Source organism: Herbidospora yilanensis (assembly GCF_001570565.1).
GTDB classification, from domain to species: Bacteria; Actinomycetota; Actinomycetes; order Streptosporangiales; family Streptosporangiaceae; genus Herbidospora; species Herbidospora yilanensis.
The window spans coordinates 282,725-336,965 of sequence record NZ_BBXE01000017.1 but is presented as its reverse complement, the minus strand read 5'-3'; the positions used below and the strand labels follow the sequence as shown (position 1 = coordinate 336,965).

Below are 54,241 nucleotides of genomic sequence, written 5' to 3'. Positions count from 1 at the left end.
CCGTCACCCGGGCTGACCAGCCCGGTCTCGTACGCGAACACCACCGCCTGGACGCGGTCGCGCAGGCCCAGCTTGCGCAGCACCTGGGCGACGTGGCTGCGTACCGTCGCCTCCCCGACGAAGAGCGACGCGGCGATCTCGCGATTGGAACGGCCCCGGGCCAGGCCGGTGAGCACCTCCCGCTCGCGGGCCGTCAAAGTGGACAACTCGGGCGGGGGAGCCAGAGGGCTCGCGGCGGCGAAGGCGGCGATCACCCGCAGGGTGACGGCGGGGTCGATGAGGCCGTCTCCGGCGGCGGCGGTTTTGATCGCCTCGGCGAGCTGCTCCGGCGGCGACGACTTCAGCAGGTAGCCGCCGACGCCCAGGCGCAGCGCGGCGTGCAGGTTCTCGTCGGTGTCGAACGTCGTGAGCATCACGATCCGGGGCGCGCCGCCCTCGTCCAGGAGGATCCGGGCCGCCTCCAGGCCCGACATGACGGGCATCGCGATGTCGAGGAGCAGGACGTCGGGCCGCAGGGAACGGGCCAGGGCGACCGCCGCCCGCCCGTCGGCGGCCTCGCCGACCACGTCGACCCCGGGCTCGGTCTCGGCCATCAGGCGTAGGCCCACGCGGATCATCGCCTGGTCGTCGGCGATGAGCACCCTGATCGTCACCGGGGGAGCGTACAGAGCGCGACATACCCGGCGGGTCCGTCGCAAGGGTGAGATCTTTCGGGTCTTGCGGTGATCCCACGGAAAGTGCCACTGTCGTCACGGCGAGTACCGACCCGAGGAGAGGAGCCTCTTTGAAGGCCTTCACCATGCCGGAGTTCTATGTGCCGCATCCCGCGCGGCTCAACCCCCATCTGGAACGTTCCCGGGCCCACACCATGGCGTGGGCGAAGGAGACGGGCATGCTCGACGCCCCCAAACCGGGGGGCGGCGTCGTGTGGACCGCCGAGGAGCTCGACCGCATGGACTACGCGCTGATGTGCGCGTACACCCACCCCGACTGCGACGGGCCGGCCCTCGACCTGGTCACCGACTGGTACGTGTGGGTGTTCTTCTTCGACGACCACTTCCTGGAGTTGTTCAAGCACTCCCGCGACTTCGCCGGCGCCCAGCGCCACCTCGACCGGCTGGAGCTCTTCATGGGCGACGACCCGCCCGAGCCGGAGAACCCGGCCGAGGCCGGGCTGAAAGACCTGTGGGAGCGCACCGTCCCGCACATGTCGGCCGACTGGCGCGAGCGCTTCGTCGTGTCGACCCACAACCTGATGGTCGAGTCGATGTGGGAGCTGGAGAACATCGACCGGGGGCGGATCGCCAACCCCATCGAATACGTCCAGATGCGCCGCCGCGTCGGCGGCGCCCCCTGGTCGGCCAACCTGGTCGAGTTCGCCGCCGGGGCCGAGGTGCCCGGCCACCTGGCCGCGACCCGGCCGCTGCGGGTGCTCTCCGACACCTTCTCCGACGCCGTCCACCTGCGCAACGACCTGTTCTCCTACCAGCGCGAGGTGGCCGAGGAGGGGGAGAACTCCAACGCCGTGCTGGTGCTGGAGACCTTCCTCGGCGTCACCACGCAGGAGGCCGCCGAACGGGTCAACGACCTGCTGACCTCCCGGCTGCAGCAGTTCGAGACGACCGCGCTGACCGAGGTCCCGGCTCTGCTGGCCGAGCGGGCGGCCCCGCCCCACGAGCAGGCCGCCGTCGCCCTCTACGTCAAGGGGCTGCAGGACTGGCAGTCGGGCGGCCACGAGTGGCACATGCGGTCGAGCCGCTACATGAACGAGGGCATGGTCTCCGGCAAGATCCAGAAACCTCATGGTCTCGGCACGGCCACCCTGCGCATCGGCGCCGAGAAGCGGGCCCGGCAGCACTCTCACGTGCCGTTCGAACGGGTGGGGCCGCAGCCGGTGCCGGAGTTCCACCTGCCCTATCCGCTGCGCATGAGCCCCCATCTCGACGCCGCCCGCCGCCACTCGGCCGGCTGGGCCCGCGAGATGGGGTTCCTCGACGGGGTGGTCTGGGACGAGCGCCGCTTCACGGGCATCGACCTGGCCCACTGCGCCGCCCTGATCAACGCCGACGGCGCTCCGGAGGAGGTCTTCCTGACCACCGACTGGCTGACCTGGGGCACCTACGGCGACGACTACTATCCGGTGGCCTTCGGCGCCACCCGCGACCTCGCGGGGGCCAGGGCGCTGAACACGCGGCTCAAGGCGATCATGGGCGAGCACGCGCCGGAGCCCGTCGAGCCGATGGAGCGGGGGCTGGCCGACCTGTGGCGGCGTACCGCCGCGGGCCTGTCCGAGCGGGCGCGGGCCGGGTTCCGGGCCGCCGTCGAGGACATGATCGACAGCTGGGTGTGGGAGCTCGACAACGAGGCCGCCGGGCGGATCCCCGACCCCGTCGACTACATCGAGATGCGCCGCAGGACCTTCGGCTCCGACCTGACGGCGAGCCTGGCCCGGCTGTCGGCGGCCGAAGTGGTCGACGACGCGATCTACCAGTCCCGGGTGATGCGCGAGCTGGAGACCGCGGCACAGGACTACGCCTGCTTCACCAACGACCTGTTCTCCTACCAGAAGGAGATCGAGTTCGAGGGGGAGCTGCACAACATGGTCCTCGTCGTCGAGAACTTCCTCGACGTCGACCGGGCCACCGCCCGCGCGATCGTGGCCGACCTGATGAACGAGCGGATGCGCCAGTTCGAGCACATCCGGGCCAACGGCCTCCCGGCCATGCTCGCCCTGATCGGCGACCCCGAGGTGAGCCGGGTGCTGGAGCGCCATGCGGCCTTGCTCCAAGACTGGATGGCCGGGATCATGGAGTGGCACCGCCGCTGCGCCCGCTACACCGAGCCCGAACTGCAACGGCTGCGCGCCGAGTCGTTCGCCCCGCCGCCCCGGCTGGTGCTGCTCCCGTCGGGCCTGGGCACCTCGGCGGTACGGCCCCTGCCACGGCGTTAGTGCATTTTCTGCCGTAAGCGGGGTTCGTGACCAGAACGCGGGCTCCGCTTCGCCGTGCCGGGACGACGGCGAGGTTATGTTGGCTGGAGAAGAAGGAGGGAGATGGCCAGCAGACCACGGCAGCGCCTCGACACCTCGATACCTCACCCGGCACGGGTCTGGGACTACTGGCTGGGCGGCACCGAAAACTTCGCGGCAGACCGCGAGTGCGCCGCCGAGATCATCGCGGTCATGCCCGACCTGCCGATCAACGCCAGGGCCGAACGCCAGTTCATCGGCCGGACCGTCGGCCTGCTCGCCGGAGAGCTGGGCGTCGACCAGTTCCTCGACGTCGGCACCGGCATCCCGAGCGCCGGGAACACCCATCTGGTGGCCCAGAAGGTCAATCCGGCCGCCAGGATCGTGTACGTCGACAACGACCCCATCGTCCTGATCCACGCCCTCGCCCTGCTCGACAGCACGCCCGAGGGCGCCACCGACTACCTCGACGCCGACCTGCGCAACCCCGACCCGCTCCTGCAGGCCGCCTCGGAGACCCTCGACTTCTCCCGGCCGGTCGGGCTGATGCTGCTGGGGGTGATCGAGTTCGTCGCCGACGAGACGCTGGCGCTCGACGCGGTGCACGCCCTGATCGGCGCCCTGTCGCCGGGCAGCTACGTCGCCATCGCCAGCAGCACGCCGAGCGTGCGGATGCAGCAGGCGGTCGACGTCTGGCACGCCCGGGGCGGGGCCCCGATGGTGCTGCGCTCTCCCGAACGGCTGGCCCGTTTCTTCGACGATCTCGACCTGCTCGATCCCGGCGTGGTGTCGCTGCCGCAGTGGCGGCCCGACACGCTGACCGACTACCGGGACCGGGAGGTCTACCAGTACGGGGGCCTGGCCCGCAAACACTGAGCGTTTGGGGAAATTGCCGGATAAAGTGGCTGGTGGCAAGACTTTTCCCCCACTGAAAGCGCGGGTATCGTGCGTTCTCCGGAATGGGTCGCAGAACGGTTTCCGCATGATGATTGACGACCCGCGAGTCGACGGGCTCACGGAGGCCTTCCTCCGCCAGCAGCGCCGCTATACCAGTCACCAGGTCGCCGAACTGGCGGGCGTGCCCTTCCACCGGGCCCGCCGCTTCTGGCGCGCCCTCGGCTTCGCCAACGTCGCCGACGACGCGATCGAGTTCACCGACGCCGACGTCGAGGCGCTGAAGACCCTCATGGGCCTGCTCGCCGACGGCACCTACGACGACGAGCACATCATGCTGATGGCCCGCTCCCTCGGCCGCGCCTCCGCCCGCCTCGCCGAGTCGCAGGCCGAACTCGGCGCCGAGACCCTCGACCTGGCCGGGGTCCCGCTGTCCCGGCGCAGCCACGCGTGGCAGCGCCGCGCCGACCGCGTCGTCCCCGACCTGGAACGCCTTCTCGTGTACGCCTGGCGCCGCCACCTCGCCGCCTCCGCCGGCCGCATCGTCGACCAGGAGACCGCCTCGGCCCGCCTGGCCGTCGGCTTCGCCGACCTGGTGGGCTTCACCCGGCTGAGCCGCCAGATCTCCGAGACGGAGCTGGCCCGCCTGGTCGAACGCTTCGAAAGCCGCTCGGCCGACATCGTGGCCTCCTCGGGCGGCCGGATGATCAAGACCCTGGGCGACTCGGTCCTGTGGGTGAGCGACACGGCCGCCCACGCCGCCGACATCGCCCTCTCGCTGGTCGGCGCGCACGCCCGCGTCAAGGGCATGCCCCAACTGCGGGTCGGCCTGGCGATCGGCCCGGTGATCGGCCGTATGGGCGACGTCTTCGGCACCACCGTGAACCTGGCGTCGCGGCTGACCTCCCTGGCCCCGGCGGGCGGGGTGCTGGCCGATCCGGCGATAGCGGCGGAACTGGAGGACCATCCGCGCTTCGGGCTGCGGGCGGAGAACCTCCAGGTGGTCAGGGGCGTGGGCGAACTGGTGCCCTACCTGGTGTCGAGGGCCTGACGCGCAGGGGCGAGCCCTCTCGGCGCCGAGGAGCCCGGATTACCTTGCCGCTGACCGGCATCCGAAGCCGGGCGGTTCAAAACGGCGGGCAGGCTTGAGCTCTCGCTGGCCGGGAACGTCGGGTGGCCGGGAACGTCGGGTGGCCGGGAACGTCGGGTGGCCGGGAACGTCGTGGGTCGAGGACGTCGCGGGTCTGGAGCCGCCCCGGTCGGATGCGTGCCGGGGCGGTCCCAGTGGTCTCCTACCTGGCGGGTGCGTGGACCCGGGAGCTGCCCGAGGTGCGGGAGCCCATCTCCATGTCGGAGTCCATCTTCCGCATTTCGTCGTCGGTCATGTGGGTCTCCTCGATGCGGAGCGCCACGCCCATGGCCATGAGCGTGGGCGCCCACTGGCCGATGAAGATCCCCCAGCGGTCGGCCCGGTCGAGACCGGCGTGCTCCACCTGCCTGGAGATCATCCAGGTGCAGAAGGACAGGCCGACCGACGCCATGGCGGCGGTGTACATGTGACTGGACCTGAGACCCATACGGTGCAGCTTCTTGATCACTTGCGTACCCCCTTCGGTTCGGGTTGGGCGTGCCCGCTCCGAAGATCCCGAATTCGGGACATATCACGATATGGGGGAGAAATTTACGGCCTGATCAGCCGTCCTCTGGCGGCCAGTTCGACGGTCAGCACGACGGCGAAGGCCTCCGCCGACAGCAGCGCCACGAGGACGACCACCTGCACGATCCCCGCCTCGATCGGCCCGGCCCCGCCGAGCAGCATGCCGACGAACGCGCCCGGAAGGGTGACCAGCCCGACCGTCCGGGTCTGGTCGAGGGCCGGCACCAGGGCCTGGGCGGCGGCGGGGCGGCAGATCTCCAGCCGGGCCTCGCGGGGCGTGAAGCCCAGCGCCATGGCCGCCTCCACCTCGCCGCGGCGGGTCGTCAGCTCGTCGGCGGCCCGCCGCCCGGCCAGGCTGGTGGCGATCAGGCAGCCGCCGAACACGATCCCCGCGACCGGGATGATCACGATCCCGTCGAGCGAGACCACCCCGGTGGCGGTGAGGATCCCGAGAATCGGGGCGCTGCCCGCCGCGATCGGCAGCGCCGCCCAGTAGGTGCCGATCCTGCGGGCGGCGGTGTGCGTGGCGAAGACGTACATGAGCAGGATGAACCCGGCAGCGGCGAACCCGTTCGCGACCACCCAGGCGATGACCAGCGACACCACCCCGAGCTGCACCACCGCCCGCCCGCAGGCCCGCACCACCGCCCATCCCTGCCCCAGGCCTCCCACGGCCGCCGCCACGGCCCCGCCCGCGACCATCAGAGCCAGGGCGATCGGGAGCGCCGGGGTCAGCGAGATCAGGGAAGAGGAGGTGTGCACTCCCGCAGTATTTCGGACACCTATGCGAGTTATGAACCGTTTTGCGACCAGAACGGTCGGCCAGGTGCCGTGCCACGATGCGCGGGGTGGGGTCGGGTGGTCACCGTCGGTGGGGCCGATGGGGCTCCGGCCCGAACCGGCATGAATGCGCCGCGATTCACCACGTCTGGGGGAGCAATGGCCGCGACTCGCCGCGCTTCTGGAAGCGCCGACGCCGTGACTTTACTCAAGTAAAGAACCCGCTCATACCCAGCGAAACTAGAAGTTCTCCCACAGTTGGTCCTCCGGCGCCCGCGCCGGCGGCGACCCCGCCCGCGCGGCCAGGGCCATGGCCTCTGCCAGCAGCGGATGCCCGTCTCCCAGCGCCGGTTTCCCGTGGGCCAGCGCCCGGCGGTCGAGCAGTGGAGCGAGCAGGTCGCCCACCTCCGCGGCCCGGTCGGAGCGGACGCGTTGCAGGGCGAGGCCCAGGCGGGCGCCAAGCACCGTTGGGTGGGTGGCGTCGATCTGGTCGCCCGCCAGCGCCAGGACCGCCTGGCAGGCCTCCTCGGCGGCGGGCTCGCGGCCCAGGGCGGCGGCCACGCGGGCGCGGATCAGCAGGGTCTCGGCCTGTTCGGGAGCGGAGTCGTCGGGGCCCAGGGCGTCGAGGACGCGGGCGGCCGACGCCGGGTCGCCGACGGTCAGGCGGCCCGTGGCCTGGGCGCGGAGCACCGCCCTGGTCTGGGGGAGTTCGGCCAGGTCGGACAGGGCCGTCTGCGCCTCGCCGGAGGCGATCAGGCCGAGCGAGCGGATCAGCACGGCCTCCTCGTGCAGGCGGGGGGAGACGCGGTCGGCGAACCACGTCGTGGTCACGGTCGCGTCGTCGAGGAGGCGGACGGTCTGGGCGGGGAAACCGGCGTGCAGTTCGATCTCGGCGAGGCGGACCAGGTCGTACTGGGGCCAGTAGCCCTCGCCCGGGAGGTAGAGGGAGCGCAGGCGCATGGCCTCGGTCAGGTGGTGGCGGGCCTGGGCGGGGTGGGCGGCGGCCAGCAGGGCCTCGGCGAGGGTGACGCGGGCCGAGGCGGTGTTCACGTTGTCCTGGCCGAGGCGGTCTTCGCGGTCGGCCAGGGTGGCCTCGGCCAGGCTGACGCCCTCGACGACCCGGCCCGCCCGCGTGGTGGCGCGGGCCAGGGCCTGCCTGGTCAGGGTGTGGCGGCGCCAGGCCGGGCCGGCTCCGGTCGTCGGCACCCCGGCGCCGCGGCGTGCGGCCACGTCGGCGAGGATCGCGCGGCCCCTCCCGGCCTGCCCCTCGTCGACGAGGAGCTCGGCCAGGTTGTGTTCGGCGCGGGCGATCAGCGCCGCCGGGTCGGCCGAGTCGGGCAGCTTCTCGGCGATCCGCCGCGACTCCTCGAAGCAGCCCCGGGCGGCGGCGGTGTCGCCCAGCCGCAGCAGGGCCAGGCCGCGCCGCGACGTCACGTCGCACAGGGTCACGGCGTCGGCGGGGGAGCCGGTCAGCAGCGGGATCAGGTCGGCGCCGACCTCGGCGGCGCGGGCCAGCAGCGGGCTGCTGTCGAGCAGCACCTGGAAGACCACGACCAGCGCGTTCGCGCGCGAACGGCCGTTGGGGCCGATCTTCTCGACCAGTTCGGCGGTGCGTTCGGCGGCGTGGAGGCGGTCGGCCCACTCGCCCGTGAGCGGGATCAGGTCGCGGGCCAGCCAGTAGGCCGCCAGGCCCTCGGCCTGACGGTCGGCGGGGGCGTCGGCGTCGTCGGACATGGCGCGGAAGGCCAGCTCGGACAGGCGCTCGGCGCTGCTCTTCGCCCAGTTCTCGGGCGGGACGGCGACCGCGCGGGCGGCCTGGTCGAGGCGGGGGGCCAGATATTCGGCGTACGCCGTCACCCGCCCCTCCCAGCCCGCGGCGGCGGCAGAGCCGTAGGTGCCGGTGAGCCAGACGGGCGGGGTCTGGGCGGCCGAGGGGCGCTTCTCGGAGGTCGAGATGTCGCCGATGCCCAGTCTCACCTGGGCGAGCAGGAAACGTTCGACCTGGTGGAAGCGGGCGATGCGGCGCAGCGCGGCGGCCACCGACTCGGCCGCGCCGAGCATCGAGGTGACCGGCTCGGGGGCGCTCTCGCCGCCGGTGAACTCGTCGAAGGCGTGTTTGGCGGCGAGCGCGACCAGGACGCGGCGGCTGCGGACCTCGTTGTAGAGCCACACGGCGGACCGGCCGGTGTCCTTCTCGCCGCCCCGGGGCAGCCGGACCCGCTCGGCGACGTCCTCCGCGCGTACCTGGTGGTAGTCGCTGTGCCGGAAGGCGGCGGCGGACGCCGCGGCGATCGCGGCAAGCCTTCGCTCCTGGGCTAGCACCGCTTGGTTCCCCCTATATGAGCTCATTACTCGTGAATATATCTCACTAAGGTTGGGCGAACCTTAGTGAGATGAGCTGACTCTCGCAAGGGTCGACCCGTAAACGCCCTGACCTCGCCCGCCTCGCGACCGGCCACCGCACCAAGGATGCCGCTTCTCTGGAGGCACCACTCACCGGCGGACCAGGAGGCGTGCGATGCGGCCGACCGAAAAGACCCACGCGGAGGACGGGCTGGCCACGCGGGGATGGGTGGTCCTGCGGGGCGCCTGGGACGTGCCCACCCACGCCCAGGCGCTCCGCTTCGCCGCCCGGTTCGGCCGTCCCTCGGCCCGCGACGGCGGCCGTCCCGTCTGGGAGGTCAGGCCGCGGCCACTCGGCGGCACGTTCTCCCAGCGCAGTGGACCCGTTCCGCTGCACACCGACGCCCAGTACCACCCCGATCCCGAGGACCTGGTCTGCCTGTTCGCGGTCCGCCCGGCCGCCGACGGCGGCCACTCGCTGCTGCTGCCCGCGCGGCGGGCCCTCGCCGCGCTGCGCGCCCGCCCGGACGGGGCGCGGGCCGAGGCCGCCCTGCGTCGGCCGCAGTGGTCGTGGACCACGCCGGCCGTGTTCGCCGGAGGGCGGGCCGCGCCGCCCCTGCCGGTCCTCACGGGCGATCTCACGGGCGACCTCGGGGGCGCCACCGTGCGCTGGCGGCCGGACAACCTCGTCCCGGCGGAGGGGCGGGCCGCCGCCGAGACGTTCACCGGCGTGCTGGCGCGGGCCGATCCGGAGGAGGTACGCCTCACGCCCGGCGACGTGCTGCTGATCGACAACCGCCGCACACTGCACGGCCGGACCGCGTTCGGCGACCCGCGGCGGCTGATGCTGCGCGTCCGGTTGTGGTCGCGATGACGCTGACCCGCGACGAGGCGGCCATGTGGGCCTGGGCGGCCGGGCGGGCCGTGGCGGCCGGGGACGTCCCGGCGTCGGGCGCGGAGGCCGCCGCGTGGACCGTCCGGGGCTGGGCCGAGATCGCCCTCGGGTGCGCCCTCCTGGGCCCGGCGGCCTTCGACGGCCTCGACACGGTCGTCCTGGCCACCGGCGTCCGCCACGGCGGCCCGGCGGCCGGCCGGCTGCGCGCCCTGCGGGCCCGGTGCGGGCCGGTCCCGCGCGGCTACCCCGACGCCGCCGACCCCGGGCCCGTCGCCGCGCCGGGGGAGGAGACCCGGGAGGCCTGCCGGCGGCTGGCCGCCTGGTGCGCCGTCATCCCCGACGGCCACGGGAGGTCGCGGCCGGTCCGCGACCATCTCCGCTGGGGCGAGCGCCACCGCCCCAACGCCACCCGCGACGTCACGGTCGTCGACGGCTCCCGGTTCGCCGGCCTGGCCTGGCGCACCTGGATGCGCCTCCCCGGCCAGCGCGGCCTGATCACGGTCCTGGTCGACGGCACCCACCGCGCCCCCGAACCCCGCAGACGGGTCTGGCGCGGCGTGCACGACGGGGCGCACCTCGACCACCTGGCGGCCTGCGGCGACGACATCGAGTTCGGCCGGGGGCTGCTGGCGGCCGAGACCTACGCCATGGCCGTCGAACTGGTCGCCCTGGCGGAGACCCCCGACCCGGTGGTCCGCCGCGTGCTGAAGCACGGCGTGCTGGAACGCATCGGCCGCATCGCCGACCACCCGGAGCTCGGCGGCCTGCCCACGCTGGCCGCCGTCTACGTCACGGGGGCGCTCAGGCTGCTGGGGGGCGAGGCGGAGGGCGTACCGGAGGAACTGCGGGAACCCCTGCGGGCACGCTGGGTCAGGGCGACAACTGGCGCAACACGACATCGGCCTTCTCCGGTTCCGGCACGCTGAGATGCACCTCCCAGCCCCGGCTGCGGGCCAGGTTCTCGCAGACGGCCGACCACAACCAGTGCAGCCCGGCCCGCACGGCCAGGTTGCCGTTCCCGGTGCCGATCAGCGGGAAGCAGATCGTCGTCAGCCGGTGGGCCACCCGCTCCTCCTCCGCCAGCGCGAACACCCGGTGGACGGCGAGCATGATCGTCGGTGCGGTGACGTCGTGGTGGTGGGTGCCGGGCCGGGGCACCGCCACGGCCGCGTGGTAGATGCGCCGGACCCCGTTGAACGCCAGCGAGCCCGGTCCGGTCGGGGCGACCGTGCCCGGGGCGACGGTGAGCCCGGGGCGGTGGTGCCTGGCCATCCACTCGTGCAGTTCGCGCTGGATCGTGTCGTCGAGCAGTTCCCCGGCCGGGCCGCGCCGCGAACCGGCCTTCCTGATCGCGCCCGACACGCTGGGCGAGAACACCCGCGCCATCTCCAGATAGACGTTCTCGGGGTTGACCAGCACGTCGACCCCGGTGATCAGCTCGATCGGCCGCACCTGGAGCACCGCCCGCCCGCCGCCCGACTCGACCGGGATCCGGGCCCCGACGGCGACCCGGGGGAGCGCGTGCTCGCCGTCCTCGTCGCAGACCGCGATGATCTGGTCGGCGACCTGGGCCAGCAGCATGCGCTCCTGGTTCTTCCTGAACCGTTCGACGCTGAGCCGGTAGACGTCGGCGGCCCGCCTGCGCCGCGCCGCCGCCGTCCAGTCGCGGGTGCCCTGGACGAGCCCGAAGGTGTAGGCGGCGGCCGACCCGAGGTTGCCCTCGCCGAGCCGGTCGACCGCGTCGCGCACCAGCCTCTCGACGGCGGCGACGTGGCCGGTCGCGGGGTGGCGCAGGGCGGCGGCCCGGCGGAGATGCGGCAGGTCGGCGTCCCGGAGGCGGATCAGCCCGCGTTCCCGCAGCGCGGCCAGATCGCGGACCAGCTCCTCGTGCTCCGGCACGTCGGTCTCCATGCGCTCATTAACCCCTCCGCGACGGGGCAGGGGCAACCACGGCCGACACCGTGGCCGACACCATCCAGCCGAGGGGATCCACGGATGCGAGCGAGCGCGAAGCCACGCCACCGGAGCGTCGACGTCGACGGGATCGAGATCTTCTACCGGGAGGCCGGCCCACCCGACCTGCCGTGCCTGCTGCTGCTGCACGGCTTCCCCAGTTCCTCCCACTGCTTCCGGCGGGTGCTCGCGCCGCTGGCCGAGGTGAGCCGGGTCGTCGCCCCCGACCTGCCGGGCTTCGGCTTCTCCTCCGCGCCCGGCGTCGGCGACTACGAGTACACCTTCGCCAACCTGGCCGGCACGATGGAGCGGTTCCTGGAGCGCATCGGCGTCGGGCGCTTCTTCGTCTACCTGCACGACTTCGGCGCCCCCGTCGGCTACCACCTGGCGATGCGGCGGCCCGATCGTGTCCTCGGGCTGGTCGTGCAGAACGGCAACGCGCACGACGAAGGCCTGGGCGAGCAGTGGGACGGCGCCCGCGACTACTGGGCCGACCCCTCCGAGGAGAACCGCGCCAAGCTGCCCGAGTGGCTCGACTTCGAGGGCACCCGGGGGCAGTACCTCGACGGGCTGCCCGAGCGGCTGCGGGTCCTGCACCCGCCCGAGACCTGGCACCTCGACTGGGAGCGCATGTCCCGGCCGGGCGACCTCGACGTCCAGTTCCAGCTCTTCCGCGACTACGGCGCGTACGTCGCCCGCTTCGGCGACCTGGCCGGCTACCACCGCGCCCACCAGCCGCCGTGCCTGCTGCTGTGGGGCCGCCACGACGCGTTCTTCGACCTGGCCGAGATCATGGGCTACGCCCGCGACCTCGACCGGATCGAGATGCACGTCTACGACGCCGGCCACTACCTGCTGGAGACCCACGCCGACGAGAGCGCGGCGGCGATCAAAACCTTCGTCGCCGACCTCTCACACCCGTAGCAGGGCGCACAGCGCGTCGGCGGCCTCGTCGGGCGAACCGGCGCCGTCGACCACCAGGTCGGGGTGCTCGGGCGGCTCGTAGGCCTGGCCGTGGCCGGTCAGGTTGGGCAGCCGCCCGGCCTCCGCCTGGGCGTAGAGGCCCTTCGGGTCACGGCGGGCGCACTCCTCCGCCGGGGTGTCGACCCAGACCTCGGCGAAGTCCCCGCCGGGGAACAGGGCCTTCGCCGCGGCCCGGTCGGTCCGGAACGGGGACACCAGCGCCACGACGACGATCAGGCCGGCGTCCACCAGGATGCGCGCCACCTCGGCGACGCGGCGCACGTTCTCGGCGCGGCCCTGCGGGGTGAACCCGAGGTCCTTGTTCAGCCCGCCGCGCACGTTCTCGCCGTCGAGCACGTAGGTGTGCAGGCCCATCCCGTGGAGCCGCCGCTCCAGCGTGTTGGCGATCGTCGACTTGCCGGCGCCCGGCAGGCCGGTCAGCCACACCACCTTCGCCCGCTGGCCCTTGAGGCGCTGCCGGGCCTCGCGGTCGACGGTGTAGGCGCGCGGGGTGACGGTGCGGCCGCGCCGCAGGGCGTGCCGGACCATGCCGGCCGCGACGGTCTCCTTGGTGACCCGGTCGACGAGCAGGAGGCTGCCGGTGTGCCGCGACTCCCGGTAGGGGTCGAGGCTGAGCGGCGTGTCGGTGGTCAGCTCGACCGTGCCGATGTCGTTGAGGTCGAGGGCGCGGGCGGCGTACTTGCCGCCGCCGACCACGTCGAGCCGGTCGCGCACGGCCGTGACCACGGCGGGCAGGGTGCGCCCGCCGGCCCGCAGCAGGTAGGAGCGGCCGTTCCGCAGGGGCTCCTCGGCGGTCCAGATCAGCGTGACCGAGTAGGCGGTCGCGGGGGCCGGCCCGTCGCCGATCGCCTCCGGCGTGGCCAGCAGGTCGCCGCGGCGCACGTCGACGTCGTCGGCCAGCGTCATCGTGACCGCGGTGCCCGGAGCGGCCCGGTCGAGGTCGGCGCCGCCGGGACCGAGCAGGCGGTCGACGGTGGACGTCCGCCCGCCGCCCGCGACCGCGACGGCGTCGCCGGGGCGGACCGGGCCCCCCACGACGGTGCCCGCGAAGCCGCGGAAGCCGTCGGCCCGGATCACGTACTGGACCGGCAGCCGGTAGCCCGCCTCCGCCCGACTCCCGGCCGGTTCCCAGGCCGTCAGCGCGCCCAGCAGGGTCGGGCCGTCGTACCAGGGCAGGCGGGGCGAGGGCGCGGCGACGTTGTCGCCGTCGAGCGCGCTGGCCGGGATGACGTCGGCCCGCATGCCGAAGCCGTCGGCCGCCGCCCGCACCTCGCCCGCCAGGTCGTCGAAGACCGACCGGTCCCAGCCCACCGCGTCGAGCTTGTTCACCACCGCGACGACGGAGGGCACCCCCATGAGCGCGCAGATCGCCAGGTGGCGGCGGGTCTGCTCGCGCACGCCCTTGGTGGCGTCGACGAGCAGCACCGAGACGTCGGCGGTGGAGGCCGCGACCGCCATGTTGCGGGTGTACTGCTCGTGCCCGGGGGCGTCGGCGACGATCACCCGGCGGCCCGACGGGAGGTCCATGAACAGGTGGGCGACGTCGATGGTGATGCCCTGCTCGTGCTCGGCCTCCAGCCCGTCGGTCAGCAGCGAGTAGTCGACCGCCCCGGCCGCCACGGTCGAGCCGCCGCGCCGCGTCGTGCGGGCGTAGTCGAGCTGGTCGTCGGTGGCGCCGCCGGTGGCGGCGAGCAGCCTGCCGATGAGGGTGGACTTGCCGTCGTCGACCGAGCCGCACGCCACGACTCTCAGTACCGCGACCATCAGAAGTACCCCTCCGACTTCTTGCTCTCCATGGACGTGCCGCCCTCGCCGTCGATGAGCCGGCCGGCGCGTTCGGACCTGCGGTCGCGGCCCATCTCGTCGATGATTTCGTCGATGTTCTCCGCCTTGGACTCCACGGCCGACGTCAGCGGATAGCAGCCGAGGGTGCGGAACCGCACCGGGCGCTCCACCGGCCGCTCGCCGGGCTCCAGGGGGTAGCGGTCGTCGTCCACCATGATCAGTGAGCCGTTCCGCTCGACGACCGGGCGCGGCGCGGAGAAGTAGAGCGGCACCACGGGGATGTCCTCCCGCCTGATGTAGCGCCAGACGTCGAGCTCGGTCCAGTTCGACAGCGGGAACACCCGCATCGTCTGGCCCTCGGCGAGCTCGGTGTTGGCCTGCCACCAGAACTCCGGGCGCTGCGAGCGCGGCTCCCAGCGGTGGCCGGGCTCCCGGAGCGAGAAGATCCGCTCCTTGGCCCGTGAGCGTTCCTCGTCGCGCCGCGCGCCGCCGATGGCCGCCTCGAACCCGCCGTCGTCGAGTGCCTTCCGCAGGGTGAGGGTCTTCTTGATGCGGGTGTACTCGTGGGCGCCGTGGGTGAACGGGGTGGCCTCCTCGGGGCTGGTGTGCACCCGCAGGTCGAGCCCCAGCCGTTCGGCCGTGGCGTCGCGGAAGGCGATCATCTCCCGGAACTTCCAGCCGGTGTCGACGTGGACGACCGGGAAGGGCATCCGGCCGGGCGCGAACGCCTTCAGCGCCAGGTGCAGCAGGACCGAGGAGTCCTTGCCGATCGAATAGAGCAGCACCGGCCGCCGGAACGCCCCGGCGACCTCGCGCAGTATGTGGACCGCCTCGGCTTCGAGCATGTCGAGGACGGCGTCTTCTCCGGCCATGTCCGGGCCCTCCCGCTTCTGTTGGAGTAACCTGTAATCAGCTTTAAATCGGTTATCTGGAGGTGGCGCGATGAGTCCCCTGACCGTCAGAGAGCTGTCCAAGGAGACCTGGGGCGACTTCGAGTCGGTCCTCGGAGCCAACGGAGGCGCCCGAGGGTGCTGGTGCATGCACTGGCGGTTGTCCATCAAGGAGTGGACGGAAGGGAAGGGCGAGGGCAACAAGAAGGCCATGAAGCGCCTCGCCGGTCGCGAACCGGCGCCCGGCCTCGTCGTCTACGACGAGGAGACGCCGGTCGCGTGGTGCTCCCTCGGCCCGCGTTCGTCGTTCCCCCGGCTGGAGCGCTCGCCGATCCTCGCGAACGCCGACGACGGGGAGTCGGATGAGGGGGTCTGCGCGATCGCGTGCGTGTACGTCGGGAAGAGGCATCGTGGCTCCGGATTGTTGCCGGGGATTCTGGAGGCGGTCTGCGACTGGGCGTCGGCGGCGGGCTACGCCACCGCCGAGGGCTACCCGGTCGAACCCCGCGAGGGGAAACGCGCCGGGGCCGACACGGCGATGACGGGCATCGCCAGCGCCTTCCTCGACGCCGGGTTCTCGGAGGTGGCCCGGCCCCGCGCCGACCGGCCGGTCATGCGGCGGAAGGTCTAGCCCGGGCGAGCGCCTCGTAGAAGGGCCGGTGGTGGTCGGCGACGCGGCGCAGGTGGGCGTTGGTCTCGGGCGTCTCGCGCCGCGCGGGCGCCCTGTCCACCAGCCCGCTGCTCCCGGCCACCTCCGCGTGCCACCGGTTGGTGCGCCGCCAGCTCGTCTGCTCGCCCGGGTCCCAGCGCATCGCCTCGGGCCGGAAGTCCAGCCCGACGTGCGCGCAGTAGGCCCGGACCGTCTCCTCCGGCCGCGCCACCAGGTCGTCGCCGTCGATCACCAGCGGGGTCTCGCCGGTGGCCGAGCGCACGGCCTCGAAGATGGCGTGCAGGTACTCGAAGCCGTACTCGTCGAGCGTCGCCTCGGGGTTCACGGCGTAGTGGGAGGCGATGGCGCTCTCCGGCTCCCTGATCATGAACGTGTGGACGACGTCGGTGAACAGGCGCTCGTCCTCGAACAGCGGCGTGTACGTGTAGTCGGAGGTGTCCTTGGCGAACACCCGCCGCCCGGAGGCGCTCACCTCCAGCATCACGTCGAGCAGCTCGACCGGCGAGGTGACGGACCGGCCCGCGAAGTCGAACCGCCCGTCCTCCTGGAGGTAGGAGAACGGCTCGTGGGCCACCTCCAGGTCGCCGCGCTCCATCATGACGCGCAGGAACGCCGTCGACCGCGACCGCGGCACCGCCCACAGGATGATCGGCCTGGCCGCGGCGGTCACTGCGACCACTCCGTCGGACGGCGGTCCCACCGGTGGGTCCGCAGCTCCGCCATCAGCGACTCGCTCAGCGGTTCCGCGTCGCTGACGGCGAGGTTGGCCTGGACGTGGGCGGGCTTGCGCATGCCGGGGATGACGGTGGAGACGTCGGGGTTGCGCAGGATGAAGCGCAGGGCGAGCTCGGGCAGCGTCATGCCCTCGGGCAGGACGCGCTTGAGGCGTTCGGCGCGGTCGACGCTCGGCCCGAGGTTCTCGGGCACGAAGTAGGTGTTGCGCCAGTCGCCCTCGGGCCAGCGGGTGTCGTGGGTCAGCGTGCCGGTGAGCGTGCCCTCGTCGAAGGGCACCCGGGCGACCACCGCGACGTCGAGCTCGCGGCAGGCCGGGAACAGCTCGTCCTCCGGAGCCTGGTCGAAGACGTTGTAGATGACCTGGACGGCGTCGATCAGCCCGGTCCGCAGCGTCTCCAGCACGTTCCAGGGCTCCCAGCGGTTGACGCTGATGCCGACGCCCTCGATCAGGCCGCGTTCGCGCATCTCGGTGACGGTGTCCTGCCAGGTCGGGTCGTGCGCCCAGGAGTCCTCCCAGACGTGGAACTGGAACAGGTCGACCGAGGGGACGCCCAGCCCTTCGAGGCTGCGGTGCAGGTAGTCCCAGAGGTGGTCGGGCGGGTAGACGTCGGCCAGCTTGGAGTCGCGGGTCGACGGCCACGCGAGGTCCTTGGGCGGGGGCTTGGTGGCGACCCGGAGGCGGCGGCCGGGGTGCCGTTTCACCAGCCGGCCGAGCATGCGCTCACTCTCGCCGCGCCCGTAGATCCAGGCGGTGTCGAAGTAGTCGCAGCCCAGCCCCACGGCCTCGTCGAGCGCGGCGTCGCCGCTCGCGTCGTCGGCGCCGGTCCAGCCGCCCTCGCCTCCGGCGATGCCCCACATGCCGTAGCCGACCTCGCCGACCGTCCAGCCGAGCCTGCCGAACCGGCGCTCACGCATCGCCGCCTCCTTCCCCGCTCCAGCGGTTGCCGCCCGACCCGAACCGGGTCTGCCGCACGACGTGGCTCGCCACCTTCATGCCCTCGGGCCGGACCACGCCCCGGTGCACGGACAGGGTCACGCTGCCGCCGAGGTCGCCGACGAGCCGGTCGACCGCCTCGCGGGCGGCTCGCGCGGCGGGTTCGAGCCAGCGTCCCTCGTACATCGCCGCGCCGAGGACGGCGGACAGCCGGTCGTAGAGTTCGCGGCCCGCCGCGTCGAGGCCGGCCTGCAGGACGCGGGTCCAGGCGCGTTCGAGCAGCTCCAGGCCGGGCGACTCGTAGATGCCGCGGCAGACGGTGCCGACGATGCGCCGTTCGACCACGTCGCGGAGCCAGACGCCGTGACGGGCGCCGATCGTGTTGGCCGCGGCCATCCACTCGACCGGGTCGGGGCCGCTGCCGCCGACGTCGGCGATCCGCCCGTCGCGGACGACGACGGTGACGGTCTCGGGTTCGGCCGGGGCCTCGTGGGGCCAGGCGCTCCAGCGGGGCCGGAGCCGGGTGACCGGCGTCTCCAGGTCTTCCAGCTCGGACGACTCGTGGGACGCGCCGGCGAGGCCGGCGTCGGTGGACCGGTCGGCGGAGCTGCCCCGGTCGAGGCGCAGCCCGTGCTCGGCGACCGCCTTCACCATGGCCGCGCGATCGGGGAAGCGGCCGAGGGCGCGGGGGTCGGTCCACGGCTCGACGCGGCACATCTCGGGGGCGATCCGGGCGCCGTAGCGCGCGAACCGGCGCTGGTCGTTGCCGCCGCCGACACAGCCGTGGACGAACGTCTCGCACCCGTCGGCCCGCATCCTCGGCAGCAGTTCGCCGACGAGCACGAATCGGGACGCGCCCGTGGTGTTCCAGTAGCCGCCGTCGTGGCGGGCACGGTAACGCAGCAGATCGGACGCGACCGCGGCCATCGGCGCGCGCAGATCCACGGTGACGACCTCGGCGCCGGAGTCGCGCAGAGAGGACGCCAGCAGGTCCAGTTCCCCGCGGTCCGACTGGCCGATGTCGGCGATGTAGTGCCGCGCCGGGACCGACGTCTCGCGGAGCCATACTCCGACGGCCAGCGAGGACAGTCCTCCTGATTGGAATAACCCCGTCCGGGGATTGCCATCGGCTGTTTCCACGACCTCCTCCTTGCGCTGGTGGATTACGGGGGATATGTCAAGCCTTGCCCACGATACCCATAGAAATCAAGTCCGCACGCCATTGTTCGCCGATGATTCAAAAGGAGGTCGATGTTACTCGTGGGGCGGGATGGATCGGGCTCCCAAACGGCCCGTTGATCGTTTGGACGGTTCTCCGCTGGTCATCGCGCGTTTCTCGGAAAAGTTCGCGCGGATTACGCGGATCTGTGATTAGCCCTCGCGGGCTCGGGTACCGGGGCGCTCGGACGTCCACCGCCGCACCACACCCGCCCGATGCGGATCGAAGAACCGTTCACGCAGGTAGAACCAGCAAGCAGCGCGCCCCCGGTGACGTCCGGGCTTGCGGACCCCGGCCTGTCGGCACACTATGGAGTAACCTGTAACACTGAGATTGACGGTTACTCGAACTTCCATTGAAAGGAGCGTTCGGCCGCGCCGGAAAGCATTTTCGCGCCCATCTGAATAGTGACTGATCTGCCTGACCTGACCATGGAAGCACGATGCCACGCCATCAGCAGACGCACGTGAACGAAAACGCCGAACCCGCCCTTCGCTTATTCCTCGGCCCGCGGCGCGAGTTCCCTTCGCGAAGCACCGTCCTCGACCTTTTCCACGAACAGGTGGAGAACACGCCGGACCGCCCCGCCGTGCGCTATCGCGACCTGACGATGAGCTACGCCGACCTCGACGCGGCGGCCAACACGACCGCCCGCCGGCTGATCGGCGGCGGCGTGGGGAGACACCATCTGACCCCCGTTCTGGTGGCCGACGGACGCGAGTTCCCGGCCGCCCTCTTCGGGGTCATGAAGACCGGCGCGGCGTTCGTGCCGCTCGATCCGGCCTGGCCGGCCGACCGGCTCGACGCGATCATCACCGAACTGTCGCCGCGCGCCGTCGTGGTCTCCCCGGAGACCGAGGAGCTCCTCGCCGGCCTGCGCGAACCCGTCCCCGCGGTGGTCGTCGACTGCGCCGGGCCGGGCGACGCCGAACCGGTGCCGCGCGAGCGCCGGCCCGGTCCCGGCGACCTGATCTACGGGTTCTACACCTCCGGCTCGACGGGCACGCCCAAGTGCGCGCTCAACCGGCACCGCGGCCTGGTCAACCGGCTGACCGCGATGTCGCGCCGGTTCGGCGACGGGTCCGGCCACGTGACGCTGCAGAACAGCCGGTCCACGTTCGACTCCTCGATGTGGCAGGTGCTCTGGCCGCTCACGTCCGGGGGGCAGGTCGTGCTGCCCGACCGCGACGGCATCCTCGACCTGGAGGAGACCGCGACGACCATCGGCCGGTACGGCGTCACGATGACCGACTTCGTGCCGTCGGTGCTGGCGGCGTTCGTGGCCCTGCTGGAGGAACGCGACGACCTGCGCGCCGCGACGACGAGCCTGCGCCGCATGCTGATCGGCGGCGAGCCGGCCGGACCCGGCGTGGTCCACCGGCTGCGCGCGCTGCTGCCGGGCCTCGCGGTCACCAACACCTTCGGGCCGACGGAGTGCTCGATCGGGTCGGTGTTCCACGACGTCACCGACGCCGACGCCGACCGGATCCCGATCGGCCGCCCCATCGACAACACCGCCGCGATCCTGCTCGACGGCGACCTGAACCCCGTCCCGGAGAACACCCCGGGCGAGCTCTACCTCGGCGGCGAGTGCGTCGGCGCGGGCTACCTCAACGACCCCGCGCGGACCGCCCGGACTTTTGTGCCCAACCCGTTCCCGCAGATCCCCGGCCACACGCTCTACCGCACCGGCGACCTGGCGTGGGCCGGGGACGACGGGCGGCTCCACTTCGCCGGCCGGCTCGACGAGCAGGTCAAGCTCGGCGGGGTGCGGGTGGAGCTCGGCGACGTCGCCGCGGCCCTGGCCGGCCATCCGCTCGTCGGCGACGCCGCCGCGGTCGTGCTCGGCGAGGCGCCCGACGCCACGCTGGTGAGCTGCGTGACCCCGCGCTCACCCGACGAGACCCCGTCGGCGGAGCAACTGCGCGGCTACGCCGCGGCGAAGCTCCCGGCCGAGCAGGTCCCACACCGGATCGTGGTGCTCGACGAGCTCCCGCTCAACCACAACGGCAAGGCCGACCGCAAGGCGCTGGCCGCGCTCGTGGTCGCCGACGGCGCGGAGGAGCACGTGGAGCCCCCGGACGGCCCGATGGAGGAACTGGTCTGCTCAGCGTGGCGCGAGGTGCTCGACCGCGACCGGGTCTCGGTGGTCGTGCCCTTCTCCGACTACGGGGGCACCTCGCTGCTGGCCTACCGGGTCGTCACCGCCGTCGGCGAACGCCTCGGCCGGCCGGTCCGGCCCCGCGACCTGCTCGCCGAGCCGACCGTGCGCGGCCAGGCGGCGCGGCTGGCGGGCGGCGTGGACGACGAGAGCGCCGAACTGGCCTACGTCCGGCAGGACCTCGCCTGGCGCCCGCCCCGCACGCTGCTGCTGACCGGCGCGACCGGGTTCATCGGGGCGCACGTCCTCGCCGAGCTGCTGACCCGCTCCACCGCCGAGGTGATCTGCCTGGTCCGGTGCGCCGACCCGGCCGACGGCGCCCGGCGGCTGACCGAGACCCTCGACCACTACGGCCTGACCTCCGCCTGGCGGCAGCTCCCCATGGCGATCGAGGGCGGACGCGTCGAGGTGGTCCCCGGCGACCTGGCCGGGGAACTGCTCGGGCTGCCGCGGCGGCGCTTCGACGCCCTCGCCTCGACGGTGTCGGGCATCGTCAACGCCGCCGGCGCGGTCAACTTCCTGTCGGGCTACCTCGACCACCGGCCGGCCAACGTGCTGGGCGTACAGGAGCTCATCAAGCTCGCCACGGGCGGCGCCCGCCTGCACCTGCTGTCCACCCTGAGCATCTTCGCCCCCGCCGGGCGGACCGGCCCGCCCATCACCGAAGACCGGATCCCGGCGCCCGACGAGGTCGCCGCCGACGGCTACAACCGGTCGAAGTACGTCGCCGAGAGCCTCGTCGCCGACGCGCATCGCCAGGGCGTCGCCTCGGTGGTCTACCGCCTCGGCGAGGTCTGGCCGCACCGCGAGACCGGCGTGGCCAACCCCGACTCGCTGGCCCACAACCTGCTGTACGCCTGCGCCCGCACCCGGTGCGTGTTCCCGACCGGGGCCGCCACCGACGTCACCCCGGTCGACGTGGTCGCCCGGTTCCTGGCCCGCGCCGCGACCGCCGACCTCGACGTGCCCGACGGCGCGATGCACGTGTTGTGGCCGACCGGGCTGCGCTTCGCCGACGCCTTCGACGCGCTGGCCGCGCGGTGCGGCCTCGACCGGGTCGGCTACGCGGAGTTCCGCGACCGCCTGGAGGCGATCGCCGAGCCCGACGGGAGGCTCGCCGGGCTCCGCCTGCTGCTGCCGCCCCCGGACGGCGGCCGCGACGCCGCGCCGGCCGAGTTCGACGAGATGTTCACCGACGGCTCCCGCCACTTCGACATCCGGCGGTTCGACCGCCACGGGGCGGCGCTCGCCCGCCCGGAGACCGACGCCCTCGGGGCGCTCGACCGCTATCTCAGCTCGTTGTCCGACACCTCCGCCTTCGTCCCTCAAGAAAGGTAGGCGCAATGGAAGAGCAGTTCGCCGTGGTGATCAACCACGAGGAGCAGTACTCGATATGGCCGGCCGGCCGCGAGATCCCGAACGGCTGGCGCGAGGCCGGCTTCGAAGGCGGCAAGGACGAGTGCCTGGCGCACATCGCGAGCGTGTGGACGGATCTGCGCCCGTTGAGCGTCCGACGGTGAAGGAGGAGAAGGAGATCATGTCCACCCCCGAAGAGCGCAACGTCGGCGACATCAAGCGGGCCCTGCTGGAGCGGAAGGTCCGCCAGCGGGTGGCCGAGAAGGCCGAGCGGGAGAAGATCGTCCCCGTTCCGCGCACCGGCAAGATGGCCATCGCCGAGCAGCAGCGGTTCCTGTGGTTCCTGCACCAGATGGTGGCCGGCGCCCCCGTCTACAACGTCCCGTTCGCGATGCGGCTGCGCGGGCCGCTCGACGTGCACGCCCTCTCCGAGGCCCTGCGCGGGATCGTGACCCGCCACGAGAGCCTGCGCACCCGGTTCGGCGACGAGCACGGCGTGCCGTTCCAGACCGTCGACCCGCCGCCCGAGACGTGGGACCTGCCGGTGACCGACGGCGCCGAGGCCGGGATCCAGGACTGGATCGACGGCCAGGTGCGCGAGGAGTTCGACCTGCGCAACCACCCGCCCTACCGGTTCGGCGTGCTGCGCCTGGGCCCCGACGACCACGTGTTGTCCATCGTCTGGCACCACATCGTCATCGACGGATGGTCGTCGCGCCAGTTCGCCGAGGAGTTGTCCGCGCGCTACGCCGACCCGGGCGGCGCGCGGTTCCCCGAGCTGACCCTGCACCCCGCCGACTTCGCCGCCTGGCAGCGGCTCTGGCTGCTCAGCGAGGAACCGGCCAAGCAGATCGAGTCCTGGCGCACGGCGCTCGACGGGATGGAGCCGCTGGAGTGGCGCGGCGACCGGGAGCGCCCCTCGGCGCCGACCGGGGCCGGCCGCATCTACGAGGGCCGGCTGCCCGACGACCTCGCGCGCGGCATCCGCGACCTGGCCCAGGCCGAGAACGTCTCCCTGCTCGCCCTGACGATGGCCGGCTACCAGATCGTGATCAACCGCTACACCGGCCAGGACGACATCGCGCTCGGCTCGGTCTTCTCCGGCCGCACCCGCTCGGAGACCGAGCCCATGATGGGGTTCTTCGCCAACACGGTCGCCGTCCGCGGGAACCTGGCGGGCAACCCGGTCTTCCGCGACCTGGTGCACACCACCAACGACACCGTCCTCGACGCGATGGCCCGCCAGGACATGCCGTTCGGCCGGATGATCGAGGAGCTGAGCCCGGAGCGGGTGCCGGGCCGCAACCCGCTGGTCGCGCACCTGTTCACGCTGCTGCCCGAGCCGATGATCGCCCGCTGGGAGTTCCAGGGCCTGGACGTCGAGATGCTCACCCCGCAGCCCGAGACGACCCGCTTCGACCTCACGTTCCAGATCAACGACCTGCCCGACGGCGGGCTGGGCGTGTGGATCGAGTACTCCTCCGAGCTGTTCGACCACGAGCGGGTCGAGGCCCTCGTCGAGCACTTCACGACGGTCATGGCCGACGCGCTGTCACGGCCGGCCGCCCGGATCGACGAGCTCGACATCATGTCCAACGACGAGTACCTGCGGGTCCTCACCGCGTGGAACCCCGAGCCGCGCGAGCACGACGGGCGCCTGCTGCACGAGCTGTTCGCGGCCCGCGTGGCCGAGGCCCCCGACGCGGTCGCCATGCGGTTCGCGGGCGAGGACCTGACGTACGCGCGGCTCGACGAGCGGTCCAGCCGCCTGGCGCACGCGCTCGTCGAGGAGTTCAAGGTGACGCCCGGGACCGTGGTCGGGGTGCTCGTGGAGCGCGGCTTCGACCTGCCGGCCGCCGAACTCGGCGTGCTGAAGGCGGGCGGCGCGTGGTTGCCGCTCGACCCGCAGTACCCGCCCGACCGGCTGGCCTACCAGCTCGGCGACGCCGAGGTGCCGGTGGTCGTGACGACCTCCGGCCTCGCCGACCGGGTGCCCTCCGAGGTGGCCCGCGTCCTGCTGGACAGCGACGCGCTCGACGGCCGGCCCGGCACGCCGCCCTCGGTGGCCGTGTCCCAGGAGGACACCGCCTACGTCATCTACACCTCGGGCTCGACCGGCACCCCCAAGGGCGTCATGGTGCCCCACCGCGCGGTGGTCAACTTCTGCACCGCCTTCCGGCGCATGTTCCAGGTCACGCCCGACGACCGCATCCTCCAGTTCTCCAACCCCGCCTTCGACGTGAGCGTCTCGGACGTCTTCTCGACGCTCACCGCCGGCGGCACCATCGTCGGCGCGCCCCGCGCCGAGCTGCTCGACCCCGATTCGCTGCAGGACCTGCTCGCCCGCGAACGGGTCACGATGGTGGACATCCCGCCCGCGGTGCTCGGGCTGCTCGACCCGGCCGGCCTCGACGACCTGCGGGTCTGCTTCATCGGCATGGAGCCCTTCGGGCCCGAGCTGGTCAACAAGTGGAGCAGGCCGGGCCGCGAGTTCCACAACGGCTACGGCCCGACCGAGGTCACGGTCACGTGCGTCGACTACCTGTGCCCGCCGGAGCCGATCGAGGGCGCCCCGCCCATCGGCCGGGCGATGGACAACCAGCGTGCCTACGTCCTGGACAAGGGCCTGCGCCCGGTGCCGGTCGGCGTGCCCGGCGAGCTCTACATGGCGGGCGCGGGGCTGGCCGTGGGCTACCTCGGGCGGCCCGACCAGACCGCCGAGAGGTTCCGGCCCGACCCCTTCGCCACCGGGCCCGGCGAGCGCATGTACGCCACCGGCGACCTGGCCCGCTGGAACGCCGACGGCCAGTTGGAGTTCCTCGGCCGGGCCGACCGCCAGGTGAAGCTGCGCGGCCTGCGCGTGGAGCTCGGCGAGATCGAGCACGCCGTCGAGGGCTTCGAGGGCGTCCGGCAGTGCGTCGTGACCGTGCGCGACCAGGGCACGCCCTCGGCGTGGCTGGCCGCCTACGTGGTCGGCGACGTCGACCACGAGGCCCTGCGCGAACACCTGGCCGGGCGGCTGCCCATGCACATGGTGCCGACCGACTACGTCCACCTCGACCAGCTCCCGCTGACCCCGGCGGGGAAGGTCGACCACCGGAAGCTGCCCGACCCCCGCCCCGACGGCGGCGCGGGCAAGGTCGAGCTGACCACCGACACCGAGCGCCGCATCGCCGAGATCTGGACCGGCCTGCTGAGCCTGGAGCCCGGCACCGTCGGCGCGCAGGACAACTTCTTCGTCCTGGGCGGCAACTCGCTGCAGGTCACCCAGATGATCTCCCGGGTGCGCGACGCCTTCCAGGTGACCCTCGACCCCCGGCGGCTGTTCAGCTACCCGCTGCTCAGCCAGTTCTCCGCCCAGGTCGACGACGCGCAGCGCGCGCTGCTCGGCGACGACGAGGTGGCGAAGCTGGAGGCGCAGGTCGCCGACCTGTCCGAGGAGGAACTCGACCGGCTGCTGAAAGAGCAGAGCTGATGGACGCCACCCTGGAGGAGAAACGCCTGGAGGAGAAACGGCAGGCGGTGCTGCGCATGGAGCTGCGCCGCAGGCGGGAGGAGTGCCTCCCGGATCCCGGCCGGCCGCCGGAGTCCCCGCTGGTCCCGCTCGGCGGCATGGGCCTGGAGGAGCCGCCGCTGTTCCTGGTGCACGCCGCCGGCGGCTCGGTCGCCCCCTACGTCGCGCTGGCCGCGATCCTGGGCCGCGACCGGCCGGTGTACGCCCTGGAGGACCCGGGACTGCACGACGGCGTGCCCGGCGACCGGGGGCTGGCCGAACTGGCGGCCGTCTACCTGGCCGAGGTCCGCGCGGTCCGGCCCTACGGGCCGCTGTATCTGGGCGGCTGGTCGGTCGGCGGGGCGGTGGCGCTGGAGATGGCCCGCCTCGACGGCGGCGCCGCCCTGACGTTCCTGCTCGACACCGGCGTCGCCGACGAGCCGTCGAGGCCCGGCGACGACGAGCTGGCCGCGTGGTTCGACGCCGACCTCGCCGCGATGGGCGCGGAACTCGACGAGGCCGAACGGGCCCGGCGGTTCCCCGTGTTCGCGGCGAACGTCCGCGGGCTCCTGGCCTTCCGCCCCACGCGGGTGGAGGGCCGGGTGGTCCTGCTCTGCGCCGAGGATTGCGAACCGGCCAAGCTCGACCGGTGGCGGCCCTACGCCGACGACGTCCAGGTGGTGGCGGGCGACCACTACACCATGCTCCAGGCGGCGCGCGCCGAGGCGCTCGCCGCCGTGATGCGCGAGAGGTTCAGCGAGGTGAGTGTGCGATGACGCCGGTCTTCACGCCCGAACAGGAGGGCTTCCGGGAGAAGGTCTGCGCGCTGCTGTGCGAGGACGTTGTGCGCGCCGAGATCGCCCAGTCGCGGCGGACGCCGTACGGGGAGGAGAGCGGGCTGCTCGACGTCCACCGGCGGCTGGGCAAGCTCGGCTGGCTCGCGATCAACTGGCCGGAACGGTACGGCGGCTCGGGGGCCACGATCGTCGAGAAGGCGATCGTCACCGAGGAGATGATCCGCCACGGCGTGCCCGAGAACGTGCACTCCCTGGGCGTCGACATCGTCGGCAACGCCATCAACCTGATGGGCACCGACGAGCAGAAGGAGCGCTACCTGCCGGGCCTGGCGCGCGGCGAGACCACGGCCAACGTGCTGTTCAGCGAGCCCGACGTCGGATCCGACCTGGGCTCGCTCGCCACCCGCGCCGAGCCCGACGGCGACGGCCACCGCCTGACGGGCCGGAAGATCTACAACATGAAGGCGCAGCACAGCGACTTCGCGTTGTGCGCGGCCCGCACCTCGACCGGCCCGGTCGACTACGCCGGGATCACGCTGTTCCTGGTCCCGCTGCACACCCTGGGCACCGTGATCGAGCCGGTGTGGAACCTGTCGGAGGAGCGCTTCGACCTGATCACGCTCGACGGGATCCGGATCGGCCGCGAGGACGTGCTCGGCGAGGTCGACGACGGCTGGCAGGTGCTGAACCGGGTGCTGCCGTTCGAGCGCACCGGGCTCGACCACTCCGCCAAGGCCGAACGCACGCTGGCCGCGCTGCGCGAGCACGCGCCGCCGGGGAGTGGGGAACGCCTGGCGCGCCTGGAGACCCGGGTGCGCGCGGCCCGGCTGCTGGCCTGGCGGTGCATCGCCAACCTGCACGAGGGCAAGCCCGACGAGATCCACTCGGCGACCGCCAAGTGGTACACGTCCGAGACGGCCAAGGAGGTGTCGGTGGCCGCGGTCGAGCTGCTCGGACCGCGGGCGCTGCTCGACGCGCGCGACCCCGACGCGATCGCCGACGGCGTCTTCGACGCCGCGTTCCGGGAGGCGCCCGGCCTCACGCTGGCCCAGGGCTCCTCGGAGATCATGCTCTATTTCGTCGCCACATCGAAACTGGGGTTGCCGTCATGACCACCACGATCGCCGAGTTCTTCGAAGGAGACCTGGCCCCGCTGGTCCGGCGGATGGCCGACCGCCCGCGCGGCGAGGGCGGGGACACCGACGACGACCGCCGCGAGACCCGCGCGATGGTGTGGGAGGGCCTGACCGGCCTCGGCGCCCTCGACGACGGCGACGCGGCCGGCCTGGCCGAGCTCCTCGGATCGGTCCTCTACCAGGGCCCGCTCCTCGACACCCTGACCGCGCGCGAACTGTTCCCCGACGCCGATCTCGGCCACGCGCCGGTGGCGCTCGCGGCGGGGTCGTACTCCGGCCAGGACGAGACGATCACCGCCCGGTGCGACTTCGTCGGGTTCGCGGACGAGGTCGAGCACTTCGCCGTCGTCGGCGGGGACCGGTCGGCGCTCGTCCGGGCCGGCCATCCGTCCATCACGACGCGGCGGCACGAGGAGACCGGCCGGGGCGAGCTCCACCGGGTCGACTTCACGGACACGCCCGTGACGACCTGGGCCGGCCCCGTCGACTGGGCGCCCGCGCGGGTGCGCCAGGCGGCCTATCTCGTGGGCCTGGCCCAGGCGGCGATCGACCACGCCGTCGGCTACGCGAAGACGCGCCGCCAGTTCGGCCGCGCCATCGGCGCCAACCAGGCGTTGTCCTTCCGGCTCGCCGAGATGTCGATGCGCGTCGACGCGGCCCGCCTGCTCGTCCACGACCGCGACGCCGCCGCGCACGCGGCGGCCACCCTCGCCGAGGCCGCCGACCTGGCCCGCACGGTCACCGTCCAGACCATGCAGATCCACGGTGCGGCGGGCATGCGGTCCGACGACGACGCGCAGCTCTACTACCGGAGGGCGGCGGCCGAGTCGGTCCGGCTCCCGCAGCCGCAGGAGTGACCGATGAACCTGGTGATCCAGAAGTACGGCGGCACATCACTGGGGGACGTGGACAAGATCGGTCACGCGGCGAAGCGCATCGCCGCCGCGCAGGGGTCGGTGGTGGCCGTCGTCTCCGCGATGGGCGGCACCACCGACGCGATGCTCGGCCTGGCCCGCGAGCTCACCGGCAACCCGCACGCCCGGGAACTGGACCTGCTGCTCAGCACCGGTGAACAGGCCTCCGCCGCCGCGCTCGCCATGGCGCTGCACGAGCTGGGCGTGCCGGCCCGCTCGTTCAACGCCCGCGACGGCGGCATCGTCACCGACGGCGTCCACGGTTGCGCGAGCATCGTCAACGTCCGGCCGAAACTGATCCGCGAGTGCGTGCGGACCGGCTACGTGCCCGTGGTGGCCGGGTTCCAGGGCATCGCCGCCGGGAGCGGCGAGCTGACCACGCTCAGCCGGGGCGGCTCCGACACCACCGCCGTCGCCCTGGCGGCGGCGCTGCGGGCCGAGGCCTGCGAGATCTTCACCGACGTGGAGGGCGTGTTCACCGCCGATCCCCGGCACGTCGCCGACGCCCGCAAGCTCGACCGCCTCTCCTATGAGGACATGGCCGAACTGGCCGCCGGGGGAGCCACGGTGCTCGCCCACTCCAGCGTCGAACTCGCCGGCGCCCACCGCGTGCCCGTCCACGTGCGGTCGAGCACGACCGACGGCATGGGGACCTGGGTGACCTCGGCCCCGCCGGACGACGGGCGGTTCGCCGCCGTCGGCGTCGCCCACCGGACCGGCCGGCTCCGCTGCCGGCTCGACGGGGTCGACCCGGCCGCGCTGACCACCATCGCCGCCGCCCTGGCCGATCTCCCGCCGCCCGTCGACGTGCTCGACCACCTCACCGCCGGGACCGGCTACACCCTGCGGTTCACGGTGGACGCCGCCGACCGCGACCAGGTGGACGAGCTGCTCGCCGGCCTGCGCGCGGCCGGCGCCTGCGCCGGATCGTACTGGTCGCCGCCCATGGGCACGGTGTCGCTGGTCGGCCGGGGGTTCCGCCCGAACCACCCGCGGGTGCGCCTGCTCCCCGACACGCTCAGAGCCGCCGGCGTCCAGGTGCGAGACCTCACGGTCCGCCCCCGGCGGATCTCCGTCACCTGTCCCGAGCCCGACGTGCTGAAGGCGGTGACGCGACTGCACGGCCTGTTTCTGACCCCCGGCTGAACCGAAAGGCATGGGCATGAACCTGGCGACGCACGATCCCGGCAGGGCCGGCGGCACGACCCGATCGCGGCGGTTCTGGCCGCTCGCCGTCATCTGCGGCACCCAGTTCCTGATCGCCGTCGACTACTCGATCATCAACGTGGCCGCCCCGAGCATCCGCGAGGGCATGGACTTCGGGCCCGGCGGCGGCGTCGCCTGGGTGTTGTCGGCCTACCCGCTCACCTTCTGCGGCTTCCTCCTCCTCGGGGGCAGGGTCGCCGACCTCTACGGCCGCAAGCGGGTGTTCGTCTGGGGCCTGGCCGCCTTCGGCCTGGCCTCGCTCCTGGCGGGCCTGGCCTGGTCGCCCGCCGCGCTCATCGCGGGCCGCGCCCTGCAGGGGGTGGCCGCGGCGTTCATCGCCCCGGCGGGCCTGGGGCTGCTCCAGGCGACCGTCCCGGAAGGGCCCCGGCGGGAACGCGCCCTGGGCGTGTACGGGGCGGCGCTGTCGGCCGGGTTCGTCTCCGGCATGGTGCTCGGCGGCATCCTCACCGAGTACGCCGGATGGCGGTCGGTCTTCCTGGTCAACGTGCCCCTCGTGGTGCTCTTCGGCGTCCTGGCCGGGATCCACCTCGGCGAGAGCCGCGACACGCACGCCTCCCGCCGCCTCGACCTCGCCGGGGTCGTCCTGGCGGCCACGGGCATGGCCGCCTTCGTCTTCGCCCTGACCGAGGGGGAGGAGTACGGCTGGACGTCGGCCCCGATCCTGCTGGCGGCGGGCGTCGCGGTGCCGGCCGCGGCCCTGTTCGTCTGGGTGGAGTCGCGCCGGCGGGAGGCGCTCGTGCCGATCTCCATCTTCCGCACCGCCGCCATCGGCGCGGCCAACCTGATCACCGTCCTGCTGATCTGCTCGTACGGCGGCATGCTCTTCATCCTCACGCTCTACCTGCAGACCCGCCTCGGCCTGGGCGCGCTCGCGACCGGCCTGGCGTTCGCCCTCTCCGGGGCGGTCGCGGTCGTGACCGGCGTCTACGCGGGACGGCTCGTCGAGCGGTTCGGGCTCTACCGCGTGCTGCTGGGCGGGATCGTGATCGAGACGATCGGCATCCTGGTCATGGTGGGCCTGCCGGACGACCACGGGCTCGTGCTCGTGCTGGCGGGCACCTCGGTGAACGCCTTCGGCCACATCCTGGCCCTGATCACGACGAGCATCGCCGGCACGAACGGCGCCGAGGAGGGGCGCCGTGCCACGGCCGGAGCCCTGATCAACGTCTCGCAGCAGCTCGGGCTGGCCGTCGGGGTCGGCGTCGTGACGTCGGTGGCGGCCCACTTCGCCACCGGGCCGGGCGGCGAATCGGCCGGCTGGCGCTGGGCCCTCTGGTGCTCGGTGGTGTTCGCGGCGGTGGCGGCCGTCGTGACGGTCCTGCTCCGGCGACGGCTCAAGGGGGAACCAGATATAGTGCGTTAAATGGTTACTCTGACGTCGCGGGTCAGGCCGCCCTGGGAGGACGCCCACTTCATCGGCGGCCACCTGGTCCTCGACCTCGCGAACACCGTCTTCGACCGGACGCTCCCGGCCGGAGAGGACGTCGAACTGCTCAGATCCCCCTCCGACGTGCTGAGCTGGTGCCTCTCCGCCGGGTTGTTCGACGAGGCGCCCGAGTCGCTCGCGAGTGGTGTCGTGGCGGAGACGCGGACCGTCCGCGAGCAGGCCTGGGCGGTGTTCGACGCGATCGCCCGGGGCGAGGCCGCGCCGGCCGGGCCCTTCGGCGCGCTGCTCGAACGGGCCGGGAAGGGCCTGCGGGCCGGCCGGGCCGCCGCCGGGTGGGCTTCGCCCGGGGCGATCCCCGCCGCGCTGGCGTTGTCGGCCGTCGAGGCCGTGTTCACCCTTCCGCCCGCCCGGGTCAGGGCGTGCGGCCGGTGCGGCTGGTTGTTCCTCGACTCCTCGCGGGGCGGCCGGCGCCGCTGGTGCAGCATGAGCGTCTGCGGCAACCGGGAGAAGGCCAGCCGCCACCGCCGCGGCCTCACCGGTTGAGGAAGGCCGCGACCTCCTTCACGAACCCGTCGGGATCCTCGGCGTGCACGCTGTGCCCGGCGCCCAGCACCACCCGCCGCCCGTCGGGCAGCGCCGCGGTGAACTCGGCCAGCGCCTCCTGCGGCACCAGTTCGCTGTACGCGCCCCCGACGACCAGCACCGGCATGGTCAGCTCGCCCAGCCGCGCCCACCAGGCGGGGTCGACCGCGCGCACCCCGGCCCTGATCACGTCGATCACGGCCGGGTCGTGGTCGACCTCCTCGCCGGTCGCGACGTAGGGCTCGATGACCTGCGGCTCGTGCGGCGCCGGGAACGAGTCCTCCAGCACCAGCCGCCGGACCAGGCCGGGCCGCTCGCGGGCGACCAGCAGGGCCACCCGCCCGCCCATCGAGTGGCCGACCAGGTCGATCTTCGTGAGGCCCCGGGCGTCGAGGAACGCCAGGGTGTCGGCGGCCATCAGGCCGAGGCTGTAGTCGGGGTGACGAGGGCTGGCGCCGTGTCCGCGCATGTCGGGGGCGATCCAGTGCCGCCCCAGGCAGGGGGCGATCGGGTCCCACGTGGCGGAGGTGCCGGTCAGCCCGTGGATGAGGACGACCGGGACGTCTCCCGGCGGCCCGCCTTCTTTCCAAGCCAGAGGTAGCGCATCCATGGGCGTCACCCTACGGGCCGGGCACCGTGATCCAGGTGGCGCGGGCGCTCGCGACGACCTCGTCCGCCGACAGCAGAGCCGAGGCGCTGAACAACTTCCGCCCCGACGACCCCAGCGGCCATCCCACGGCCACCAGGCGCTCCCCGGCCCGGACCTCGCGGCCGATCCGGGCCTCCATCGTGCCCAGCAGGGCGATGACGCCGGTGCCCTGGGCGAACGGCGGATAGCCGACGCAGTCGAGCGCCGCCCCCAGGATCTCCGGCCGCACCACACCGTGGTCCGCGACGGCCGCGCCGGGCCGTCGACGAACGCGGCGGCCAGCCCGGCGGCGTAGCCGCCGTTGGCCGAGGCGGGCGGCCCGTTGAACCGGGCCCCGATGACGATCCGCTCCTCCACACCCCCAGTGAACCGCATCCCGGCCGCCCGGAGAGGATGCGGGCATGGACACCGCCGACGTCTACCGAACCTTCGGCATCCGCGAGGCCCGGGGCGCCTACCGGGACCTCGCCGTCGCGATCGCGGCCGACCCCGCTCTGATCGCCCTCATCGACACGCTCCCGCCGCCGAAACGCCAGCCGAACCTGGTCCTGGCCGCGGTCCGGTTCGCGGGCGGCCCGGAGACCGAGGAGGGCGGCTTCCGCGCGTGGGCCGCAGAGCACTGGCCCCGCGTCGAGAGGACCGTCCTGGCCCGCCGCACCCAGACCAACGAGGCCGGCCGCTGCGCCAGCCTCCTGCCGGTCCTCGCCCAGATCCCCGGCCCGCTCGCCCTCATCGAGGTCGGCGCCTCGGCCGGTCTCTGCCTCCAGCTCGACCGCTACCGGTACGCCTACGACCGGCGCGACCCCTTCGGCCCCGGCCCCGTGACCCTGACCTGCGTGACCGAGGGCGACCCGCCCGTCCCCGGCGCGGTCCCCGACGTCGCCTGGCGGGCGGGCGTCGACCTGGCCCCCGTCGACGTCACCGACCCCGGCGAGCGCCGCTGGCTCGAATGCCTCGTCTGGCCCGGCGAGGACGCCCGCCGCGACCGCCTGCGCGCCGCCCTCGCCCTCGCCGCCGAGCGCCCGCCCCGCCTGGTGCGCGGCGACGCCGCCGAGGCCCTGCCCGGCCTGGTCGAGGAGGCGGGGGCGCACGGCACCGTGGTCGTCTTCCACTCGGCGATGTTGCCCTACCTGACCTCCGAGGCCCGCGACCGTTTCGTCGGCCTGGTCACCGGCCTCGGCGTGCGGTGGATCTCCAACGAGGGCGCCACGCGCCTCCCTCGGCTGGCGGTCCCCGACGGCGTGGTCCCCGCTGACCGCCTGGCGTTCGTGACCGCCCTCGACGGCGTCCCGAAGGCGGTCACCGACCCGCACGGCTCCTGGCTGAGGTGGCTCTGAGGCGTCAGGCGGGACGTCGCTCACGCGACACGGTAACGCAGCCACACCAGGCCCCGGCCGAACGTGTCGCTCTCGATGAGCTGGAGCGACCGCGCGGGCGGCGGCGCTTCGCCCCACCAGTCGCGGGAGCCGACGCCCATGACCGGGTGGACCAGCAGGCTGACCTCGTCGACCAGCCCCCGGGCCAGCAGCCGGCCGACGAGCCGCCCGCCGCTGACCACGCGCACCACCGCGACGCCCGGCCGCCGCCCGAGCGCGCGCAGCGCCGCCGCCAGGTCGACCCGGTCGTCGCCGACGACGAGTTCGGGGACGTAGCGGCCGACGGGGCGCGGCGGGGTGGCGCGGCAGTGCAGGGCCAGCACCTCCGACCAGTGGCCGGCGTCGCGGAGCTCCTGCCAGCGGGTGACCCGGGCGCGGCCGTCGACCACGGCCAGCAGCGGGCCCGGGTCGCGCGGCCCGGGACCGGGGGCCATGGCGGGCTCCCGGGCGAGGACGGTGTCGGACCCGGCCAGGGTGACGTCCTCGTGCCAGGTGGTGCCGACGAGCTGGTGGAACCGGGTCTCGTCGCGAGGGAACCCGTCGGTCTTCCCGTCGAGCGAGACGCCCAGGTGGGCGACCACATAGGGCGTGTCGGCCGGCATGTCACCGAGCGTAGCCGAGGGTAAACCGGTTGCCGGGGTCGGCTCGCGTGATCACACTGACCTGATGCTGATCCGACGTGAGGCCCCCGACGACGTGGCCGCGATCCGCGAGGTCGTCCGGCGGGCCTTCGCCGGACCGGACGTCCCCGACCCGGTCGAGTCCCCGCTGGTCGACGAGCTGCGCGCCGACGCGGGCTGGATCCCGGCCCTGTCGATGGTCGCCGAGATCGGCGGCGCGGTGGCCGGTCACGTGGTCTGCACCCGCGCCGACCTCGGCGGAGCGCCCGCGCTCGGCCTCGGCCCGCTCGCGGTCGCGCCCGAGTGGCAGCGCCGGGGCGTCGGGCTGGCGCTGATGCACGCGGTCCTCGGGGCCGCCGACGCGCTCGGGGAGCCCGTCGTGGTCCTGCTGGGCAGCCCCGACTACTACTCGCGGTACGGCTTCCGCCCCGCCTCCGACCTCGGGATCGTCTCTCCCGACCCGCAGTGGGGCCGCTATTTCCAGGCGCGGCCCCTGTCGGCGTACCGGGGGGAGAAGGGCCCGTTCGCCTACGCCGAGCCGTTCAGCCGGTTGTGAACGGCCGCAGGGCGGCCAGTTGCTGCTCGAACGGGATGAGCGGCGCCTCGGCGGGCCGTTTCCGCGGGGTGCGGGAGAGCAGCGCGGCCAGTTCGCCCGCGGCCCGGTCGACCCGGGAGGCCAGCCCGTCGCCCGACGTCGCGCCCCAGTCCTCCGAGGCCGCGTAGACCGCCGTCGGCACGACGACCGCGCGCAGGTAGGTGAACATCGGCCGCAGCGCGTGCTCCAGGGCCAGGGAGTGCCGGGCGGTCCCGCCGGTCGCGGCGATCAGCACCGGGGTCCCCTGGAGGGCGGTGTTGTCGAGCACGTCGAAGAACGACTTGAACAGCCCGCTGTACGACGCCGTGAAGATCGGCGTGACCGCGATCAGGCCGTCGGCGCGCTCCACCGTCTCCAGCGCCTCCTTGAGCGCGGGGGAGGGGAACCCGGTCACGAGGTTGTTGGCGATGTCGACGGCCAGGCCGCGCAGCTCGACGACGCGGATCTCCGCGCCGGCGAGGTGGCGGCCGGCGGCCTCGGCCAGGCGGTCGGCCAGCAACCTGGTGGAGGAGGGCTGGCTCAGCCCGGCCGAGACGACGGCGATGACGGTCACGGGGGTCTCCTGGGACTAGTTGGCGACGAGGGCCGCGTCGCGGGCGGCGACGCGGGCCGCGTGGGTGGGGGCCTCGGCCACGCCTTCGGCGCGGCGGGCGGCGAACTCCTTGCGCAGCACCGGCACGACCTCCTCGCCGAGCAGGTCGAGCTGCTCCAGCACGGTCTTCAGCGGCAGCCCGGCGTGGTCCATCAGGAAGAGCTGGCGCTGGTAGTCGCCGAAGGACTCGCGGAAGGTCAGCGTGCGGTCGATGACCTCCTGCGGGCTGCCGACGGTCAGCGGGGTCTGCTCGGTGAAGTCCTCCAGCGACGGGCCGTTGCCGTAGACGGGGGCCTTGTCGAAGTAGGGGCGGAACTCGCGGACCGCGTCCTGGGAGTTCTTCCGCATGAACACCTGACCGCCCAGGCCGACGATCGCCTGCTCCGGCGTGCCGTGCCCGTAGTGGGCGTAGCGCTGCCGGTAGAGCTCGATCAGCCGCATGAAGTGCTCCTTCGGCCAGAAGATGTTGTTGGCGAAGAAGCCGTCGCCGTAGTAGGCGGCCTGCTCGGCGATCTCGGGGCTGCGGATCGAGCCGTGCCACACGAACGGCGGCACGCCGTCGAGCGGCCGGGGCGTCGAGGTGAAGCCCTGGAGCGGGGTGCGGAAGTTGCCCTCCCAGTCGACGACGTCCTCCCGCCACAGGCGGTGCACCAGCGCGTAGTTCTCGATGGCCAGGGCGATGCCGTTGCGGATGTCCTGCCCGAACCACGGGTAGACCGGGCCGGTGTTGCCGCGGCCCATCATCAGGTCGACCCGGCCGTCGGCCAGGTGCTGCAACATCGCGTAGTCCTCGGCGATCTTCACCGGGTCGTTGGTGGTGATCAGGGTGGTGGACGTCGAGAGGATGAGCCGGTCGGTCCTGGCGGCGATGTACCCGAGCATCGTGGTCGGCGAGGAGGGCACGAAGGGAGGGTTGTGGTGCTCGCCCGTCGCGAAGACGTCGAGCCCGACCTCCTCGGCCTTCAGCGCGATCGTCACCATGGCCTTGATGCGCTCGGCCTCGGTGGGGGTGGCGCCGTTCGTCGGGTCCGTGGTGACGTCACCGACGGTGAAGATCCCGAACTGCATCTCTGCTCATCCTCCTCGGTCTCGGGTTACCGCCGCTGTAGCGTGGTCCGGCACCAACTTATTCCGCGCCGCAAGTATCTCTGTCATGGGAGGCTGTGCCAATGCGACGTACCGGACAGACCTTGATTTTCGACGCGGATGACACCCTGTGGGAGAACAACGTCTTCTTCGAGCGGGTGATCGACGACTTCCTCGACTGGGCCGCCCATCCGACGCTCGACCGGGTCCAGATCCGGCAGATCCTCAACGACATCGAGCGGGCCAACGCGGTCACCCACGGCTACGGCAGCCGGGTCTTCCTGCGGAACCTGCACGAGACCTTCGAGCGGCTCCAGGAGCGGCCCGCGTCCCTGGCGGAAAGGGAGCGCATCGACCGTCTGGCGGATCGTCTGGTCAGGGGCGAGGTCGACCTGATCCCCGGCGTCGCCGACACCCTGGCCGACCTCGCGTCGCGGCACGAGTTGTTCCTGCTGACCAAGGGCGACCCCGAGGAGCAGCAGCGCAAGATCGACGCCTCGGGGCTGGCGGCGTGGTTCCGCACGACCCACATCGTGCGGGAGAAGGACGCGGAGGTCTACCGGAAGCTGGCGGCCGACTCGGGTTTCGCCGTCGAGCGCACGTGGATGATCGGCAACTCCCCGAAGTCGGACATCCGGCCGGCCCGCCAGGCCGGGATGGGCGCGGTGTTCATCCCCCACGAGCACACGTGGGTGCTGGAGCACGCCGAGCTCGACCCGCTCGACGGCGGCGTGCTGACCCTGGGACGGTTCACCGAACTCGTGGACCATTTCTGAGCCCCTGGTGATCTGTTAGTGGGGCATAGTGCGGCAAACTTAGGCCTATGGTGCATCAGCGAGCTGGGCAGCCCGCGCTGCCGACCGACCTGGTCGACGTCCCCCGCCTTCTGACCAGCTACTACGCGCTGCGCCCCGACGTGGAGCAGCCCGCACAGCGGGTCGCCTTCGGCACCTCGGGCCACCGGGGTTCGTCGCTGAACACGGCCTTCAACGAAGACCACATCCTGGCCACCACCCAGGCCATCTGCGAATACCGGCACGCGCAGCGGATCGACGGGCCGCTGTTCCTCGGCATCGACACCCACGCGCTCTCGGAGCCCGCGCGGGTGTCGGCGCTGGAGGTGCTGGCGGCCAACGAGGTCCGGGTGCTGATCGACGTCCACGACGGCTTCACGCCCACTCCGTCGATCTCGCACGCCATCCTGACCCACAACCGGGGCAAGACCTCGGGCCTGGCCGACGGCATCGTCGTCACCCCGTCGCACAACCCGCCGCAGGACGGCGGCTTCAAGTACAACCCGCCCAACGGCGGCCCCGCCGACACCGACGCGACCGGCTGGATCCAGAACCGCGCCAACGAGCTGATCGCCGGCGGCCTGAAGGAGGTCCGCCGCATCCCGTTCGATCGTGCCCTGAAGGCCGACACCACCGGGCGCTACGACTTCATGGGCTCCTACGTGGCCGACCTCCCCTCGGTGGTCGACCTCGACGCGATCAGGGCCGCGGGCGTCCGGATCGGGGCCGACCCCCTGGGCGGCGCGAGCGTGGCCTACTGGGGCGAGATCGCCGACCGCCACCACCTCGACCTGACGGTCGTCAACCCGCTCACCGACCCGACGTGGCGTTTCATGACGCTCGACTGGGACGGCAAGATCCGTATGGACTGCTCCTCGCCCTACGCGATGGCCTCGCTGATCGCGTCCAAGGACGCCTACGACGTCGCCACGGGCAACGACGCCGACAGCGACCGCCACGGCGTCGTCACCCCCGACGGCGGCCTGCTGAACCCCAACCACTACCTGGCCGTCGCCATCTCCTACCTGTACGCCCACCGCGACGGCTGGCGGGCCGACGCGGGCGTCGGCAAGACGCTGGTCAGCAGCAGCATGATCGACCGCGTGGTGGCCGGCCTTGGCCGCCGCCTCGTCGAGGTCCCGGTTGGCTTCAAGTGGTTCGTCCCCGGCCTGCTCGACGGCTCGCTCGGCTTCGGCGGCGAGGAGAGCGCGGGAGCCTCCTTCGTGCGCCGCGACGGCCACGTCTGGACGACCGACAAGGACGGCATCATCCTGGCGCTGCTCGCCTCGGAGATCACCGCCGTGACCGGCAGGTCGCCCGGCGCCCACTACCGCGACCTGACCGAACGTTTCGGCGACCCCGCCTACGCCCGGGTCGACGCCCCGGCCTCGCGGGAGGAGAAGGCGGTGCTGGCGAGGCTCTCGGCCGGGCAGGTGACGGCCGGCAGCCTGGCGGGCGAGCCGATCACCAACGTGCTCACCCACGCCCCCGGCAACGGCGCGGCGCTCGGCGGCCTGAAGGTCGAGACGGCCAGCGCGTGGTTCGCGGCCCGGCCGTCGGGGACCGAGGACGTCTACAAGATCTACGCCGAGTCGTTTCTCGGGCCGGAGCACCTGGCCGAGGTTCAGCGCGAGGCAAAGACTGTGGTCTCGGCCGCTCTCACCGCCTGAAAATCCGGATAAAGCCTGCTCTTTCGGCTGAAGTCGGGCGGCTAGTGTCCGAATGGTGGATCGCTGGCTGAGACGCGAGGACGAGCGGCTGCTCACCGGGGCGGGCCGCTTCGTCGCCGACCTGCGTGTGGACGGTTGCCTCGACGCCGTCTTCGCCCGGAGCGAGGTCGCGCACGGCGTGTTGCGGGAGGTCGACTGCTCGGCCGCCCGTGAGGTGCCGGGCGTCGCCGGGGCGTGGTCGGCCGCCGACCTGCCCGGCCTGCCGCCGATGCCGGACGCCCGCGAGGGAGCGGCCACCCGTGAGTGGCCCTCGCTCGTCCGGGACCGGGTGCGCTACCCCGGCGAGGCGCTGGCGGTCGTGCTCGGCGACGACCGCTACCGGGCCGAGGACGGCGCCGCCCGGGTCCGCTCGCGGATCGACCCGCTGCCCGCCGTGGTGACGGCGCAGGAGGCGGCCGGTCTCGGCCACGTCGCCCTGCGCGGCGAGGCCGGGCGGCCGATCGACGACGAGGTGTGGGAGCAGGCGGCCGTCGTGGTCGAGAGCAGTTACCGGCAGCAGTTGCTGATGCCCTCGCCGATGGAGTGCCGGACCATCCTGTGCGTGCCCGGGGGCGACCGGCTGACCGTCTGGTCGGGCCACCAGGCGCCCCACCGGCTGCGCAGCGAGCTGGCCCGGCTGCTCGACCGGCCGGAGGAGAGCGTCCGGGTCGTCGTGCCGGACACCGGCGGCGCGTTCGGCTCCAAGAGCGCCGTGTTCCCCGAGTTCATCACCGTCGCCTGGCTCGCGGTGCGGCTCGGCCGCCCGGTCCGCTGGATCGAGGACCGGCGGGAGTCCCTGCTGGTCGCCACCCGGGGCCGGGGCCAGGACCAGCACGTCCGGCTGGCCGCCGACGCCGACGGGCGGCTGCTCGCCTACGAGCTGACCGTCGAGGCCGACGTGGGCGCCTACCCCCATCTCGGCGTCGCCTTCCCGATGCAGACCGCGTGGATGGCGACCGGCCCGTACACCACACCCCAGGTGCACGCCACGGTCCGCTCGGTGCTCACCAACACCATGGTCACCTACCCCTACCGGGGCGCCGGCCGGCCCGAGGCCACCAGCCCCCTCGAACGCACGATGGACGTGCTGGCCACCCGCCTGCACCTCGACCCGGCCGAGCTGCGCCGCCGCAACCTCATCCCGCCGGAGCGGTTCCCCTACCGCACCCCCACGGGCCGCACCTACGACAGCGGCGACCACGTCGCCGCCCTCGACCTGGCGCTGCGCACCCTCGACTACGACGGCTGGCGCGCCGAGCAGGCCCGCCGCCGCGCCGACCCCGCCGCGCCGCCCGTGGGCATCGGCCTGTCCTGCTACGTCGAGCGGTCCGGCGGCGAGAAGGGCTCCCTCCACGACTACGTCGGCGTCGAGGCGGGCGAGGACGGCGGTGTCGTCGCCCGCTGCGGCGCCGCGTCCAGCGGCCAGAGCCACGCGACCGTCTTCCCCGCGCTCGTCGCCGAGACCCTCGGCGTCGAGCCGGCCCGGGTCCGCCTGATCGAGGGCGACACCGACGAACTGCCCGGCGGCGTCGGCTCCTTCGGCAGCCGGTCGGCCCAGATCGACGGCGCGGGCCTCCAGCACGCCGCCACCCTCCTCATCGAGGAGGCCAGGGAACGGGCCGCGCGTCTGTGGGACCTCCCGGTCGAGGAGACCGCCTGGTCCGACGGCGCCGTCCACCCCGTCCGCGGCACCGCCGCCATGGGCCTGTCCGAACTGGTCAAGCGCACCGGCCCGCTGCGCATCGACGAACGCTACGAGGCGGACATGGCCTTCCCGTTCGGCACCCACGCGGCCGTGGTGGAGGTCGACCCCGACCTGGGCGCCGTCCGGGTGCTGCGGCTGGTCGCCGTGGACGACTGCGGCCGCGCCCTCGACCCGGCCGTGGTCCGGGGACAGGCGTTCGGCTCGGTCGTCCAGGGACTCGGCCAGGCGCTCTACGAAGGCGTGCCGTTCGGCGACGACGGCGTCCCGCTGCTGGGCGACGGGCTGCTCGACTACCTGCTGCCGACGTACGCCGAGATCCCGCCCATCGAACTGGGGGAGACCCGCACCCCGACCCCGCGCACCCCGCTGGGCGCGAAGGGCGCGGGGGAGTCGGGCTGCATCGGCACCCCGCCCGCGATCGTCAACGCCGTGGCCGACGCCCTGCGGCTCGACCACCCCGAGCGGCTCCAGATGCCCCTCACCCCCGACGTGGTCTGGCGGGCGGCGGCGTGAAGCCCGCCGCGTTCGACTACCTCGCGCCGCACACGGTCGCCGAGGCCGTCGACGCGCTCGGCGCCGGAGCGCAGGTGCTCGCCGGCGGCCAGAGCCTCCTGCTGGAGATGCACCTCCAGCGCGCCCGCCCCGCCGTGGTCGCCGACATCAACCACGTCCCCGGCCTCGACGCCCTGACCGTCGCCGATGGCACGCTCACGGTCGGCGCGCTGGTCCGCCACCGGACCTTCGGATCACCCGGCGCGGTCCCCGGCCCGCTCGGCGACCTGTTCGGCCGGGCCGTGGGCTACATCGCCCACCCGCCGATCCGCGCGCGGGGCACCATGGTGGGCAGCCTGGCGTGGGCCCACCCGGCCTCGGAGTGGTGCGCCCTGGCGGTCGCCCTCGACGCCGTCGTCGAGGTCCGCAGCACCCGGGGCACGCGGGAGATCCCGGCCGGAGACTACTTCCGCGGCCCCTTCCAGACCGCCAGGGAACCGGACGAACTCCTCACCGCCGTCCGCTACCCCCTGCTCGGCCCGGACACCGGCGTCGCCTTCACCGAGCACCGCCGCACCGGCTTCTCCTTCGCCCAGGTGGCCGTCGGGGCCGCGCTCACCGTCCGGGACGGCGTGATCGCCGGGGCGCGGATAGGCCTGGCCAACTGCGCCGACCGCCCCCTGAGGGCCCACGCCGCCGAACGGGCCGTCGTCGGGGCCGGGCCCTCGCCGCTCCTGTTCGCCGCGGCGGGCGAGGCCGCCGCCGCCCACGACGCCGCCCCCGTGCCGGAGCCCTACGCCGACGTCGACTACCGCCGCCACGTCATCGCCGTCCTGGTCGCCCGAACGCTGAGAGAGGCCACCCCGGTATGAAGATCACCCTCACCGTGAACGACGCCGCCTACCCGCTCGACGTCGAACCCCGCCGGGTGCTCGCCGACGCCCTCCGCGACGACTGCGGCCTCACCGGCACCCACCTGGGCTGCGAACAGGGCGTCTGCGGCGCGTGCACGGTCCTGGTCGACGGCGAGGCGGTGCGGTCGTGCCTGATGCTGGCCGTCCAGTGCGACGGCGTCCCGATCCGCACCGTCGAGGGCCTGGCCGGCGCGGACGGCGAACCGCACCCCCTGCAACGCGCCTTCTCCGCCGAACGCGGCCTCCAGTGCGGCTTCTGCACCCCGGGCTTCCTGATGCTCGCGGCCGGGGCGCTGGAGCACGACCCGGCACTCGGCGAGGAGGAGGTGGCGGCCCTGGTCGGGTCGAACCTCTGCCGCTGCACGGGCTACGAGCCCATCCGCCGCGCCATCACGAGGGCGGCCCGGGATCACCAGAACGGCCAGTTCCACGACCGCAGGCAGTAGCGATCGTAGATCGCCCGCAACCAGGGTTGCCGCACCGGGGTTCACATGGCGAGACCGATCGCCAATTAGGGACGAAACCCCAGATGATGGGCTTCATGCCGTATTTTGATCTGCCGCTGCCCGAACTGCGCACCTACGTCTCCTCCGTCGCCGAGCCCGACGACTTCGACGACTTCTGGGCCGCGACCCTGTCCGAGACCCGCTCCCACGGGCTCGCCCCCGTCTTCTCGCCCGTCACCACGGGCCTGACCACGGTCGACGTCTTCGACGTGGTGTTCCAGGGATGGGCCGGGCAGCCGGTGCGGGGCTGGTTCCTCGTCCCGGCCGGCGCCGGGGGGCCGCTGCCCTGCGTGGTGCAGTACCAGGGTTACGGCGGCGGCCGGGGGCTGCCGCACCAGTGGCTCTACTGGCCGAGCGCCGGCTACGCCCTGCTCGTCATGGACACCCGCGGCCAGGGCAGCGGGTGGTCCCTCGGCGACACCCCCGACCCCGAGGGCTCGGCCCCGGCGCACCCGGGCTACATGACCCGGGGCATCGGCGACCCGGCGACCTACTACTACCGCCGCGTCTTCAGCGACGCCGTGCGGGCCGTCGAGACGGTGCGGCGACATCCGCTGGTCGACCCGGCCAGGGTCGCGATCACCGGCGGCAGCCAGGGCGGCGGCATCACCCTCGCCGTGTCGGCGCTGCTCCCCGACGTCGCGGCGGCCATGCCGGACGTGCCGTTCCTGTCGGACTTCCCCCGGTCGATCCGGGTGACGGGCAAGGACCCGTACACCGAGATCGCCCGCTACCTGAAGATCCACCGCACCGAGGTCGAGCGGGTCGAGCGCACCCTGTCCTACTTCGACGGCGTCAACTTCGCCAAGCGCGCCGCCGCCCCGGCCCTGTTCTCGGTCGGGCTGATGGACGAGATCTGCCTGCCCTCGACCGTCTACGCCGCCTACAACGCCTACGCCGGCGCGGCCAAGCACATGGAGGAGTACGCCTTCAACGACCACGAGGGCGGCGCCGACGCCCACCTCCCGGTGCAGCTCGCCTGGGTCAAGGCCTGGATCGGCGGTTAGCGGCCCCTCCTGGCCGGAGCCGGTCGCGGATGCGTTCGGGCCGTCACTCCCGTGACGTGGCCAGCAGGCCGGCCGTCTCCTCCGACACCGGCGTGGCCAGCACCGACGCGACGACGTCGATCAGGTGGCTGGTGAAGAGCCGTTCGTCGCGGTCCGCGCCGGTCTCGGCGCGGCGGGCCAGTTCCGTGTACGTCACCCGGATCGCCGTGAACCGCCGGTGCAGCCGCGTCACGGCGATCTCGGGCAGCAGCGGCCCGACGAGGTCCCGCCACCGGTTGACGCTGGTCGGCTCCTGGGTCGAGGCGCGCAGCGCGCCGGGGGACGCCCGGCGGACCACCTGGTCGAGCAGCCGCAGGTAACGCCGCCCGCCGGGCTCGGCCAGGTGGGCGGCGAGCGGACGCACGAAGGCCCCGGCGAGGGGCCGCAGCGGCTCCGGGGGCGGCGCGGCCTCGAAGGCGTCGAGGAGGTTGTGCCGGGCGGCCTCGACCGACGGGTGGTGCCGGGCCAGGACCGCTTTGAGCAGCCCCTCCCGGTCGCCGAAGTGATATTGCAGCGCCGAGGCGTTGCGCTGCCCGGCGGCGGCGTTGATCTCCCGGAGCGACACGGCGTCGATGCCCCGGTCGGCGAACAGTTCCTCGGCGGCCAGCATCAGCCGCAGACGGCCGTCCACGGTCCACCCCCTGTGCGGATTAAGGCGATCGCATTAATATACGGCCCATGGCCATCGACTTCACGCTCGCTCCCGAGCACGAGGAGATCCGCCGCCGGGTCCGCGCCTTCGTCCAGGACGTCATCGTCCCCGCGAAGACCGAGGGCCTGCCGCGCGACGACTACCTCCGCACGATCTTCGGCCTCCGGGAGAGGGCCAGGGCCGAGGGGTTGTGGTTGCCGCACATGCCGGTGGAGGCCGGGGGCATGGGGCTGGGGCACGTCGCGCTCGCGATGGTCCAGTCGGAGGCGGCCAAGACGCGGCTCGGGCCGTGGGTGCTCAACTGCCAGGCGCCCGACGAGGGCAACATGCACACGCTGCACCACTGGGCCACCGAGGAGCAGAAGGAGAAGTACCTCCGCCCGCTGCTGGAGGGGCGGGCCATGTCGTGCTTCGCGATGACCGAACCCGAGGTGGCCGGGTCCGATCCCACGCTGATCCGGACGATCGCCGTACAGGACGGCGACGAATGGGTCGTCAACGGGCACAAGTGGTTCATCTCCAACGCCCGCCGGGCGAACTTCGCGATCCTCATCGCGCGCACCGAACCAGACGTGCCGGCGGGACAGCGGGGCGCCACCACGGCGTTCCTGGTCGACATCCCCTCGCCGGGCTGGACCGACGTGCGCGAGGTCGAGACGATGCACGGCTCGACCGGCCACAGCGAGATCCTCATCGAGGACCTGCGCCTGCCGGAGTCGCAGATCCTCGGCGGCCGGGGCAACGGCCACCGCCTGGGGCAACATCGTCTCGGGCCCGCCCGGCTGGCCCACTGCATGCGGTGGATCTCCCAGGCCGAGACGGCGCTCGACATGATGGTCGACCGGGCGCTCAACCGCTACAGCCACGGCTCGCTGCTGGCCGACAAGCAGGGTGTGCAGTGGCTGATCGCCGACTCGGCGATGGAGCTCTACCAGTGCAAGCTCATGGTCCTGCACGCCGCCTCGAAGATCGACAAGGGCGACGACTTCCGCACCGAGGTCTCCATGGCCAAACACTTCGTCGCGAACTCGCTGAACCGCATCGTCGACCGGGCGATCCAGGTCCACGGCGCGCTCGGCTACTCGACCGACACCCCGCTGGCGAGCATGTTCCAGCACGCCCGCTGGGCCCGCTTCGCCGACGGCGCCGACGAGATCCACCAGATGCGCATCGCCGAACGCGTCATCGCCGCCTATCGTGACACCGGCTCGACGCGGGCCGCGACGGGAGGACTGCCGCTGTGAGTGACACCGTGAAGGTCGCACTGGTCACCGGAGGGAGCAGCGGCATCGGCGCCGGGGTCGCCCGCCGCCTCGCCGCGTCCGGCGTCAAGGTCGTCGTCGCCGACATCGCCGAACCCGCCGACGTGCGGTGCGACGTCTCCGTCCTCGACGACAACCTCAGGGCCGTCGACTACGTGATGAAGGAGCACGGCCGCCTCGACCTGGCCTTCCTGAACGCCGGCGTGGCCTCCGGCTGCGGCGTGGGCGAGGACTTCGACGTGGCCCTCTACCGCCGCGCGATGGGCGTCAACCTCGACGGCGTCGTCTTCGGCGCGCACGCCGCGATCCCCGCGCTGAAGGCCTCCGGTGGCGGCGTCATCGTCGCGACCGCGTCCATGGCCGGCATCGTCGGCATCCCGCTCGACCCGATCTACGCGGCCAACAAACACGCCGTCGTCGGCCTGATCCGCTCCCTGGGCGTGGCCCTGGCCCCCGACGGCATCCGGGTCCAGGCCCTCTGCCCGTCGTTCGCCGACACCGCGATCCTCGGCGACGCCCGCGTCCTGCTCGAAGCCGAGGGCTTCCCGATCATGGAGGTCGACGAGGTCGTCGACGCCTTCGAGAAGGTCGTCGCGAGCGAGGGCACCGGCGAGTGCTGGTTCGTGGTCCCCGGCCGCCCGAGCGAACCCTTCGCCTTCCGCCGCGCCCCGGGCCCTCGATAGACATTCCTCCGTTACGGCTCCGCCCACCCCCGCACCCCCCGCCGCCCAGGGCCCGCTCCGCACCCGGCGGCAACCGGCCGCCCGGGTCCCACGCCGCGACGAGCCACCGGCCACCACACGACGGCCCCACCCGTGCCGCGACGAGAGACGGGCCACCGCGTCACGATGGCACCACCCCCGCGGACCCCTCGCCGCGAGGCCCTCCGGCGGCGGAAACCCGCGTGCGCCGGTCCATGGTGACCCGTTATGGTCGGAGACATGACCTGGCGACATTGATCCACACCTGCGTCCAGATTCGCCCGGCGTCTCTACGCCCTGGCGTTCTTCGAGGAGTTCGTCCTCCTCTATCCCGTCTACGCGCTCCTGTTCGCCGACCACGGGCTCTCACCGGGCCAGATCTCCACGCTCTTCGTCATCTGGTCGCTGACCTCCTTCCTGCTGGAGATCCCGTCGGGCGCGTGGGCCGACGCGTTCTCGCGCCGCCGCCTGCTGGTGTCGTCGCCGCTGCTCACCGCCACGGGCTTCGGCCTGTGGACCTTCCTGCCGGGCTACTGGTCGTTCGCGGCCGGTTTCGTGTTGTGGGGAGTCGCCACCGCGATCGGCTCGGGCACCGCCGAGGCCCTCGTCTACGAGGAACTGGCCCGGCTGGACGCCGCCGACGCCTACCCCCGCGTCACCGGCCGCGCCGAGGCCGTCGGCACCACCGCCATGATGATCGCGAGCGGGGTCGCCGCCCCGGCCATGGCCTGGGGCGGCTACCAGGCGGCCGGCGTCGCCTCCATGGCCAGTCTCGTCGCCGCCGCCCTGGTCGCCCGCACCCTCCCCGAGACCCGGGAGGAGCCCGGCGACGACGACGGCTACCTCGGCGTGCTGAAGGCGGGCTTCCGCGAGGTGCGCGGCTCCAGGACGCTCGGGCGGCGGCTGCTGCTGGTCTCGGCCGTGACCGGGCTGAGCGCCTTCGACGAGTACCTGCCGCTCCTGGCCCAGGGCACCGGCGTCGGCGACGCGTGGGTGCCGCCGCTGATGGTGCTCGTGTCGGCCGGGTTCGCCGCGGGCGGTCTCCTGGCCGGGCGCGGCCTGCGGTGGGCCGGCCCGATCACCTGCGCCGGCGGCCTGCTGCTGATCGCCGGGGCGGCGGTGCGCAGCCCGTGGGGGTTCGTGTTCGTCGCCGCCGCGTTCGGGGTGATCCAGTGGGCGATCACCGCGGCCGACGCCCGTCTCCAGCACGGCCTGCCGGACCGGTCACGCGCGACGGTGACCTCGATGGCGGGCCTGGGCACCGAGGTCATGGCGGTGCTGACCTTCGCCTTCTACGGTCTCGGGTCGGAGCTCGCGCCGTCGTGGCTGCTGTTCGCCGTGCTCGCGGTGCCGTACACGCTGATCGGGGCCTTTCAGGGCCGCAGGGCCGAGTAGAGCACCTGGTCGTGCCAGGCCCCCTCGCGCCACTGCCCCCGGCGGATCACCCCTTCGCGGACGAACCCGGCCTTCTCCAGGGCCCGCTGCTCGGCGAGGTTCTCGGCGTCGGTGAACGACTGGATGCGCTCGGCGCGGGTGTGCGCGAACAGGTAGGCGGCGAGCTGGGCCTGCGCCTGCGTGCCGATGCCCTTGCCCCGGTAGCCGGAGAACACGCAGATCCCCGTCGACCAGCACCAGGAGGTCAGGTCGGGCCCCCAGGAGTTCATCCACCACGACACCCACCCGACCGGCACGCCGTCGCCCTCGATGGTCATCCGGCCGGAGTCGGGCCCGAGGAACCCGTTCTCGGCGAACTCGCGGTGGAACGGCTGCGGCGGGCGGTGCCCGAACCACTGGTGGGGGCCGGTGCCCTCGCGGTCGGCGCGCTCCCGCTCGAAGAGCTCGAGATCCTTGGCCCGGACCGGGCGAAGTGTGACCTCCATGGAAACTCCTTTCATGCGGGTATGACGCAATCTTCCTCCTTTCGAGCCGGCTTGGCGGCGGAAAGATTCGTACACGAACGGAAACCGCCGGTCCGGGGGCCGCACGCTGGGAGGGATGGACCGATCCCCGCGCGAGCGCGCGTTCACCGCGATCTACGACCGGCAGGTCCGGGGGATCGCCACCTGCCGCTGCGGCCAGGTGGACGTCGAAGACCTCCACGAGCACCTGATCGCCGCCTACCACGACCATGCCCCCTGGGCCCCCTGGGCCCCCTGGCCGGCACACGCGGGCTGCCCGCCGTCGCCGGGGCCGTCCGACGACCAGGTCCGCCGCCTCCTCGACCAGGTGGCGGCCGGCCTGCCGGCGCGGGACCGGCGGCTCTACGACCTGGTCGTCCGGCGCGGCGCGGGTGGTCGCGAGGTCGCCGAGGCGCGCTGCGTCGACCTGCCCCGGGCGGGGCTGCTGCTGCGCGACCTGCGCGGCGCGCTGACCGGCGGGCTCCGGCTCCTCCTGCTGGCCCGGGAGGCGCCCACCTGCCTCGACCTCGCGGGCTGGGACCGCATGGTCCTCACCCGTCAGGTCCGGCTGGCCGTCGGACGGCACCTGAAGACGTGCGAGCCGTGCGAGAAGACGGCCGGGGAGGCGGTGCGCCGCCACCTGCCCGGCCTGGTGCCGGTGCTGCTGCCGGGCATGCGGGAGGAGATGCTGGCCCGGATCGCCCGGCCCTCGCGCGGGTCCGGGCCGTGGTGGCAGCGGGCGGGCGCGGTCGCCCTGGTGGTGGCGGCCCTGGTGCTGCTGGCCGCGTGGGCGGCGGGCGGCTGAGGTCAGACGTCGAGTTCCAGGCGCGACAGCGGCTCGACGAGTTCCTCCTCCTCGTACGCCAGATGCGACAGCAGCGCCTCGGTCAGGGTGCCCACCCGGCGGCGCACCTCGTCGAGGCCCGACGGGTCGGTCACCATCGCGACCAGGGCCGCGTCGAGGCCGGTGAGGATCTCCGCGATGACCTCGTGCTCCTCCTCCAGCCGCCGGATGACCGGGGCCAGCGACGGCTCGGCCGTGACCAGGCCGGGGAACATGTGGGCGTCCTCGATCGAGTGGTGGGCGGTCAGGACGCGGCAGTAGGAGGCGCAGAAGCCGCCCAGCGTCCAGTAGTTCTGCCGCATGGTCAGGTCGTTGATCATCGACCGGACCGCCGCCGCCTCGGCCCGGCCCCGCGCGACCTGGTCGACGGCGTCGCCGATGCGGGCGAGCTCCTGCCGGAGGTGGTCGTGGATGAGGACCAGCCGGTTGCCGATCTCCCGCTGGCGCGGCGACAGCAGGGCGAAGTCGCGCTTGGCCGACCGGGGACGCGACGCGTCGTCGATGACCGGCGCGACCGGGGGAGCCGCCGCGGGGCGTTCGGCCGCGACGAGCTCGCGCACCCTCGGGGCCACCTCGGCGGCGAAGACCTTGAGCTGGCGTTCGTCGGACGTGCCGAGGACGAAGACGCTCATCCCCAGGTCGAGCACCAGTTCGGCGAGCTGCTCGGCCCACGACTCCGGCGGGCCCTCGAACCAGCCGGTGCCGCGCGGGTCGAAGCTCCCGCTGAGGTTGAACGCCTTCCTGATCGTGCGCTCCCCGGCCGCCTCGTCGACGATCCGGCTCAGCCGGGGCAGCTCCTCGCGGGACACGTGGCCCTTCGACGGGATCCACCCGTCGGCCTTGGCCCCGGTGACCTCCAGGAGCCGGGGCCGGTACGCCCCCACCCAGATCCCCACCGGATGCGCCGGGAACGGCCCCGGCCGGGCGCCGTCGAGCCGGTGGTGCGCGCCGTCGTAGGAGACGGGGCCGCCCGGCGTCCACAACAGCCGGATGACGTCGAGGGCCTCGGCGACGGCGTCCACCGCCTCTTTCGGCGACCGCCGGGCGCCGCCGTAGGAGGCGACGGCGTCCCAGAGGAACCCGGCCCCGAGCCCCAGCTCGACCCGGCCCCCGGTCATCAGGTCGAGGCTGGCCACGGCCTTGGCCAGCACCTGAGGCGGGCGCAGCGGCAGGTTCACCACGTTGGGCAGCAGCCGGATCCGCTCCGTGCGGGCGCCGATCTGGCCCAGGGCCGTCAGCGCGTCGAGATGGCGGGGCTGATAAGGATGATCCTGGAGGGCGAGGAGGTCGAGCCCGGCCTCCTCCGCGAGGACGGCGAGCTCGACCAGCCGCGCGGGGCCGTCCGCCCGGGGCTCCGGCCCCACTCCGAACCACAACTCATGCCCAAGATCGCCCACGTTGGTCCACGGTACCAAAGGAAGCAGGTCAGGCCATGTCCGTACTCGTCGCTTTCAGCGTCACCCCCATCGGCAAGGGCGAGGAGGTGGGGGAGTACGTCGCCGAGGCGGTCAGGGTGGTCCGGGCCTCCGGCCTGCCGAACCGGACCGACGCGATGTTCACCACGGTCGAGGGGGAGAGCTGGGATCAGGTGATGGCCGTCGTCCAGGCGGCGGTGGCCGCCGTGGAGGCCCGGTGCGACCGGGTGAGCCTGGTGCTGAAGGCCGACATCCGGACCGGCGGACCCGGGCGGATGGAGGAGAAGGTGGCGTCGGTGGAACGCCGCCTCGGCTGACTCAGAACTCCTCCTGCCGCCTCATGAGCCGCACGTCGTCGAGGTAGGGGTCGAGCTCGCCCGGGTCGAAGCGGCACATGGCGATGGCGAACCAGAACTCGCCGTGCACGTTGCCCTCCTGCTTGTAACGCCCGTCGGGGGCGAAGGAGGCCCACCCGCCGGGCAGGCCGAGCAGGGTGACCTTGCGGGCCGGCTCGGGGCCCGACAGGTCCCACAGGATGATCATGCCGTCGTTCCCGGCCGAGGCGAGCAGCGGCCCGGCCGGGCTGAACGCCACTGACACGACCCGGCGGGAATGGCCCGGCAACGTGTGCAGGTGACGGCCGGTGGCGACGTCCCACAGACGGACGAGCCGGTCGTCGCCCGCCGTCGCCAGGATCGAGCCGTCGGTGCTGAAGTCGCCCGTCCACAGGCGGCCCGACCCCGCGTCGAGCGCCTGGAGTTCACGGCCGGTGGTGTGGTCCCAGATCCGGGCCACGCCGTCGTTGCCGATGCTGGCCAGCGCCGTGCCCATCGGGTTGAAGACCACCCGGTAGACGCGGTCGGTGTGCCCCGACATGATGCGCAGGCACTCGCCCGTGGTGGCGTCCCAGACCCGGACCAGCCGGTCGTCGCAGCCCGTCGCCACCAGGCGCCCGTCGGGGCTGAAGTCGATGGAGCGCACCCGGCCCTGGTGGGGGGCCGGCCGGGTGACGTGGGTGTTGCTGGTGCGATACCAGAGCTGGAGCGTGTCGTCGTCGTTGGCGGTGGCCAGCACCTTGCCGTCAGGGCTGAAGGCCTGCGCCCACACCGACTCGGTGTTGGTGTCGAGCTCGCGTTCGAAGTCCCAGCCCGCGGTCTGCCGCAGGTGCACCGCGCCGTCGTTGGTCGTGGTGGCGATGCGCTCGCCGTCGGGGCTGAACACCGCCGAGGTGAGCTGGTCGTTGACCCCGCTGAACTCCTTGATCAGCCGCCCGGTCGGCGGCTCCCAGATCCGGACCGCCCCGTCGTTGCCGCTGCTGGCCAGCATGGTCCCGTCAGGACTGAAGCCGACCGAGGTGACCCGGCGGCCGTGCCCGCGCAGGGTGCGGGTGAGCTGGCCGGTGCCCAGGTCCCACAACCGGATCGAGTCGTCGTTGCTGGTCGTCGCGAGCTGCGTGCCGTCGGGATGGATCGCGAACGGCCAGATCGACCCCCGGTGCCCCGCCAGCCCCGGCCTCGGCTGCCCCAGCTCGCCCTGCCACATGCGGAGCGACCCGTTGCTGTCGACGCTGATGAGGTTCTTCCCGTCGGGGGTGTACGACACCTGGTAGACGGCCCCGGTGTGCCCGGCGAGCTGACGCGGCACCAGCGGGGCGCGCAGGTTCCAGACCCGGATCGTGCCCATCGTGTCGCCCGTGGCCAGATGGGTGCCCTCGGGATGGAAGTCGACGGCGTAGACCCGCCCGGGATGGCCGCGCAGTTCGTGCACGACCCGCCCGCTCGCCGTCTCGAACAGGCGGATCAGCCCGTAGTGGTCGCCGGCGGCCAGCAGCGACCCGTCGGGGCTGAGGGCCAGCCGGTAGACCGGGCCGGTGCCCTCCGACAACACCACCCGCAACTCGCCGGTGGTCAGATCCCAGACCCGGACGTTGGCGGAGGCGTCGCCGGTGATCAGGCTGGTGCCGTCGGGGCCGAACACCGCCGTGTAGACCGGCGGGGCGTGCCCCGGCAGCTCGCAGCGCAGCGCCCCGGTCGCGGTGTCCCACACCATCAGCGTGCCGTCGGGCGAACCGGCCGCCAGGAGGGTGCCGCCCTCGTCGAACAGCAGCGGCCAGACCCCCTTGGGATGCACCCGCAGCACGTGGGCGCACTCCCCGGTCGCGGTGTCCCAGATGCGCACGTCGCCGTCGGCCGACCCGGTGGCCAGCAGGTCCTGTGCGCCGAAGGCCAGGGCGTAGGCCCGGTCTCGGTGCCCCCACAGGGTGCGGATCGGCCGCCCGGACGGCGCCTCGAAGACCATCACCCCGCCGTTGTCGCAGCCCACGGCGAAGATCTGCCCGTCGGTGTTGTAGGCGATCGGGTTGGGCAACCGGGTCGTCAGCGGGTCGAACCCGTAGGGCACGCCCACCGCCGGGGGAGCGACCTGCACCTCGATCGAGGACCCCGGCACCACGGCGGCGTCGCGCAGCTCGGGGGCGCGCAGCACGCGCTCGCCCGCCACCACGTTGACCAGCGTGGCGCGGGTCCACCGGCTGCCGGAGACGACCGCGTCGCGCAGGTCGGTTCTGGCCAGCCGGGCCCGGGTCAGGTCGGCCCCGCGCAGGTCGGCGCCGGTCAGCCGGGCCTCGTCGAGCCAGGCTCCGGCCAGCTTGGTGCCCCGCAGGATCGCCCGCGACAGGTTGGTGCCCACCAGCCGGGCGTCGGTCAGGTCGGCGTCGGTGAGGTCGACCTCCTGGAGGTCGCGGTGGGAGAGGTCCTCCCCGCGCAGCCGCGCGCCCCGCAGGCTCGTCTGGGCGGGGGTGCGCAGCCTGGTGATGATCTTGAGGGCGTTCTTGCGCGCGGTGTTCCCCGCCCCGGGGTCGGCCAGCACCCGGTCGGCCCAGAGCTGGCAGTCGTGCGCCTCGGCCAGGTCGCACAGGAAGTCGACGGTGAGCTGCGACAACTCCCGGCGGCTCAGCGCGGTCGGGTCGGCGCGGTCGCGGCCGAACTCGTCGGCGATGAAGTGGGCGACGAGCCACTCGGCCACCGACCCGTGGATGAACCCGAACAGGCCGTCGTAGGTCCGCACCAGCAGGCTCGCCGTGCCCACGGTGTGGGTGGCCTGCTCGCCCGACATGCGCCCGTCGGCCAGGCCCGAGAGCGTCTCGGCGACCTCGGCCAGCTCGGCCAGCCGCAGGTAGGGCTCGTTGGTCTCCCACAACCGCATCGCCAGCGTGCGCACGGCGTGCCACAGGTCGGCCTCGTCGAGCCCGGCCTGCGCGCCGCGCTGGTCGCCCAGCCGCCGCTGCTCGTAGCGCAACCAGGAACCGAGGATCTCCTGGTAGAGCGTGGCGGCGCTGACCGTGCGGTGGGCGTGCGCGACCGCGCGCAGCCGGTCGTCGGCCAGGTCGGCGATGAAGGTCAGCATGCGGGGGTTGCGGGCCAGCCCGCTCAGGTCCTGGATGCTGCGCAGCAGCCGCAGCCGTTCCTCGGCCAGGGCCCGGTCGCCGTAGGCGTTGATCAGGTAGGCCAGGATCTGCTCGGTCGAGAAGCCCTCGATGCTGAAGACCCGCCGCTGCGGCAGGATGCCGACCATCTCGCCGAGCTTGGTGAACACCTGGGCGTCGGACTTGAAGTGCTGGGTGCGG

General features: G+C 73.1%; 48 protein-coding genes (1 of these 48 only partly in view). 29 read left to right on the top strand and 19 right to left on the bottom strand.

Annotated features, from left to right (window positions below; all coding sequences use genetic code 11):
• A partial coding sequence (locus tag AW273_RS11245; protein ID WP_063909908.1) for a response regulator occupies positions 1–653 on the bottom strand: 653 nt, incomplete at its 3' end.
• A 131-nt stretch (positions 654–784) separates the two neighbouring features.
• On the opposite strand from AW273_RS11245, the gene AW273_RS11240 reads away from it, so the two are divergent.
• From AW273_RS11240 to AW273_RS11230, 3 genes are all read left to right on the top strand, one after another.
• Positions 785–2,950 carry a terpene synthase family protein gene (locus tag AW273_RS11240; protein WP_062347954.1) on the top strand — a complete coding sequence of 722 codons (2,166 nt, stop codon included), beginning with the start codon at positions 785–787 and terminating at the stop codon, positions 2,948–2,950.
• A 102-nt stretch (positions 2,951–3,052) separates the two neighbouring features.
• The gene (locus AW273_RS11235) at positions 3,053–3,844 is read left to right on the top strand and encodes an SAM-dependent methyltransferase (RefSeq protein WP_062347953.1); all 792 of its coding nucleotides are present in this window, start codon (positions 3,053–3,055) and stop codon (positions 3,842–3,844) included.
• 106 nt (positions 3,845–3,950) lie between these two features.
• The gene (locus tag AW273_RS11230; RefSeq protein ID WP_062347951.1) at positions 3,951–4,913 is read left to right on the top strand and encodes an adenylate/guanylate cyclase domain-containing protein; all 963 of its coding nucleotides are present in this window, start codon (positions 3,951–3,953) and stop codon (positions 4,911–4,913) included.
• A gap of 241 nt (positions 4,914–5,154) precedes the next feature.
• Here the strand turns inward: AW273_RS11230 and AW273_RS38535 are convergent, their stop codons facing one another.
• The 3 genes from AW273_RS38535 to AW273_RS11215 form a co-directional block, all read right to left on the bottom strand.
• Complete coding sequence (locus AW273_RS38535) at positions 5,155–5,418, bottom strand: hypothetical protein (protein ID WP_232327282.1); 264 nt, start codon at positions 5,416–5,418, stop codon at positions 5,155–5,157.
• A 125-nt stretch (positions 5,419–5,543) separates the two neighbouring features.
• The gene (locus AW273_RS11220) at positions 5,544–6,281 is read right to left on the bottom strand and encodes an ABC transporter permease (protein ID WP_232327281.1); all 738 of its coding nucleotides are present in this window, start codon (positions 6,279–6,281) and stop codon (positions 5,544–5,546) included.
• Between the two features lie 258 nt (positions 6,282–6,539).
• Positions 6,540–8,621: a hypothetical protein gene (locus tag AW273_RS11215; RefSeq protein WP_062347947.1), complete on the bottom strand. Its 2,082-nt coding sequence runs from the start codon at positions 8,619–8,621 to the stop codon at positions 6,540–6,542.
• A gap of 196 nt (positions 8,622–8,817) precedes the next feature.
• Here AW273_RS11215 and AW273_RS11210 point away from each other — a divergent pair, with 196 nt between their 5' ends.
• Positions 8,818–9,516, top strand: a complete 699-nt coding sequence (locus tag AW273_RS11210) for a TauD/TfdA family dioxygenase (RefSeq protein WP_062347945.1) — start codon at positions 8,818–8,820, stop codon at positions 9,514–9,516.
• On the top strand, positions 9,513–10,463 hold the full coding sequence (locus AW273_RS11205) for a PALP domain-containing protein (RefSeq protein WP_157555693.1): 951 nt from the start codon (positions 9,513–9,515) through the stop codon (positions 10,461–10,463). Before AW273_RS11210 ends, AW273_RS11205 begins: the two co-directional genes overlap by 4 nt.
• Here the strand turns inward: AW273_RS11205 and AW273_RS11200 are convergent.
• A complete protein-coding gene (locus tag AW273_RS11200; RefSeq protein WP_062347941.1) occupies positions 10,408–11,448 on the bottom strand; it encodes a macro domain-containing protein in 1,041 nt (346 codons plus the stop codon). The two genes, AW273_RS11205 and AW273_RS11200, sit on opposite strands and share 56 nt — an antisense overlap.
• Positions 11,449–11,532: 84 nt before the next feature.
• Here AW273_RS11200 and AW273_RS11195 point away from each other — a divergent pair, with 84 nt between their 5' ends.
• Entirely contained in the window at positions 11,533–12,414 is an 882-nt protein-coding gene (locus AW273_RS11195) for an alpha/beta fold hydrolase (protein ID WP_062347939.1), read from the top strand.
• On the opposite strand, the gene cysC is transcribed toward AW273_RS11195, so the two are convergent.
• Both cysC and cysD read right to left on the bottom strand, forming a co-directional pair.
• Positions 12,403–14,238, bottom strand: a complete 1,836-nt coding sequence (gene cysC, locus AW273_RS11190; protein ID WP_062347937.1) for an adenylyl-sulfate kinase — start codon at positions 14,236–14,238, stop codon at positions 12,403–12,405. The genes AW273_RS11195 and cysC overlap by 12 nt on opposite strands.
• Complete coding sequence (cysD, locus tag AW273_RS11185) at positions 14,238–15,131, bottom strand: sulfate adenylyltransferase subunit CysD (RefSeq protein WP_062347934.1); 894 nt, start codon at positions 15,129–15,131, stop codon at positions 14,238–14,240. The genes cysC and cysD overlap by 1 nt, the downstream gene beginning before the upstream one ends.
• Positions 15,132–15,201: 70 nt before the next feature.
• Between cysD and AW273_RS11180 the strand changes: the two genes are divergently transcribed.
• A complete protein-coding gene (locus AW273_RS11180) occupies positions 15,202–15,780 on the top strand; it encodes a GNAT family N-acetyltransferase (RefSeq protein WP_083949669.1) in 579 nt (192 codons plus the stop codon).
• Here AW273_RS11180 and AW273_RS11175 read toward each other — a convergent pair.
• From AW273_RS11175 to AW273_RS11165, 3 genes are read right to left on the bottom strand one after another with little or no spacing between them, the layout of a single operon-like run.
• Positions 15,761–16,489 (bottom strand): sulfotransferase-like domain-containing protein, encoded by a 729-nt coding sequence (locus AW273_RS11175; protein ID WP_062347932.1) that lies wholly within the window; start codon positions 16,487–16,489, stop codon positions 15,761–15,763. The two genes, AW273_RS11180 and AW273_RS11175, sit on opposite strands and share 20 nt — an antisense overlap.
• Entirely contained in the window at positions 16,486–17,469 is a 984-nt protein-coding gene (locus AW273_RS11170; protein WP_062347930.1) for an aldo/keto reductase, read from the bottom strand. Before AW273_RS11170 ends, AW273_RS11175 begins: the two co-directional genes overlap by 4 nt.
• Positions 17,462–18,628 (bottom strand): argininosuccinate synthase domain-containing protein, encoded by a 1,167-nt coding sequence (locus AW273_RS11165; RefSeq protein WP_062347928.1) that lies wholly within the window; start codon positions 18,626–18,628, stop codon positions 17,462–17,464. Before AW273_RS11165 ends, AW273_RS11170 begins: the two co-directional genes overlap by 8 nt.
• A gap of 641 nt (positions 18,629–19,269) precedes the next feature.
• Between AW273_RS11165 and AW273_RS11160 the strand changes: the two genes are divergently transcribed.
• Genes AW273_RS11160 through AW273_RS11120 form a run of 9 tightly spaced genes read left to right on the top strand, consistent with a single transcriptional unit; the run spans position 19,270 to position 31,721 of the window.
• Positions 19,270–22,206 (top strand): non-ribosomal peptide synthetase, encoded by a 2,937-nt coding sequence (locus AW273_RS11160; RefSeq protein ID WP_198168110.1) that lies wholly within the window; start codon positions 19,270–19,272, stop codon positions 22,204–22,206.
• Positions 22,207–22,211: 5 nt separating this feature from the next.
• Positions 22,212–22,388 carry an MbtH family protein gene (locus AW273_RS11155; RefSeq protein WP_030453438.1) on the top strand — a complete coding sequence of 59 codons (177 nt, stop codon included), beginning with the start codon at positions 22,212–22,214 and terminating at the stop codon, positions 22,386–22,388.
• Positions 22,385–25,699: a non-ribosomal peptide synthetase gene (locus AW273_RS11150; protein WP_062347924.1), complete on the top strand. Its 3,315-nt coding sequence runs from the start codon at positions 22,385–22,387 to the stop codon at positions 25,697–25,699. Before AW273_RS11155 ends, AW273_RS11150 begins: the two co-directional genes overlap by 4 nt.
• Positions 25,699–26,493 (top strand): alpha/beta fold hydrolase, encoded by a 795-nt coding sequence (locus tag AW273_RS11145; protein ID WP_062347922.1) that lies wholly within the window; start codon positions 25,699–25,701, stop codon positions 26,491–26,493. Before AW273_RS11150 ends, AW273_RS11145 begins: the two co-directional genes overlap by 1 nt.
• Positions 26,490–27,626 carry an acyl-CoA dehydrogenase family protein gene (locus AW273_RS11140; protein WP_062347920.1) on the top strand — a complete coding sequence of 379 codons (1,137 nt, stop codon included), beginning with the start codon at positions 26,490–26,492 and terminating at the stop codon, positions 27,624–27,626. Before AW273_RS11145 ends, AW273_RS11140 begins: the two co-directional genes overlap by 4 nt.
• Positions 27,623–28,507 (top strand): acyl-CoA dehydrogenase family protein, encoded by an 885-nt coding sequence (locus AW273_RS11135; RefSeq protein ID WP_062347917.1) that lies wholly within the window; start codon positions 27,623–27,625, stop codon positions 28,505–28,507. The genes AW273_RS11140 and AW273_RS11135 overlap by 4 nt, the downstream gene beginning before the upstream one ends.
• A 3-nt stretch (positions 28,508–28,510) precedes the next feature.
• A complete protein-coding gene (locus tag AW273_RS11130; RefSeq protein WP_062347915.1) occupies positions 28,511–29,710 on the top strand; it encodes an aspartate kinase in 1,200 nt (399 codons plus the stop codon).
• 16 nt (positions 29,711–29,726) lie between these two features.
• Positions 29,727–31,154 carry an MFS transporter gene (locus AW273_RS11125; RefSeq protein ID WP_198168109.1) on the top strand — a complete coding sequence of 476 codons (1,428 nt, stop codon included), beginning with the start codon at positions 29,727–29,729 and terminating at the stop codon, positions 31,152–31,154.
• Positions 31,155–31,721 carry a CGNR zinc finger domain-containing protein gene (locus AW273_RS11120; protein WP_062347911.1) on the top strand — a complete coding sequence of 189 codons (567 nt, stop codon included), beginning with the start codon at positions 31,155–31,157 and terminating at the stop codon, positions 31,719–31,721.
• Here AW273_RS11120 and AW273_RS37845 read toward each other — a convergent pair.
• Both AW273_RS37845 and AW273_RS37840 read right to left on the bottom strand, forming a co-directional pair.
• Positions 31,711–32,370, bottom strand: coding sequence for an alpha/beta fold hydrolase (locus AW273_RS37845; RefSeq protein ID WP_062347909.1), 660 nt, complete (start codon positions 32,368–32,370; stop codon positions 31,711–31,713). The two genes, AW273_RS11120 and AW273_RS37845, sit on opposite strands and share 11 nt — an antisense overlap.
• A gap of 10 nt (positions 32,371–32,380) precedes the next feature.
• Positions 32,381–32,638, bottom strand: coding sequence for a hypothetical protein (locus tag AW273_RS37840; protein WP_198168108.1), 258 nt, complete (start codon positions 32,636–32,638; stop codon positions 32,381–32,383).
• 172 nt (positions 32,639–32,810) lie between these two features.
• Here AW273_RS37840 and AW273_RS11105 point away from each other — a divergent pair, with 172 nt between their 5' ends.
• Complete coding sequence (locus AW273_RS11105; protein ID WP_062347905.1) at positions 32,811–33,746, top strand: DUF2332 domain-containing protein; 936 nt, start codon at positions 32,811–32,813, stop codon at positions 33,744–33,746.
• Between the two features lie 20 nt (positions 33,747–33,766).
• On the opposite strand, the gene AW273_RS11100 is transcribed toward AW273_RS11105, so the two are convergent.
• Positions 33,767–34,387 carry a RibD family protein gene (locus AW273_RS11100; protein WP_062347903.1) on the bottom strand — a complete coding sequence of 207 codons (621 nt, stop codon included), beginning with the start codon at positions 34,385–34,387 and terminating at the stop codon, positions 33,767–33,769.
• A gap of 64 nt (positions 34,388–34,451) precedes the next feature.
• On the opposite strand from AW273_RS11100, the gene AW273_RS11095 reads away from it, so the two are divergent.
• Complete coding sequence (locus AW273_RS11095; protein ID WP_062347902.1) at positions 34,452–34,961, top strand: GNAT family N-acetyltransferase; 510 nt, start codon at positions 34,452–34,454, stop codon at positions 34,959–34,961.
• Here the strand turns inward: AW273_RS11095 and AW273_RS11090 are convergent.
• Together AW273_RS11090 and AW273_RS11085 are read right to left on the bottom strand one after the other, a co-directional pair.
• Positions 34,948–35,553, bottom strand: a complete 606-nt coding sequence (locus tag AW273_RS11090) for an FMN reductase (protein WP_062347900.1) — start codon at positions 35,551–35,553, stop codon at positions 34,948–34,950. The two genes, AW273_RS11095 and AW273_RS11090, sit on opposite strands and share 14 nt — an antisense overlap.
• 15 nt (positions 35,554–35,568) lie before the next feature.
• Positions 35,569–36,660 carry an LLM class flavin-dependent oxidoreductase gene (locus AW273_RS11085; protein ID WP_062347898.1) on the bottom strand — a complete coding sequence of 364 codons (1,092 nt, stop codon included), beginning with the start codon at positions 36,658–36,660 and terminating at the stop codon, positions 35,569–35,571.
• A 101-nt stretch (positions 36,661–36,761) separates the two neighbouring features.
• Here AW273_RS11085 and AW273_RS11080 point away from each other — a divergent pair, with 101 nt between their 5' ends.
• From AW273_RS11080 to AW273_RS11055, 6 genes are all read left to right on the top strand, one after another.
• Positions 36,762–37,454, top strand: coding sequence for an HAD family hydrolase (locus tag AW273_RS11080; protein ID WP_062347897.1), 693 nt, complete (start codon positions 36,762–36,764; stop codon positions 37,452–37,454).
• A 47-nt stretch (positions 37,455–37,501) separates the two neighbouring features.
• On the top strand, positions 37,502–39,142 hold the full coding sequence (gene pgm, locus AW273_RS11075; protein WP_062347895.1) for a phosphoglucomutase (alpha-D-glucose-1,6-bisphosphate-dependent): 1,641 nt from the start codon (positions 37,502–37,504) through the stop codon (positions 39,140–39,142).
• Between the two features lie 55 nt (positions 39,143–39,197).
• A complete protein-coding gene (locus tag AW273_RS11070) occupies positions 39,198–41,399 on the top strand; it encodes a xanthine dehydrogenase family protein molybdopterin-binding subunit (protein ID WP_198168107.1) in 2,202 nt (733 codons plus the stop codon).
• Positions 41,396–42,250: an FAD binding domain-containing protein gene (locus AW273_RS11065; protein WP_062347893.1), complete on the top strand. Its 855-nt coding sequence runs from the start codon at positions 41,396–41,398 to the stop codon at positions 42,248–42,250. Before AW273_RS11070 ends, AW273_RS11065 begins: the two co-directional genes overlap by 4 nt.
• Positions 42,247–42,738 (top strand): (2Fe-2S)-binding protein, encoded by a 492-nt coding sequence (locus AW273_RS11060; RefSeq protein WP_062347891.1) that lies wholly within the window; start codon positions 42,247–42,249, stop codon positions 42,736–42,738. The genes AW273_RS11065 and AW273_RS11060 overlap by 4 nt, the downstream gene beginning before the upstream one ends.
• Before the next feature lie 95 nt (positions 42,739–42,833).
• Positions 42,834–43,805, top strand: a complete 972-nt coding sequence (locus AW273_RS11055) for an acetylxylan esterase (RefSeq protein ID WP_062348008.1) — start codon at positions 42,834–42,836, stop codon at positions 43,803–43,805.
• Positions 43,806–43,848: 43 nt separating this feature from the next.
• Here the strand turns inward: AW273_RS11055 and AW273_RS11050 are convergent, their stop codons facing one another.
• The gene (locus AW273_RS11050; protein ID WP_232327279.1) at positions 43,849–44,475 is read right to left on the bottom strand and encodes a TetR/AcrR family transcriptional regulator; all 627 of its coding nucleotides are present in this window, start codon (positions 44,473–44,475) and stop codon (positions 43,849–43,851) included.
• A gap of 47 nt (positions 44,476–44,522) precedes the next feature.
• On the opposite strand from AW273_RS11050, the gene AW273_RS11045 reads away from it, so the two are divergent.
• The 3 genes from AW273_RS11045 (at position 44,523) to AW273_RS11035 (ending at position 47,854) form a co-directional block, all read left to right on the top strand.
• Positions 44,523–45,740: an acyl-CoA dehydrogenase family protein gene (locus AW273_RS11045; protein ID WP_062347889.1), complete on the top strand. Its 1,218-nt coding sequence runs from the start codon at positions 44,523–44,525 to the stop codon at positions 45,738–45,740.
• Entirely contained in the window at positions 45,737–46,441 is a 705-nt protein-coding gene (locus AW273_RS11040; RefSeq protein WP_062347887.1) for an SDR family NAD(P)-dependent oxidoreductase, read from the top strand. Before AW273_RS11045 ends, AW273_RS11040 begins: the two co-directional genes overlap by 4 nt.
• A 315-nt stretch (positions 46,442–46,756) precedes the next feature.
• The gene (locus AW273_RS11035) at positions 46,757–47,854 is read left to right on the top strand and encodes an MFS transporter (RefSeq protein WP_062347885.1); all 1,098 of its coding nucleotides are present in this window, start codon (positions 46,757–46,759) and stop codon (positions 47,852–47,854) included.
• Here AW273_RS11035 and AW273_RS11030 read toward each other — a convergent pair.
• Positions 47,833–48,339, bottom strand: a complete 507-nt coding sequence (locus AW273_RS11030) for a GNAT family N-acetyltransferase (RefSeq protein ID WP_030453468.1) — start codon at positions 48,337–48,339, stop codon at positions 47,833–47,835. The two genes, AW273_RS11035 and AW273_RS11030, sit on opposite strands and share 22 nt — an antisense overlap.
• Positions 48,340–48,454: 115 nt before the next feature.
• On the opposite strand from AW273_RS11030, the gene AW273_RS11025 reads away from it, so the two are divergent.
• A complete protein-coding gene (locus tag AW273_RS11025) occupies positions 48,455–49,162 on the top strand; it encodes a hypothetical protein (protein ID WP_062347883.1) in 708 nt (235 codons plus the stop codon).
• Positions 49,163–49,164: 2 nt separating this feature from the next.
• On the opposite strand, the gene AW273_RS11020 is transcribed toward AW273_RS11025, so the two are convergent.
• Positions 49,165–50,598, bottom strand: a complete 1,434-nt coding sequence (locus tag AW273_RS11020) for an LLM class flavin-dependent oxidoreductase (RefSeq protein WP_063909920.1) — start codon at positions 50,596–50,598, stop codon at positions 49,165–49,167.
• A 35-nt stretch (positions 50,599–50,633) separates the two neighbouring features.
• On the opposite strand from AW273_RS11020, the gene AW273_RS11015 reads away from it, so the two are divergent.
• Positions 50,634–50,933, top strand: a complete 300-nt coding sequence (locus tag AW273_RS11015; RefSeq protein WP_062347879.1) for an MTH1187 family thiamine-binding protein — start codon at positions 50,634–50,636, stop codon at positions 50,931–50,933.
• Between the two features lies 1 nt (position 50,934).
• On the opposite strand, the gene AW273_RS11010 is transcribed toward AW273_RS11015, so the two are convergent.
• Positions 50,935–54,241, bottom strand: partial view of a WD40 domain-containing protein gene (locus AW273_RS11010; RefSeq protein ID WP_232327278.1) — the 3' portion only. 2,411 nt of this gene lie beyond the right edge of the window; the window shows 3,307 of its 5,718 coding nt (coding positions 2,412–5,718); its start codon lies beyond the right edge, outside the window — the gene reads right to left on this strand; it ends in the stop codon at positions 50,935–50,937.

Bases quoted from the DNA above. Each gene is read 5' to 3' on its own strand.
- AW273_RS11080 (WP_062347897.1), top strand. From the start codon at position 36,762: ATGCGACGTACCGGACAGACCTTGATTTTCGACGCGGATGACACCCTG.
- AW273_RS11170 (WP_062347930.1), bottom strand. From the start codon at position 17,469: ATGCGTGAGCGCCGGTTCGGCAGGCTCGGCTGGACGGTCGGCGAGGTC.
- AW273_RS11200 (WP_062347941.1), bottom strand. From the start codon at position 11,448: ATGGAGACCGACGTGCCGGAGCACGAGGAGCTGGTCCGCGATCTGGCC.
- AW273_RS11195 (WP_062347939.1), top strand. From the start codon at position 11,533: ATGCGAGCGAGCGCGAAGCCACGCCACCGGAGCGTCGACGTCGACGGG.
- AW273_RS11100 (WP_062347903.1), bottom strand. From the start codon at position 34,387: ATGCCGGCCGACACGCCCTATGTGGTCGCCCACCTGGGCGTCTCGCTC.
- AW273_RS11205 (WP_157555693.1), top strand. From the start codon at position 9,513: ATGACGCTGACCCGCGACGAGGCGGCCATGTGGGCCTGGGCGGCCGGG.
- AW273_RS11230 (WP_062347951.1), top strand. From the start codon at position 3,951: ATGATGATTGACGACCCGCGAGTCGACGGGCTCACGGAGGCCTTCCTC.
- AW273_RS11125 (WP_198168109.1), top strand. From the start codon at position 29,727: ATGAACCTGGCGACGCACGATCCCGGCAGGGCCGGCGGCACGACCCGA.
- cysC (WP_062347937.1), bottom strand. From the start codon at position 14,238: ATGGTCGCGGTACTGAGAGTCGTGGCGTGCGGCTCGGTCGACGACGGC.
- AW273_RS11015 (WP_062347879.1), top strand. From the start codon at position 50,634: ATGTCCGTACTCGTCGCTTTCAGCGTCACCCCCATCGGCAAGGGCGAG.
- AW273_RS11105 (WP_062347905.1), top strand. From the start codon at position 32,811: ATGGACACCGCCGACGTCTACCGAACCTTCGGCATCCGCGAGGCCCGG.
- AW273_RS11060 (WP_062347891.1), top strand. From the start codon at position 42,247: ATGAAGATCACCCTCACCGTGAACGACGCCGCCTACCCGCTCGACGTC.
- AW273_RS11120 (WP_062347911.1), top strand. From the start codon at position 31,155: ATGGTTACTCTGACGTCGCGGGTCAGGCCGCCCTGGGAGGACGCCCAC.
- AW273_RS38535 (WP_232327282.1), bottom strand. From the start codon at position 5,418: ATGTACACCGCCGCCATGGCGTCGGTCGGCCTGTCCTTCTGCACCTGG.
- AW273_RS11155 (WP_030453438.1), top strand. From the start codon at position 22,212: ATGGAAGAGCAGTTCGCCGTGGTGATCAACCACGAGGAGCAGTACTCG.
- AW273_RS11055 (WP_062348008.1), top strand. From the start codon at position 42,834: ATGCCGTATTTTGATCTGCCGCTGCCCGAACTGCGCACCTACGTCTCC.
- AW273_RS11025 (WP_062347883.1), top strand. From the start codon at position 48,455: ATGGACCGATCCCCGCGCGAGCGCGCGTTCACCGCGATCTACGACCGG.
- AW273_RS11210 (WP_062347945.1), top strand. From the start codon at position 8,818: ATGCGGCCGACCGAAAAGACCCACGCGGAGGACGGGCTGGCCACGCGG.
- cysD (WP_062347934.1), bottom strand. From the start codon at position 15,131: ATGGCCGGAGAAGACGCCGTCCTCGACATGCTCGAAGCCGAGGCGGTC.
- AW273_RS11030 (WP_030453468.1), bottom strand. From the start codon at position 48,339: ATGGAGGTCACACTTCGCCCGGTCCGGGCCAAGGATCTCGAGCTCTTC.
- AW273_RS11130 (WP_062347915.1), top strand. From the start codon at position 28,511: ATGAACCTGGTGATCCAGAAGTACGGCGGCACATCACTGGGGGACGTG.
- AW273_RS11235 (WP_062347953.1), top strand. From the start codon at position 3,053: ATGGCCAGCAGACCACGGCAGCGCCTCGACACCTCGATACCTCACCCG.
- AW273_RS11140 (WP_062347920.1), top strand. From the start codon at position 26,490: ATGACGCCGGTCTTCACGCCCGAACAGGAGGGCTTCCGGGAGAAGGTC.
- AW273_RS11085 (WP_062347898.1), bottom strand. From the start codon at position 36,660: ATGCAGTTCGGGATCTTCACCGTCGGTGACGTCACCACGGACCCGACG.
- AW273_RS11045 (WP_062347889.1), top strand. From the start codon at position 44,523: ATGGCCATCGACTTCACGCTCGCTCCCGAGCACGAGGAGATCCGCCGC.
- AW273_RS11145 (WP_062347922.1), top strand. From the start codon at position 25,699: ATGGACGCCACCCTGGAGGAGAAACGCCTGGAGGAGAAACGGCAGGCG.
- AW273_RS37845 (WP_062347909.1), bottom strand. From the start codon at position 32,370: ATGGATGCGCTACCTCTGGCTTGGAAAGAAGGCGGGCCGCCGGGAGAC.
- AW273_RS11180 (WP_083949669.1), top strand. From the start codon at position 15,202: ATGAGTCCCCTGACCGTCAGAGAGCTGTCCAAGGAGACCTGGGGCGAC.
- pgm (WP_062347895.1), top strand. From the start codon at position 37,502: ATGGTGCATCAGCGAGCTGGGCAGCCCGCGCTGCCGACCGACCTGGTC.
- AW273_RS11095 (WP_062347902.1), top strand. From the start codon at position 34,452: ATGCTGATCCGACGTGAGGCCCCCGACGACGTGGCCGCGATCCGCGAG.
- AW273_RS11135 (WP_062347917.1), top strand. From the start codon at position 27,623: ATGACCACCACGATCGCCGAGTTCTTCGAAGGAGACCTGGCCCCGCTG.